Source organism: Halarcobacter ebronensis (assembly GCF_013201825.1).
Taxonomy (GTDB): Bacteria; Campylobacterota; Campylobacteria; order Campylobacterales; family Arcobacteraceae; genus Halarcobacter; species Halarcobacter ebronensis.
This window is the reverse complement of record NZ_CP053836.1, coordinates 1-57671: the sequence shown is the minus strand read 5'-3', so window position 1 is coordinate 57671 and position 57671 is coordinate 1. Positions and strand designations below refer to the sequence as shown.

General features: G+C 29.6%; 60 protein-coding genes and 1 other RNA gene (1 of these 61 running past the window's edge). 38 read left to right on the top strand and 23 right to left on the bottom strand.

Features of this window, described 5'->3' with window-relative positions; translation table 11 throughout:
* The 17 genes from AEBR_RS00305 to AEBR_RS00225 all read left to right on the top strand — a co-directional run.
* On the top strand, positions 1-167 hold the 3' end of the coding sequence (locus AEBR_RS00305; RefSeq protein ID WP_129085956.1) for a TOBE domain-containing protein. Its footprint begins 616 nt before the window's first position; the window shows 167 of its 783 coding nt (coding positions 617-783); its start codon lies off the left edge, out of view; it ends in the stop codon at positions 165-167.
* A gap of 22 nt (positions 168-189) precedes the next feature.
* On the top strand, positions 190-936 hold the full coding sequence (gene modA / locus AEBR_RS00300) for a molybdate ABC transporter substrate-binding protein (RefSeq protein WP_129086234.1): 747 nt from the start codon (positions 190-192) through the stop codon (positions 934-936).
* On the top strand, positions 933-1334 hold the full coding sequence (locus tag AEBR_RS00295; RefSeq protein ID WP_129085955.1) for a TOBE domain-containing protein: 402 nt from the start codon (positions 933-935) through the stop codon (positions 1332-1334). Before modA (AEBR_RS00300) ends, AEBR_RS00295 begins: the two co-directional genes overlap by 4 nt.
* Positions 1327-2022 (top strand): molybdate ABC transporter permease subunit, encoded by a 696-nt coding sequence (gene modB / locus AEBR_RS00290; RefSeq protein ID WP_128980402.1) that lies wholly within the window; start codon positions 1327-1329, stop codon positions 2020-2022. Before AEBR_RS00295 ends, modB (AEBR_RS00290) begins: the two co-directional genes overlap by 8 nt.
* Complete coding sequence (locus AEBR_RS00285) at positions 2022-2876, top strand: ABC transporter ATP-binding protein (protein ID WP_129085954.1); 855 nt, start codon at positions 2022-2024, stop codon at positions 2874-2876. The genes modB (AEBR_RS00290) and AEBR_RS00285 overlap by 1 nt, the downstream gene beginning before the upstream one ends.
* A 10-nt stretch (positions 2877-2886) precedes the next feature.
* Positions 2887-3594, top strand: coding sequence for a molybdate ABC transporter substrate-binding protein (gene modA, locus AEBR_RS00280; protein WP_129085953.1), 708 nt, complete (start codon positions 2887-2889; stop codon positions 3592-3594).
* Between the two features lie 3 nt (positions 3595-3597).
* Positions 3598-4281 (top strand): molybdate ABC transporter permease subunit, encoded by a 684-nt coding sequence (modB, locus tag AEBR_RS00275; protein WP_228712115.1) that lies wholly within the window; start codon positions 3598-3600, stop codon positions 4279-4281.
* Between the two features lie 58 nt (positions 4282-4339).
* Positions 4340-5188, top strand: coding sequence for a ModD protein (gene modD, locus AEBR_RS00270; protein WP_129085952.1), 849 nt, complete (start codon positions 4340-4342; stop codon positions 5186-5188).
* 256 nt (positions 5189-5444) lie between these two features.
* The gene (locus AEBR_RS00265) at positions 5445-6557 is read left to right on the top strand and encodes an aldo/keto reductase (protein WP_129085951.1); all 1113 of its coding nucleotides are present in this window, start codon (positions 5445-5447) and stop codon (positions 6555-6557) included.
* Between the two features lie 4 nt (positions 6558-6561).
* Positions 6562-8208 (top strand): L-aspartate oxidase, encoded by a 1647-nt coding sequence (locus AEBR_RS00260; protein ID WP_129085950.1) that lies wholly within the window; start codon positions 6562-6564, stop codon positions 8206-8208.
* A 20-nt stretch (positions 8209-8228) separates the two neighbouring features.
* On the top strand, positions 8229-8438 hold the full coding sequence (nifT, locus tag AEBR_RS00255; RefSeq protein WP_128980390.1) for a putative nitrogen fixation protein NifT: 210 nt from the start codon (positions 8229-8231) through the stop codon (positions 8436-8438).
* Between the two features lie 111 nt (positions 8439-8549).
* A complete protein-coding gene (locus AEBR_RS00250; protein ID WP_129085949.1) occupies positions 8550-10100 on the top strand; it encodes a sigma 54-interacting transcriptional regulator in 1551 nt (516 codons plus the stop codon).
* Positions 10090-10599 (top strand): hypothetical protein, encoded by a 510-nt coding sequence (locus AEBR_RS00245; protein WP_129085948.1) that lies wholly within the window; start codon positions 10090-10092, stop codon positions 10597-10599. The genes AEBR_RS00250 and AEBR_RS00245 overlap by 11 nt, the downstream gene beginning before the upstream one ends.
* Positions 10592-11419, top strand: a complete 828-nt coding sequence (locus AEBR_RS00240) for an SIR2 family protein (protein WP_129085947.1) — start codon at positions 10592-10594, stop codon at positions 11417-11419. Before AEBR_RS00245 ends, AEBR_RS00240 begins: the two co-directional genes overlap by 8 nt.
* Positions 11409-12662, top strand: coding sequence for an ATP-dependent Clp protease ATP-binding subunit ClpX (gene clpX / locus AEBR_RS00235; protein ID WP_129085946.1), 1254 nt, complete (start codon positions 11409-11411; stop codon positions 12660-12662). The genes AEBR_RS00240 and clpX overlap by 11 nt, the downstream gene beginning before the upstream one ends.
* Entirely contained in the window at positions 12646-13107 is a 462-nt protein-coding gene (locus AEBR_RS00230; protein WP_164969431.1) for a GNAT family N-acetyltransferase, read from the top strand. The genes clpX and AEBR_RS00230 overlap by 17 nt, the downstream gene beginning before the upstream one ends.
* Positions 13108-13164: 57 nt before the next feature.
* Entirely contained in the window at positions 13165-13551 is a 387-nt protein-coding gene (locus AEBR_RS00225; RefSeq protein WP_128980378.1) for a 4Fe-4S dicluster domain-containing protein, read from the top strand.
* Positions 13552-13577: 26 nt separating this feature from the next.
* Here the strand turns inward: AEBR_RS00225 and AEBR_RS00220 are convergent, their stop codons facing one another.
* From AEBR_RS00220 to AEBR_RS00200, 5 genes are all read right to left on the bottom strand, one after another.
* Complete coding sequence (locus tag AEBR_RS00220) at positions 13578-15608, bottom strand: bifunctional diguanylate cyclase/phosphodiesterase (RefSeq protein ID WP_129085944.1); 2031 nt, start codon at positions 15606-15608, stop codon at positions 13578-13580.
* A 10-nt stretch (positions 15609-15618) separates the two neighbouring features.
* Positions 15619-17433 (bottom strand): methyl-accepting chemotaxis protein, encoded by a 1815-nt coding sequence (locus AEBR_RS00215; protein ID WP_228712113.1) that lies wholly within the window; start codon positions 17431-17433, stop codon positions 15619-15621.
* Positions 17434-17595: 162 nt separating this feature from the next.
* Positions 17596-18651: a GIY-YIG nuclease family protein gene (locus AEBR_RS00210; RefSeq protein WP_164969430.1), complete on the bottom strand. Its 1056-nt coding sequence runs from the start codon at positions 18649-18651 to the stop codon at positions 17596-17598.
* 48 nt (positions 18652-18699) lie between these two features.
* Positions 18700-19377, bottom strand: a complete 678-nt coding sequence (locus AEBR_RS00205) for a response regulator transcription factor (protein ID WP_129085941.1) — start codon at positions 19375-19377, stop codon at positions 18700-18702.
* Positions 19374-20432 (bottom strand): ATP-binding response regulator, encoded by a 1059-nt coding sequence (locus AEBR_RS00200; protein WP_129085940.1) that lies wholly within the window; start codon positions 20430-20432, stop codon positions 19374-19376. The genes AEBR_RS00205 and AEBR_RS00200 overlap by 4 nt, the downstream gene beginning before the upstream one ends.
* A 71-nt stretch (positions 20433-20503) precedes the next feature.
* Here AEBR_RS00200 and AEBR_RS00195 point away from each other — a divergent pair, with 71 nt between their 5' ends.
* The 7 genes from AEBR_RS00195 to AEBR_RS00165 all read left to right on the top strand — a co-directional run bounded on the left by AEBR_RS00195 (position 20504) and on the right by AEBR_RS00165 (position 29759).
* Positions 20504-23134 (top strand): ATP-binding protein, encoded by a 2631-nt coding sequence (locus AEBR_RS00195; RefSeq protein WP_129085939.1) that lies wholly within the window; start codon positions 20504-20506, stop codon positions 23132-23134.
* A gap of 141 nt (positions 23135-23275) precedes the next feature.
* The gene (gene urtA, locus AEBR_RS00190) at positions 23276-24556 is read left to right on the top strand and encodes an urea ABC transporter substrate-binding protein (protein WP_129085938.1); all 1281 of its coding nucleotides are present in this window, start codon (positions 23276-23278) and stop codon (positions 24554-24556) included.
* 61 nt (positions 24557-24617) lie between these two features.
* Positions 24618-26222 (top strand): urea ABC transporter permease subunit UrtB, encoded by a 1605-nt coding sequence (gene urtB, locus AEBR_RS00185; RefSeq protein WP_129085937.1) that lies wholly within the window; start codon positions 24618-24620, stop codon positions 26220-26222.
* On the top strand, positions 26209-27393 hold the full coding sequence (gene urtC, locus AEBR_RS00180) for an urea ABC transporter permease subunit UrtC (protein WP_228712111.1): 1185 nt from the start codon (positions 26209-26211) through the stop codon (positions 27391-27393). The genes urtB and urtC overlap by 14 nt, the downstream gene beginning before the upstream one ends.
* Positions 27380-28168: an urea ABC transporter ATP-binding protein UrtD gene (urtD, locus tag AEBR_RS00175; protein WP_129085936.1), complete on the top strand. Its 789-nt coding sequence runs from the start codon at positions 27380-27382 to the stop codon at positions 28166-28168. Before urtC ends, urtD begins: the two co-directional genes overlap by 14 nt.
* A gap of 145 nt (positions 28169-28313) precedes the next feature.
* A complete protein-coding gene (urtE, locus tag AEBR_RS00170; RefSeq protein WP_129085935.1) occupies positions 28314-29009 on the top strand; it encodes an urea ABC transporter ATP-binding subunit UrtE in 696 nt (231 codons plus the stop codon).
* Entirely contained in the window at positions 29010-29759 is a 750-nt protein-coding gene (locus tag AEBR_RS00165) for an urease accessory protein UreD (protein WP_129085934.1), read from the top strand. It begins immediately after the preceding gene.
* Between the two features lie 18 nt (positions 29760-29777).
* Here the strand turns inward: AEBR_RS00165 and AEBR_RS00160 are convergent, their stop codons facing one another.
* Genes AEBR_RS00160 through AEBR_RS00150 form a run of 3 tightly spaced genes read right to left on the bottom strand, consistent with a single transcriptional unit; the run spans position 29778 to position 32455 of the window.
* The gene (locus AEBR_RS00160; protein WP_129085933.1) at positions 29778-30581 is read right to left on the bottom strand and encodes an ABC transporter ATP-binding protein; all 804 of its coding nucleotides are present in this window, start codon (positions 30579-30581) and stop codon (positions 29778-29780) included.
* On the bottom strand, positions 30578-31480 hold the full coding sequence (locus tag AEBR_RS00155) for an ABC transporter permease (RefSeq protein WP_129085932.1): 903 nt from the start codon (positions 31478-31480) through the stop codon (positions 30578-30580). Before AEBR_RS00155 ends, AEBR_RS00160 begins: the two co-directional genes overlap by 4 nt.
* A gap of 15 nt (positions 31481-31495) precedes the next feature.
* Entirely contained in the window at positions 31496-32455 is a 960-nt protein-coding gene (locus tag AEBR_RS00150) for an ABC transporter substrate-binding protein (RefSeq protein WP_129085931.1), read from the bottom strand.
* 254 nt (positions 32456-32709) lie between these two features.
* Here AEBR_RS00150 and AEBR_RS00145 point away from each other — a divergent pair, with 254 nt between their 5' ends.
* The 5 genes from AEBR_RS00145 to ureG all read left to right on the top strand — a co-directional run bounded on the left by AEBR_RS00145 (position 32710) and on the right by ureG (position 37206).
* On the top strand, positions 32710-33390 hold the full coding sequence (locus AEBR_RS00145; protein ID WP_129085930.1) for an urease subunit beta: 681 nt from the start codon (positions 32710-32712) through the stop codon (positions 33388-33390).
* A gap of 113 nt (positions 33391-33503) precedes the next feature.
* Complete coding sequence (gene ureC, locus AEBR_RS00140) at positions 33504-35207, top strand: urease subunit alpha (protein WP_129085929.1); 1704 nt, start codon at positions 33504-33506, stop codon at positions 35205-35207.
* Positions 35208-35365: 158 nt separating this feature from the next.
* Positions 35366-35800: an urease accessory protein UreE gene (locus tag AEBR_RS00135; protein ID WP_129085928.1), complete on the top strand. Its 435-nt coding sequence runs from the start codon at positions 35366-35368 to the stop codon at positions 35798-35800.
* The gene (locus AEBR_RS00130) at positions 35775-36476 is read left to right on the top strand and encodes an urease accessory protein UreF (protein ID WP_228712109.1); all 702 of its coding nucleotides are present in this window, start codon (positions 35775-35777) and stop codon (positions 36474-36476) included. The genes AEBR_RS00135 and AEBR_RS00130 overlap by 26 nt, the downstream gene beginning before the upstream one ends.
* Before the next feature lie 142 nt (positions 36477-36618).
* Positions 36619-37206, top strand: coding sequence for an urease accessory protein UreG (gene ureG / locus AEBR_RS00125; protein WP_129085927.1), 588 nt, complete (start codon positions 36619-36621; stop codon positions 37204-37206).
* Here the strand turns inward: ureG and AEBR_RS00120 are convergent.
* Positions 37198-37611, bottom strand: a complete 414-nt coding sequence (locus tag AEBR_RS00120; RefSeq protein WP_129085926.1) for a YqaA family protein — start codon at positions 37609-37611, stop codon at positions 37198-37200. The genes ureG and AEBR_RS00120 overlap by 9 nt on opposite strands.
* Positions 37612-37726: 115 nt before the next feature.
* Between AEBR_RS00120 and ffs the strand changes: the two genes are divergently transcribed.
* An RNA gene (gene ffs, locus AEBR_RS00115) (signal recognition particle sRNA small type) lies at positions 37727-37823 on the top strand.
* Positions 37824-37841: 18 nt separating this feature from the next.
* Here ffs and AEBR_RS00110 read toward each other — a convergent pair.
* Both AEBR_RS00110 and queF read right to left on the bottom strand, forming a co-directional pair.
* Positions 37842-38477 (bottom strand): DNA-binding protein, encoded by a 636-nt coding sequence (locus AEBR_RS00110; RefSeq protein WP_129085925.1) that lies wholly within the window; start codon positions 38475-38477, stop codon positions 37842-37844.
* Between the two features lie 9 nt (positions 38478-38486).
* Entirely contained in the window at positions 38487-38864 is a 378-nt protein-coding gene (queF, locus tag AEBR_RS00105) for a preQ(1) synthase (protein ID WP_128980301.1), read from the bottom strand.
* Positions 38865-39039: 175 nt separating this feature from the next.
* Here queF and AEBR_RS00100 point away from each other — a divergent pair, with 175 nt between their 5' ends.
* Both AEBR_RS00100 and AEBR_RS00095 read left to right on the top strand, forming a co-directional pair.
* Complete coding sequence (locus tag AEBR_RS00100; protein WP_129085924.1) at positions 39040-40068, top strand: NAD(P)-binding domain-containing protein; 1029 nt, start codon at positions 39040-39042, stop codon at positions 40066-40068.
* Positions 40069-40072: 4 nt separating this feature from the next.
* Entirely contained in the window at positions 40073-40948 is an 876-nt protein-coding gene (locus AEBR_RS00095; protein WP_129085923.1) for a DMT family transporter, read from the top strand.
* On the opposite strand, the gene AEBR_RS00090 is transcribed toward AEBR_RS00095, so the two are convergent.
* Positions 40923-41255 (bottom strand): hypothetical protein, encoded by a 333-nt coding sequence (locus AEBR_RS00090; protein WP_129085922.1) that lies wholly within the window; start codon positions 41253-41255, stop codon positions 40923-40925. The genes AEBR_RS00095 and AEBR_RS00090 overlap by 26 nt on opposite strands.
* A gap of 140 nt (positions 41256-41395) precedes the next feature.
* Complete coding sequence (locus tag AEBR_RS00085; protein ID WP_129085921.1) at positions 41396-41725, bottom strand: hypothetical protein; 330 nt, start codon at positions 41723-41725, stop codon at positions 41396-41398.
* A gap of 155 nt (positions 41726-41880) precedes the next feature.
* Between AEBR_RS00085 and AEBR_RS00080 the strand changes: the two genes are divergently transcribed.
* From AEBR_RS00080 to AEBR_RS00060, 5 genes are read left to right on the top strand one after another with little or no spacing between them, the layout of a single operon-like run.
* A complete protein-coding gene (locus tag AEBR_RS00080; protein ID WP_129085920.1) occupies positions 41881-42273 on the top strand; it encodes a tautomerase in 393 nt (130 codons plus the stop codon).
* Between the two features lie 50 nt (positions 42274-42323).
* A complete protein-coding gene (locus tag AEBR_RS00075; RefSeq protein ID WP_129085919.1) occupies positions 42324-43136 on the top strand; it encodes an AraC family transcriptional regulator in 813 nt (270 codons plus the stop codon).
* Positions 43137-43178: 42 nt separating this feature from the next.
* Positions 43179-43799 (top strand): LysE family translocator, encoded by a 621-nt coding sequence (locus tag AEBR_RS00070; protein WP_129085918.1) that lies wholly within the window; start codon positions 43179-43181, stop codon positions 43797-43799.
* 57 nt (positions 43800-43856) lie between these two features.
* On the top strand, positions 43857-44525 hold the full coding sequence (locus AEBR_RS00065; RefSeq protein WP_129085917.1) for a response regulator transcription factor: 669 nt from the start codon (positions 43857-43859) through the stop codon (positions 44523-44525).
* Positions 44518-46257: a sensor histidine kinase gene (locus AEBR_RS00060; RefSeq protein ID WP_129085916.1), complete on the top strand. Its 1740-nt coding sequence runs from the start codon at positions 44518-44520 to the stop codon at positions 46255-46257. Before AEBR_RS00065 ends, AEBR_RS00060 begins: the two co-directional genes overlap by 8 nt.
* Positions 46258-46273: 16 nt before the next feature.
* Here AEBR_RS00060 and AEBR_RS00055 read toward each other — a convergent pair whose 3' ends face one another.
* Entirely contained in the window at positions 46274-47173 is a 900-nt protein-coding gene (locus tag AEBR_RS00055) for a DUF2860 family protein (RefSeq protein ID WP_129085915.1), read from the bottom strand.
* Between the two features lie 57 nt (positions 47174-47230).
* On the bottom strand, positions 47231-47551 hold the full coding sequence (locus tag AEBR_RS00050) for a hypothetical protein (RefSeq protein WP_129085914.1): 321 nt from the start codon (positions 47549-47551) through the stop codon (positions 47231-47233).
* Positions 47552-47678: 127 nt separating this feature from the next.
* Here AEBR_RS00050 and AEBR_RS00045 point away from each other — a divergent pair, with 127 nt between their 5' ends.
* A complete protein-coding gene (locus AEBR_RS00045; RefSeq protein ID WP_129085913.1) occupies positions 47679-48527 on the top strand; it encodes an NAD(P)-dependent oxidoreductase in 849 nt (282 codons plus the stop codon).
* Between the two features lie 16 nt (positions 48528-48543).
* Here the strand turns inward: AEBR_RS00045 and AEBR_RS00040 are convergent, their stop codons facing one another.
* The 8 genes from AEBR_RS00040 to dnaA all read right to left on the bottom strand — a co-directional run bounded on the left by AEBR_RS00040 (position 48544) and on the right by dnaA (position 57671).
* Positions 48544-48936 carry a VOC family protein gene (locus tag AEBR_RS00040; RefSeq protein ID WP_129085912.1) on the bottom strand — a complete coding sequence of 131 codons (393 nt, stop codon included), beginning with the start codon at positions 48934-48936 and terminating at the stop codon, positions 48544-48546.
* A gap of 23 nt (positions 48937-48959) precedes the next feature.
* Complete coding sequence (locus AEBR_RS00035; protein WP_129085911.1) at positions 48960-49364, bottom strand: DUF3010 family protein; 405 nt, start codon at positions 49362-49364, stop codon at positions 48960-48962.
* A 78-nt stretch (positions 49365-49442) separates the two neighbouring features.
* Entirely contained in the window at positions 49443-51260 is a 1818-nt protein-coding gene (locus tag AEBR_RS00030) for a sensor histidine kinase (RefSeq protein WP_129085910.1), read from the bottom strand.
* A gap of 14 nt (positions 51261-51274) precedes the next feature.
* Positions 51275-52147: a sulfurtransferase gene (locus AEBR_RS00025; protein WP_129085909.1), complete on the bottom strand. Its 873-nt coding sequence runs from the start codon at positions 52145-52147 to the stop codon at positions 51275-51277.
* 65 nt (positions 52148-52212) lie between these two features.
* Positions 52213-52734: a hypothetical protein gene (locus AEBR_RS00020; RefSeq protein WP_129085908.1), complete on the bottom strand. Its 522-nt coding sequence runs from the start codon at positions 52732-52734 to the stop codon at positions 52213-52215.
* Between the two features lie 51 nt (positions 52735-52785).
* Entirely contained in the window at positions 52786-55107 is a 2322-nt protein-coding gene (gyrB, locus tag AEBR_RS00015; RefSeq protein ID WP_129085907.1) for a DNA topoisomerase (ATP-hydrolyzing) subunit B, read from the bottom strand.
* A gap of 20 nt (positions 55108-55127) precedes the next feature.
* Complete coding sequence (gene dnaN / locus AEBR_RS00010; protein ID WP_129085906.1) at positions 55128-56198, bottom strand: DNA polymerase III subunit beta; 1071 nt, start codon at positions 56196-56198, stop codon at positions 55128-55130.
* 165 nt (positions 56199-56363) lie between these two features.
* Positions 56364-57671, bottom strand: a complete 1308-nt coding sequence (gene dnaA, locus AEBR_RS00005) for a chromosomal replication initiator protein DnaA (protein WP_129085905.1) — start codon at positions 57669-57671, stop codon at positions 56364-56366.

The window sequence follows — 57671 nt, the reverse complement described above, 5'->3', positions numbered from 1 at the left end:
AGAGTATTCATGAAGGGGAAGTGAACACAGAAGTAATTATAACCATTGGCGGAAGCGATAAAATTGCATCTGTTATCACTTCAAGTTCTGTTAAAGCCTTAGGCTTAGAAGAGGGTACTAAAGTTAGCGCCGTTATAAAAGCAAGTGACATAATCATTGGTAAATAGCCAAAATAAAGGAGAATATATGATTAAAAAGATTTTATTAGTAGTTTCACTATTAATTAGTGGTGCGTTTGCAGATAAATTAAATGTTGCTATTGCAGCAAATGTAAGTTATGCTATTGGTGAGCTTAAAGCTGAGTTTAATAAAATCTATCCAGATATTGAAATCCATGAAACATTAACAAGTAGTGGAAAATTAACTGCTCAGATTAAGAATGGTGCTCCATTTGATATCTTTATGTCAGCAAATATGAAATTCCCAGACGCACTATATGCTGATGGTTTAGCCGTAACTAAACCTGTAGTTTATGCACAAGGTTCTTTAGCATATTTAAGTAGCAAACAACTTGACTACTCTAAAGGGATAGACTTAGTAACAGGATCAGATATTAAAAAAATTGCAATTGCAAACCCTAAAACTGCTCCTTATGGAAAAGCTGCTGTTGAAGCTATGACAAATGGAAAAGTTTATGATAAAGTTAAAGCTAACTTAGTATTTGCAGAATCTATTTCTCAAACAGTTACTTATGCATTAACTGCTACTGATGTTGGATTTATTGCAAAATCAACACTTTATAGCGACAAAATGAAAGAGTATAAAAAAGGTGTAAATTGGGAAGATGTAGATCCAAAACTATATACTCCAATTAACCAAGGAATAGTATTACTTAAAAAAGCAGAAAATAATCCAGAGGCAAAAGCATTTTATGACTTTATGTTAAGTGAAAAAGCTAAAAAAATACTTCTTGAATATGGATACTTAGTTCCATGAATAAAATAGTTGCGACTATTTCAAAAATTCACAATATTGAAAACCTCAATATTGTGGAGTTTGAATCAGAGGGTATGAAACTTAAAATGATGAGTTTAGATTTAAAAGAGAATACAAAAGTTGGTCAAAGTGTATTTTTAACAGTTAAACCAACTCATATTGCAGTTGCAAAAAATTTAAGTGGTGACTTAAGTTACTCAAATCAAATAGAATCAAAAGTTTTTAAAATGGATGAAGGTGAACTTTTAAGTGTTATTTATGCAAAAGCTTCTGAGATTGAACTGCAAAGTATAATTACTACTGACTCAGCAAAAAGAATGAATATAAAAATTGGAGATAAACTTACTCTACTGATAAAAGCAAGTGATCTCTCAATATTGGAAGTGATTGATGATTGATATTTTAAGAAATATAGAGTTTGGTCCTTTTCTGCTATCTTTTAAACTTGCAGGAATAACAACTTTGATTTTGTTTGTAATTGCGATGCCTCTTAGCTGGTACTTATCACAAACAAAATCAAAATTTAAACCATATATGGAAGCTTTAACAGCACTTCCAATTGTATTGCCCCCTTCTGTTTTAGGTTTTTATATTCTTTGGGCTTTATCACATAACTCTCCTTTGGGGAAATTTTTTGAGGATATTTTAGGTTACAAACTTGTATTTAACTTTACAGGTCTTGTAATTGCTAGTTGTTTTTATTCTCTTCCTTTTATGGTGCAACCTTTGCAAAGCGGCTTTGAAAGTGTTAGTAAAAATATGTTAGAGGCTAGTTATATTAGTGGGAAAGGTAAAATGCAAACCCTGTTAAAAGTTGCCTTACCAAATATAAAACCCTCTTTAATGACTGCCATAATTGTAACTTTTGCACATACAGTTGGAGAGTTTGGTGTTGTTTTAATGGTAGGAGGAAGTATTCCAGATGAGACAAAAGTTGCTTCTGTTGCAATTTATGAATTTGTTGAAATCATGGATTATACAGCAGCTCACATCTATAGTGGAATCATGGTAATAATTAGCTTTTTTGTACTTTTAAGTGTCTATATTTTTAACCATAAACAAAATAAAAAATTTGGTGGTATTTAATGATAAAAATAGATATTAAAAAAGAGCTACATGGTTCAACAGGAAAGATGACTTTAGATGTAGATTTAGAGATTAAAAGTGGAGATTTTATAGCTCTAGCAGGAGTTAGTGGGAGTGGTAAAACAACACTTCTTAGAATACTTTCTGGTCTTGAAGAAGCAAAAGGAACTCTTAAAATTGATAATGAAGTTTGGCTTGATGAAAAGTTTTGTATCCCTCCTCAAAAAAGGAAAATTGGTTTTGTTTTTCAAGATTATGCACTTTTTCCTAATATGAGCGTAATAGAGAATCTTTTATATGCAAAAAAAGATAAAGAACTTGCAAATAAACTTCTTGAGATGACTGAGTTAAAAGAGTTGGCAAAAAGATATCCAAGTAGTTTAAGTGGGGGACAAAAACAAAGAGTTAGTCTTTGTAGAGCTTTAATGAATAGACCAAAACTACTTTTGATGGATGAACCACTTTCAGCTCTTGATCCAAATATGAGAACAAAACTTCAAAATGAGATTTTACAACTGCATAAAGAGTTTGAAACCACAACAATTATGGTAAGCCATGATCCAAGTGAAATATATAGATTAAGTAATAGAGTGATAATGCTAAGTCAAGGTAGAGTTGTAAAAGATGGTAAAGCAAAAGATGTACTACTTAAAACAACAGGAAGTGCAAAATTCTCTTTAGAAGGGGAACTCCTTGATATAAAAAAAGTGGATGTAATTTATATTGCAATTGTAGCTATTGGACAACAAATTGTTGAAGTAGTTATAGATAATGATGAAGCAAAAGATTTAAAAATAGGACAAAGTGTTAGTGTAAGCACTAAGGCTTTTGCTCCTATGATAAAACAAAATTAAAGGTAAAAAAATGTTTAAAAAGATTCTTATTATAATTTTACTTAGTACACTTTTTGTATATGCAGATGATTTAAAAGTTGCTGCTGGTGCAGGATATAAAAAAGTGGTTACTAAAATAATCAATGAGTATGAAAAAAATGGTAAAAAAATTGATGGTTTTTTTGGGAATATGAAACAAGTTAGTTCTCAAGCAAAACAAACCGATATTGCATTAGTTATCGGAGATAAAAATTTTATCCTTAATAAAAGTGGCTTAGAAGTAGATTCATTTATTACTCTTGGAGAGGGCAAAGTTGCAATTGCTTATGCTAAAGGTATTAAACCCTTAAACTCTTCAAAAGATTTGTTAGATAAAGAGATAAAAAGGATTGCAATACCACAACCTAAAAAGGCTATTTATGGAATTGCTGGTGAAGAGTTCTTAAAAAATGAAAGCCTATATGACAAAGTTAAAGATAGACTCTATGTGGTTGCAACTGTACCCCAATCTTTAACCTATCTTATTACAAAAGAGGTTGATGCAAGTATTATAAATCTTACAGCAGCTTTAGAGAACAAAGATAAAATTGGTGGATACATAATAGTTAACTCAAACTCATACTCTAAAATAGAGATTGGTGTAGCTAAACTTAAAAATTGTAATGAACAATGCGAAGAGTTTATTCAGTTTTTACAAAATGAGAAATCAAAAGAGATTTTTAATACTTATGGATTATAAGAGGTGGAAGGTATTGTAATTGAACAGCTTACAACACCTTTATGGCTTAGTTTTAAAGCAATTCTTGTAACTGCAATACTTTTTTTACTAATAGGTGTACCAATTGCCTATTTGTTATCTAAAAAAACTCTTCCTTTTAGATGGCTTTTGGACACCCTTGTTACCCTTCCACTTATTTTCCCTCCAATTGCAGTAGGATTTTTTCTACTTCTACTTTTAGGTAAACATGGTTTTATAGGAGAGCTTCTTTTAAAACTGAATATTGAGATAATCTTTAGTTTTACAGGTATTATAATTGCTGCTTTTATTGCAGGTCTTCCTCTTATGGTAAAACCTTTACAAGCAGGGATTGAACAATTTCCAAAGGAGATAAAAGAGGCCTCATATTTAAGTGGCAAATCAAACTTTCATACCTTTATTTTTGTTATTTTACCTACAATTAAAAATGCTCTTATTGTTGCACTACTTATCTCAACTGCAAGAGCTTTGGGAGAGGTGGGAATAACTTTGATGTTAGGGGGAAATATCATAGGAAAAACTGATACTATCTCACTGGCAATTTATAATGCAGTATTTGATGGAGATTATGATTTAGCCCTTATACTAAGTGGTATATTGGTTTTTATCTCAATTTTGTTTTTTATTGCCCTAAACTTTTTTGACAAAAAGACAAAATTGTCAAAGTAACTTATGCCTTTTTAAAGTGCCAAGTGATATATTGAAAAATAAAAATAAATGAGGAATTATGTTTAATTTAACAAATTCAGAATTGGAAAATTATATCCAAGAGGATATTCCATATTTTGATTTAACTACAAGCTTACAAAAATGTAAGGATAAAAAAGCACAACTTGAAGTCTATACAAGAGAGGATATTGTGGTCTCTTGTACAGAAGAGGCTGCAAATATAGCAAAACTTCTTAACTGTGAAGTTGAGTCTTTTGTAAAAAGTTGTAACTTTATAAAAAAAGGTGATACTCTTTTAAAATATAGTGGAGAGTATGAAGATATTCACAAAGCTTGGAGATCTACACAGATGTTTTTGGAATATAGTTGCAAAATCTCGACCCATGCTTATAAAATGAAAAAAAAGATTGATGAAGTTAACAGTTCATGTGAATTGCTTACAACAAGAAAGACCTTTCCTTTTTCAAAGAGATTTTGTATTAAAGCAGTTATTTGTGGAGGAGCAAATCCACATAGACTTGGGCTTTCAGAATCAATACTATTTTTTGATGGACATAGATTAATCTATAAAGATAATAAAGAGTTTTATGAAGCTATAAAAGATATTAAAAGTAAAATCAGTGAGAAAAAAATTGGTGTTGAGAGTGAAAGTTATGAAGATGCCATTGAACTTATGAAATATGGTGCTGATACAATACAACTTGATAAAGTCGATTTAGAAACTTTAGAAAAAATAGTATCTTACAAAAATGTAAACTTCCCAAATATTAAAGTTCTTGCAGCAGGGGGAATAAATCTCTCAAATGTACAAGAGTATGCAAAATGTGGGATAGATGGGGTGGTTACTAGTTCAGTTTATGTTTGTGGTTTAGCAAATCTAAGTAGTAGAATCCAAATCATAGAGTAAAGGGAATATAACTTGCAATTACTTCAAAAAGATTGGAGTAATAATGGATATAGAAAAAATTTTGTTCCCACTTGTTTTAATTGTTTATATAAGTGGTGCCATACTTTATTCAAACTATAGGCATAAAAAGGGTTGATTTTAAGGAACAGTTCTTGCATATCATTTTATACCTTTTGTAAATTAGATTTTAAAGAGTAAGGAATTCAATGCCCCTTACTCTTTTCTTTTTGCAAAAAAAGAAAAAGGAAATGGTTTTATGCACGTAGCAACATTAGAAGCAACATTAGATTATGCAAAAAAATTTTCAACTTACAAAGACTTCTACATAAAACACAATAATCTTATATTTTCGAAACTTGGACTTGGAACCTTTAATAAAGAACCTTATAAAGAAGAGAATTATCTATTTCACTATATTGAAGGGGTAAAAGCAGCTATCAAAAATGGTATAAACTTTATAGATAGTGCAAGTAATTATAGATATGGTCAAAGCGAAAAAGAGATAGGAATAGCTCTAAAGGAGCTGTTTGATGAAAATGCAATTAAAAGAGAAGAGTTAATTATCTGTTCAAAAGGTGGATTTATTCAACTTGAGTATCCTTTTCCTGAAAATCCATATGAGTGGATTGAAGAGAATATTATTGAAAAAAAATTTGCAACAAAAGATGATATAGAACTTGACCAACACTGCATGACGGCAGATTTTATTGAGTGGTCATGTAAAAAATCTTTGGAAAATATGGGTATTGATTCTTTTGATATCTACTATTTACACAATCCAGAGATGCAACTACTTAAACTTGGAAAAAGTAAATTTCTAAAAAGAGTTGAATCAATTTTTAAAAAATTTGAAAAAATGGCAGACCAAGGTTTAATAAACTATTATGGTGTTGCCACTTGGAATGGTTTTATAAATGATGGAACTATAAATGAACTAATAAATTTAGAAGATTTAGTAGAGATTGCAAAAAAAGTTGGAGGGAAAGATCATAGATTTAAGTATATTCAAAGCCCATTTAATATGGGGAAAACCTCTATATATACCCTTCCAACCCAATATGTAAAACATGAAAAATGTACTCTTTTACAAGCAGCACATAGATTGGGAATTGGTGTTATTTCTAGTTCATCACTTCTTCAAATGAATCTATTTAAAAAATCAATCAAACCTGAAACTGGTTACTTGCTTGATCCAAATATGATTTTGAAAAATGATATTCAACTAGCTCTTCAATTTGTAAGATCAACCCCTGGAATTATTAGTTCACTTTTTGCTTCAAAAGTGCCTGTTCATATAAAAGAGAATTTAGAGATTACAAAAATCAAAGCTAGCCCTAGAGCAAACTACGACTTGATATATAAAGTATGAAAATATGATATATGATATAGTTGTAGTAGGGGGTGGAGTAGCTGGATTAATGGCTGCTATTGAAGCAAAAACAGATACAAATAAAGTTGCACTTATAACCAAAGGAAATATCTTTAAATCAAACTCTGCCATGGCAAGTGGTGGAATAAATGCAGTTTTAAAACCTGAAGACAAAGAGGCAATAGAGTCTCATATTGAAGATACTTTTAAATCTTCTAAAGGATTAGGTAATAGAAAAAATATTACTTATATGTGTAAAAGGGCTTCTCAAATTATCTCAAAACTTGTTAGATATGGGGTACCTTTTGATAGAGATGAAAAGGGAAATATTGCCCAAAGACCTTTTGGTGGAGCGGGGATCAATAGAACCTGTTATGTAGGGGATAAAACAGGTGGAGCAATTACTCAAGCTCTTATAAAAAAAGCAAAAGAGTGTGGTATAACTTTTTTAGTAAATACCTATGTTCTAAATATAACAAAAGATAAAAAATCTGTTTGTGGAGTTGTGGCTCTTAGAAGAATTGACTCAACAGTTTTAGTATATCCAGCTAAAGCAGTTGTTCTTGCTGGCGGTGGTTATGCAGGGATTTACAGAGGAAATTCTACAAATGCACAAGATTATACAGGTGACCTGCTTGCTGTTGCTCTAAGAGCTGGACTTGCATTAAAAGATATGGAGTTTGTACAGTTTCACCCAACAGGTATTGCAAAAACAAACTATCTTGTTACAGAAGCAGCTAGAGGTGAAGGTGGTTATCTTATAAACAGTGATGGGGAACGTTTTGTAAATGAGCTTGACACTAGAGATAAAATTGCAAAAGCTATTTTAGAAGAGAAGGAAAAAGGTCATAAAGTATATATAGATCTAAGACATTTAGGAGTAGAGAAGATAGAGAAAAAACTTCCCTCTTTATACAGTGTTGCTTTTAACCAAGTTGGTGTTGATATTAGCAAAGAGTTATTGGAGATAAAACCTGTTGCACACTACACAATGGGTGGAGTTAATTGCAATATGTGTGAAACAAAAATTGCTGGTCTTTTTGTTTGTGGAGAGATGGCTGCTAATGGTATCCATGGAGCAAATAGACTTGGAGGAAACTCTTTACTTGAAGGTACTGTTTTTGGAGAACTTGCAGGACAAAAAGCTTTACAATATGCAAAAGGAAAAGAGTTCCTACCAATAGATTACAATGATGTAATCAAAGATATTAAAATTGTTGATAAAATATTTGCTGGAGACACTTCTAAAAACTTTAATGCAATTAGAGTTTCACTAGGAAATTCAATGTTTAATGATGTGGGTATTATTAGAAGTAAAAGCAGTCTTGTTAGGGCATTTGACTATGTTAAATATTTAAGAAATCAATCATATTCTCTACATTGTATAAATAAAGAGAGAAGAAATAATGTTGAGTTAGTCTCAATTTTGGAGTTAAGAAACGCTCTTGAAGTATCAGAAGCTGTAATTCTTTCAGCTAAAAAAAGAAAAGAGAGTAGAGGAGCTCACCATAGAAGCGACTATGTAGAACAAAAAGAGAAATACCAAAAACATATTTTGGTAAAAGAGATACAAAAAGGCTTTTTCAAATTGGAGTTTGAAGAGAAAGGCTTTTTAAATAGAGTTAGAGACTTCATTATAAACAAACATTAAATCAAAAAAAGGAGAAGATGATGGCAAAAGTAATGCTTAGAGAAGATGATGGTGTAATATATTTTTATGTTGCAAAGAAAGATATGGAAGAGACAATAGAGAGCCTAGAATTTGATACAGAAAACAACTGGGGTGGAGAGGTAGAACTTTCAAATGGTGAGACATGGTGGATTCAACCAGGACCTAAAAATTTACCAAAAGAAGAAGTTTGTAAAAAGATTTCTGATTAATCATTCACTGGGTATTTTATAGACAAGATAATTCATAAAGTGCCCTAATTTTTATACTATAATATACAAAATATACAATCTTATTTTTCCATCTACAAAAGGAGTTCAACTATGGCATTAATGGATAAGTCAGCTTGTGAGTTCTGTCTTACAACTAAAGAGTTAACAACTCTTTACGATATTGCATCAATAATGGCAAATAATTATGATTTGCACACTTCATTAGAAAAATCAATGAAGATTTTAAAAAACTCTTTACATTTAACAAACTGTACAGTTCACCTGCTTGAAGAGGATGAAATGTTAAATGTATTTGCTTCAGCTGAACTCTCTTCAATTCAAAAAAAACTAGCTTCTTATAAGATGGGTGAAGGAGTAACAGGAGTTGCTGCACAATCAAAAGAGCCTGTTGTTGTAGAAAATATTCATAGTGATTCACTATTTTTGAATAAATCAGGAAAAAAAGATTTTAATAACTTATCATATGTAGCAGTCCCTTTAATTGTAGAAGATGAAACCATTGGAGTTTTAGGTGCTGCATTAACAAAAAGTACCGAAATTGGCTTTGAAGATTGTATTAGAATATTAACAATTATTGCCTCTATTTTTGCCCAATCTATCTACTCTTTTCAACTAAACAATAGGGAAAAAGAGAGATTAATGGAGTTAAAACTCTATTATAAAATGGAGTGGGACTCAAAAGTTCACAACTTTGGAGATATTATTGGAGACAGCCCAAAAATGCAACAAGTTTTCCAAGTAATACAAAGAATTGCTCAATCTGATGTAACAGTACTAGTAAGAGGTGAAACAGGAACAGGTAAAGAGCTTGTAGCTGCTGCAATTCACAAAAGAAGTAAAAGAAAAGATGAGCCTTTTATAAAATTAAACTGTGCAGCTATTACAGATACTCTTCTTGAAAGTGAACTGTTTGGACATGAAAAAGGTGCCTTTACAGATGCTAGAGAGACTAGAAAAGGAAGATTTGAACTAGCTGACGGGGGAACTCTATTTTTAGATGAGATAGGAGATATTTCAGCATCTGCTCAAGTAAAACTTTTAAGAGTTTTACAAGAGAGAGAGTTTGAGAGAGTTGGTGGAAGTAAAACAATAAAAGTAAATGTAAGATTAGTTGCAGCAACAAATAGAAACCTTGAACAAATGGTAAAAGATGGTAAATTTAGAGAGGATTTATATTATAGATTAAATGTTATTCCTATTGATTTGCCACCACTTAGACAAAGGGGAGATGATATTAAACAACTTGTTAACTTCTTCCTTGAAAGATCTATGAAAAACCATAAAAAAATAGTAAAAATAACTGATGAAGCTATGGATATTTTAGCTCATTATCCTTGGCCAGGAAATGTTAGAGAGCTTGAAAATACAATTGAGAGAATTGTTTTAATGGGAAATGAAGAGGGGATAAACAAATTTGATATGTTACTTCTTCTTCCTGCACTTAATGATGATAATCTAAAAAAAGAGTATAAAACAATTCCAATGGAAAACAAAAGTTTAGATGAGATTGAAAAAGAGGCTATAGAGACAGCTTTAGAGAATAATAACTTTAATCAATCTCATGCAGCAAAAGAGTTGGGAATCACCCTTAGACAAATTGGCTACAAAATAAAAAAATATGGGATTGCACATGAAATATAAAAATGAAGAGTTTGAATTAACTGATGAGCTAATTGATATTGGATATATGGCTGAAAATGTTGATGTTGAAGCTATTAATGGAAAAGAGTTTACTATTAAAAAGGCAAATGCTAACAGAATGATTCAGATTTTTTTATCATTTCCCAATTTTGAAGATTTTAAAGAGGAGATTCTAGCTTTTGATGAATTTATGAGTGAAGCAAAGGTTGAAATCTTCACCTACATATTTTTTAATTCACCCCTAGAATTACCCAAATTTAAGAAAATTATTCCTGTTTTTGACATAAATAATGAGTTTGGAGATATGTATGGAACGAAAATTGTAAGTGGTACCTTTGTAGATAAGTTAACAAAGGCTCTGTTTATCATCGGGAAAGATGGAGCTATCTATCATATTGATATGCCAAATGACTTAGAGACTCTACTTGACGTAGAGAGAATTCGAGTTGAACTAAATAAGGTATATCAATCCTACACGGGAGTTGGTTGTCATGGATAAGATAGTTGAAAAATTAAAAAGCGGAGAACTTATACCATTTTTAGGAATGGGTATATTTGAAGGAACCATTGCAAAAGATGGAAGTAGCTTACCATATGATAGTGACTCTATGATTTTAGCACTAAACAATGGAAGAGCAATGAGTCAAAGACTTATGTATGAGTATAGTAGAGCTGCAATGAGTTTGGAACAAAGGAAAGGTCGAGAGTTCATTATTCAAATGACAAATCACATTTTTAGTTCAAAAGAGTATGAGATACCAAAAACATACAAATGGTTAAGTGAGATTAAACCAAAATATATAATTGATACAACGTTAGATGACTCACTTCAAAAAATCTATAGCGATTGTGATCACTTTTTAATTCTGGGTGTTTCAAGAATAACAGCAGATTATGATAGATTTATGATTTATAAATATGACTCTTCAAAAGCTGAATATACAAGAGTAGAAAAAGAGAGTCTAAGTCTAGATTTGCCTATTCTTTTTAAACCAATGGGTTCAACAAAACCTGAAATGAATTTTATTATCTCAGATGCAGATTTTGTTGATTGGCTTACTGAAGCTATGGGTGGGTACGCTATACCTCCTGTATTAAAAGAGTATAGAAAAGATAAAGAGTATCTTTTTATGGGTGTAGACTTTGCTAGAGATACTTTTAGAATGGTTGCAAACGAGATTACAATTGGTCTTAAAGGTGGAGTTACACTTTTAAACAAAGAGGAATTAACAAAAAAAGAGGAAAAATTTATCAAAACTCACTCTTTAGAGAATATTAAAGTGAGTATTGACGAATTTATAGATAGCCATGGAAAATAAAACAACTAGATGTGATTTCTGCGGTAAGCAGATAAATGAAGTTAAGAAAATATTTAGTAGCGAAACTGCACATATTTGTGATGAGTGTATCACAATGTGCTCTACAGTTTTAGATAAAGAGGCTGTTCAAGTTTCAAAAAGAGAGTTTCAAAAAGGGCTTAGTGTACCTGTGAAAATAAAAGAGCATTTAGATGACTATGTAATTGGGCAAGATGATGCAAAAAAAGTACTAGCTGTTGCTTTATATAATCACTATAAAAGAATTGATAAACCAATTGTAAAAAATGTTGAACTAGAAAAATCAAATATTATGTTAGTTGGACCAACAGGTTCAGGGAAAACTCTACTTGCAAAATCTTTGGCAAAAATTATGGATGTTCCCTTTGCCGTTGCTGATGCTACTGCTTTAACAGAAGCTGGATATGTGGGAGAAGATGTGGAATCAATTCTTTCAAGACTTCTTGCAGCTGCTGATTTTGATTTGGAAAAAGCAAAAAGAGGAATTATCTACATTGATGAGATAGATAAAATTGCAAATAAAAGTGAGAGTGCCACAAGTGGTAGAGATGTAAGTGGAGAGGGTGTACAACAAGGTCTTCTAAAGATTTTAGAAGGAGCTGATGTTTATGTTCCTGTAAAAGGGAGTAGAAAAAACTCAACTGCTGAAACTGTTTTATTTGATACAACCCATGTTCTTTTTATCTGTGGTGGTGCTTTTGTAGGTTTACGAAAAGATAAGGACAAAAATAAATCTTCTGTAATGGGATTTGTAAATGGTAAAAATAAAGAGGATGAAAAAAAAGAGATAGAGCCAAAAGAGCTTATTAATTTTGGTTTAATTCCTGAATTTATGGGAAGAATACCTGTAATTGCAGAACTTGATAAACTTTCACGGGAAGATTTAATAAGAGTTCTTAAAGAGCCAAAGAATGCCATTACAAAACAGTATGAGATACTTTTTGAGTTAGATGGTGTTGAACTTAATTTCAGTGACGATGCCCTAGAAGAGATAGCAGAAATAGCTGTTGAGAAAGATGTAGGAGCTAGAGGGCTTAGGGGAATTATAGAGAAAATTATGTTACCATTACAATATACAATTCCTTCAGAAAAAAACTTAGGTTCATGTATAATCACAAAAGATTATATAACTAAGCAGAAGGACGTAGACTTGGTATATAAAAAGCCAAGTGATAAAAAATTGACTGATAAAAAAGAGATTAATTACGGTGATATTAAAAAATAATCTACAAATTTGTAATGCTACAGAGGAAGATATAAATTCACTTTTACCCCTTTTGAAAAAACTCTTTGCAATTGAAAAAGATTTTACTTTTGACGAAGAGAAACATAAAGAGGGGTTAAAACTTCTTCTCAAACAAAGAGACTCTGTAATAGTTTTGGCTAAATTTGAGGGAGAGATTGTTGCAATGGTTACTTTGCAAACAATTATTTCAACAGCAGTTGGAGCTAAAACAGGACTAATTGAAGACTTCATAGTAAATGATGATTATAGAGATATGGGTGTGGGAACTTACCTTTTTGAATATTTAAAAGAGTATGCACATAGGCACCATATAAAAAGACTTCAACTTGTATGTGATAATGACAATACTTCTGCAAAAGAGTTTTATCTTAAAAAATCATTTAAAAAAAGTAATCTATCTGCTTGGTATAACCATCTAAAATAACCATTAAGGAATGGTTTTTGCATCTTTAAGTTTATAATTTAAAGTGAAGGATGAAAAATGGCAGTAAGAATAACTGACGAATGCATAAGTTGTGAGGCATGTATCTCGGAGTGTCCAGTTGCGGCAATCTTAGAAGAGGGAAATGAAAAAAATCCAAACGATGATTTCTTTTATGTAAAACCTGAAACATGTGTAGAGTGTGTTGATCATGCAGATGCTCCAAGATGTGCTGAAGCATGTCCAACTGAGGGTGCTATTGTATGGGATATGCCTTATACTTCAGAGTTTAATGACTATTTCTCAGAGAAAAATGATGAAGGTATCTATAAAATTAGAGAACATAAATCAAAAGGTCTTATGCTACCAAGCGTTAAAGAGCAAAAATTTATTTCTGATATCTCTATGGCTGACAGAGAATCAGGGGCAAACGTACAAAACTTCTAAAAAGAGGCTTCTTAAAAGAAGCCTTTTTATAGCTCACTTCTTGTTTGTGGAACAAAGAAGTAATCCCCTTGAAAATACTTACAACCAAGAGATTTCAACTTCTCATGGGTTTGGCTGTTTTCAACACCTTCTGCAATAACATCTATATCAAATTTATTTCCTATCTCTAAAATAGCACAAACAAGTATTTCATCATTTTTATCTTCTAAAATATCATCAATAAATATCTTGTCAATCTTTAATTCATCTATTGATAATTTTTTTAAATATCCCAAAGAGGAGTAACCTGTACCAAAATCATCAATTGAGATACTAAGTCCCAATTTTTTTAGATAATCAATTTTCTTGATAGCATTATCACCATTACTTAAAAGAAAACTTTCAGTAATTTCTAGCCTTAAAAGTTTTGGGTCAATCCCATATATATTAACCATATTTTCAATATATTTTATAAAATCATCTTTTACAAATTGACTCAAACTTACATTTACAGAGACTCTCCAGTTTGACTTTTCATGATTTTCTTGCCACGTTTTTAAAAGCTTTACCGCCTCTTCAATAAGATGGTAACCAAACTCTATGATTAACCCACTCTCTTCTGCTATAGGAATAAACTCATTTGGACTTACTAATCCTAACTCTTGATCTTCCCATCTAGCTAAGGCTTCCACTCCAACTACTTTTTTATCTAAATGTACCTGTTTTTGATATACAATTGATATTTGATTATATCTTATGGCATCCCTTAATCTAGTAGTTATTATTGCCTTTCTCTCAAGTTCTAATTGGAGTTTTGAATCAAAAAAGTTGTAGTTGTCTCTACCTCTTTTTTTTGCAAAATTCATAGCACTATCTGCACACTTTAGAATTTCATCATAGGTAAAATTTTTATCAAAAATAGAGATACCAATACTTGCTGTTAAAATATACTCATCTTCATCTATTTTAAAACTCTTTTTTATATTCTTTAATATCTTTTTTGCAATCTCTTTTATGCTATTAGTGGCTTTAATTCTATCACTAAACTCAGTATTAATTAATACTATAAACTCATCCCCTCCAAATCTTGAGATGGTGTCATATCTTCTTATTAAAGCTTGTAATCTCTTCGCAAATTCTACTAATACTCTATCTCCAATAAAGTGCCCTTTTGTATCATTGATATTTTTAAAATGGTCTAAATCAATTATAATAAGTCCACCATAGTGATTTGTTCTATTAAACTTTGTTAGTAGTTGATCTACCCTATCTTTAAGTAGTACTTTATTGGGCAGTTTTGTTAAGGAGTCATAAAAAGCAAGTTTTACAATTTCACCCTCTTTCTCTTTTACATTACTTATATCCAAAATTGCAACAACTCTTACTTTTTCATTATTCAAATAGATATATTTACCCCTTAAAACACAAGGAAATTTCTCTCCATTTCTCCTTATCATTGTGGCTTCATAGGGTTCTTCATATCCTGTTGCAAGAATCTCTCTAACTGTTGGAACAGATGTTTGATCTACAAAATTTGATACATCTTTTCCCAATATTTCATCTTTTGTATAACAAAATATTTTTGAGGCAACATCATTAACTTTTATGCACTTTCTTTTCTCATCATAGACAAAAATACCCTCTATGGTTGCATCTAAAATTGCCTCAATTACATCACTGTTTTTAAGATTTTTATCTTTACTTTTATTCCCATTACTTTTTTTTGTTGTTACATCAACACCAACTCTAACTTTTACTTTTTTTAGTTTCTTATAATCTTCAACTATTTTCTCACTAAATAGATATATTCTATTACTTAGGGAGTGCATATACTCACTTACATCTTCTCCCCAATGTATATCATCAAAAGAGTCTAAATAGCTACTCACCGAGACTTTTTCCAATAGGTCATGACATTTTTTGCCAATAATATTACCAAACTCCTCCATACACTTTTCGTTACAAAAGAGAATCTCTTGAGTCTCCATGTCAACTGTATATACTAAGGCATCTACTTGATTTGCAAAAGTATCTACTGGATATTTTGTAACTTTTCTAGGTGAGAGTTCATTTTCCATTTTAGACCCTTTATGCGATATCAGCTAATTTCTCAACTTCATCTTTTTTGATTTTTGGCTCAATTTTCAAATTTTTGTTAAACTCTTTTTCATTAACACTTTCTACAATTGTTTTTGCTATCTCATCAGTTTGCATTGCTACTTCATGGGTTTGTGTTGCAATTGCAGCATTTTGTTGTGTTTGTTGGTCAAGAGAAGTTATCGCATCATTTATCTGTTCAATCCCTGTTGATTGCTCTTTACTTGCCATTTCAACATCAGAGATAATATCAAGGGTATTTTTAATATTTTTATTTAATCCCTCATATCCAACTATCATCTCATCAGCTATCTCTTTCCCATAGTTTGCTTTTACTGTAGCATCTTCAACCAACTCTTTTATCTCTTTTGCTGCTTCTGCACTTCTTGAAGCAAGATTTCTTACCTCTTGAGCTACAACTGCAAAACCTTTTCCAGCTTCTCCTGCTGTTGCTGCTTCAACAGCAGCATTTAGTGAAAGAATATTTGTTTGGAAAGCAATTTGATCAATAACTGTAATTGCTTCATTAATAGAGTTAACTTTACTATTTATATCATCCATTGCAGATGTTGTTTTTGTTGCAAGTTTTTGTCCTTCATTTGCAGATCTACTTAACTCTTTTGCATAGTTTGACATTTTCACTACATTCTCTGTGTTATTTACAATATTTCCAGTGATTTGTTCTAAAGCTGCCGCTGTCTCTTCAAGAGCAGCTGCTGCTTCATTTGAGTTTTGATTTAAAATATCAACATTTTTTAATAATACATTTGAACTATTATCTAAAATAGCTCCATTTTTGTCACTCTCAATTAACATTCCTGTTATTGATTCACCTAACATATTTACACCCTCAGCCAATCTTAGAAGATGCTCTTTAAGATTTTTAGTTTCAACCGTGTTTACATATTTATATTCAGAGTACTGAGCAAGTATTTTTAAGATTCTATCAATATTTGATTCAAGATTTGAACTCATATCATTAAGCAATGAGATAAGCTTTTCTAAAGCAGGATTTGATGATTTTGCTTTTACTCTTTGATATAAATCACCTTTTTCCAACTCACCTAAAACCTCAATTACTTTTTGAATAACATCTCTATCCTCTTCAACAGACTCTTTTGTTCTAACTATATTTTCATTGACCATTTTAGCCATTTTCCCAAATTCATCTTTTCTTTTGTCATCTAAAAGAGTAGTTTTTTCTGCTTTTCTATTTAAGTAGTTAAAAAAGTTTTCCAAACCAACTTTAAAATCATCAAGTGAAGAGATAATAAGTTTTACAATAAAGATAGAAAAACCAATAAAAATTACAGTAAAAAACATGGCTAATGCCATTAAGACACCCTCCATAGTTACAATAGATTCTTCTTTTAATTCTGTTGCACTTTTGTTAATTTTTTCTAATGATTCTTCAAGCCTATCACTAGCACTTATCATATTGGCAAGATCTTGTTTATATTCAGAAGTATTTGCATTATTATTTAGCTCTGCTTTACTAAGTAAATCAAAGTAAATCTTATATGTTCCAACATGTTTTAGTATATCATCACATATGTCACGATTGGCTTTTTTAGAGAGTTTTGACTTAAAAGCCTCCATCTCACTACTAAATGTTGTTAACAAATTTGTAACATTTTTTGATGATTCTTCATTGGGATTTTTCATAAACTGATAAACTGCAATTCTTGTCTTTAAAAATTGTTGTAGAAAGATTTCTGTTTTAACAGCAGCGTCATTGCGCGTATTTGAGACACCAAAATAATGCTTAAACGTAATACTTGAAGTAATAATTACTATTATAAACATAACCGGAAAAAGCATAAGCTTAACTCTTGTACTGACATTTTTCAACATTATTTATACCCCACTTTATTATTAATAATGGAGTATCTTATCTTATCTTATCTTTTCATTAAGGTTAATAAAATTATTTTCTTTATTTTGCAAAATGTTACATACTTTATAGGATTATTTTTTTGCATTATTAAAATTTAAAAGGGGCATATCTCCATAAAAAAATATAAATTCATGTAATAATACTGTTTCTAAATGCTTATAGTTCTCAGTCTCTATAAATCTAAAATAAATTTGATTATTTTTTAGGAATTCTCTCATTTTTGAAGAGTGCCCTTTACCATTTTTATACTCGTTTAATCTTTTATATAAATTCTTTGTTGAACCTATATAAATTGTATTTGTTTCACTGTAGTTATAACTAACTTTTGTAACAGCAATTAACTCATATGCCGCAGAGAGATTACTATAAGAATTGATATTGTCATTTGATAGAAGTTTTGGTGTAGAGAAATAGAGTTCAAACCTTTTGTAGTTGTTGTTTATAAATCTTTCAAATCTATTTGGAATAAAGTATTTTTTCCTGATTTTAAAAATCTGCACGGTGGATATCTCAACCCCATGTACTCTTTTTAACTCCTCTTGCAATAACTTATCAGTTGCAAAAGGATGAATACTTAAAATATTTTTTATTTTAATATAGTTTACAAAATGATTTTTAGGGACAAGATAAGAAAGTTTCAAAATATTATTGTTTCTATCTCGATAGTTTGTATTATTTATTATAAGGCTGATTATAGGTTTTGATAAAAAGCTGTTAAAAAGTATTTTATGAAGTTTTAATATATCTTCATGACTTATCTTCTTTAAATCTTTTAAATCATTACTTATTAAAAAACTCTTTTGAAGTATCTCTATAACTCTTATTAATTCATAGGTTTTTTGGTTTTTTATATTTATATTTAGTAAGGAGTTTATTTCACACTTTTTTGAGTATATAAACTTTATAAGATTATGTTTATGAAGAAATTTTATATCTCCATTATCTTCAACCAAAAAAAGTTCATTAAAAAATTTGCTGTGACTATATTCATTTAAATATACAATTTTTATTTTTGATTTGTCAAAATCAAAGTCGAGGATATCCTCAACAAAGTTGATATATGTTCTATTTGTATATTTATAGAGTTTATAATTGAAAATATTTAGTAAATAATTGGCGTTTTGCAAGATAAAATCCTAACATAAAAAGGCTTTATATTGCTCTATAAGATTTTTTTATAACTCAACTTTTGCACTGATGAGTCTATAACCAATACCTCTAATATTTACTATCATTCCACTTTTTAATTTTTTTTGGAGTTTATGAACCATACTTCTCATACTAACAGCTTCCATCTCTTTGCTGTCCCAAACATATTCATGTATCATTTCAGAACTAACAGTTTTATCCAAATTGTTTATAAGCAGAGTTAAAAGCAGTTTCTCTTTTTGGGTTAATATAATCTCATGATTATGTTTATATAGGCTTTGCTCTTTAAGATTAAAACTAAACCCTGAACCTAATTCTATAACATCCTTATCAACATCACTTTTCAAAATGCTCTTTATATGATATTTGACATGTAAAATCAACTCTTCTAATTCAAAGGGCTTTTTTAAATAATCATTACACCCTAAATCATACGCCTTTGAGATATTATCAATATCAAGTTGCGCACTTACTATTATAACTGGCAACTTCTCGTGGCTTTTTCTAATTTGTTCTAAAACCTCATGACCTGAGAAACCTGGAACATTTATATCTAAAATATAAAGATCATACTTATTGTTTAAAATATTTGTCATTGCATCATAACCATCATCAACACTTGTAACAAAAAAACCTCTTTGTTCTAATGCATTGCAAATAAGTCTATTTAGTGAAAAATCGTCCTCAAGCAAAAATATTTTCATAAACTACTCTTTACAATAGATTTTATATCAAAAACAAATTTTGTTCCAACACCTTTTTTGCTCATAACATCTATATCAATACCATATTTATCACAAATCTCTTTTACTATATTTAAACCTAATCCCAGTCCTAATCTTTTGTTTGATTGTTGATAATAGGCTTGAAATATCATATCAAGGTCTTCAATTCCTACTCCAAAATCCTCTATTTCAATAATTGTATCTCCAGCTTCTTCTCCAAAAAAGATATTTATTTCACTACTTTGTTTACTATATTTTATTGCATTGCTTATGGTGTTATCAATAACTCTTTCAAGCTCATACTTATTTATAAAAACATCACAGTTTTTGTTATACTCCAAATTTAAATGAATATCTTTTGTATTTGCAAGTTCATCAAAAAACTGAACCCTTGAGCTAATAAATTCAAGAAGATTTATTTGAGAGATTTTATACTCTTTAGTCTCCTTTTTAATTTTATAGGATAAATCTCCATAAATAGAAGAGAGAGTTTTAACAGAAGCCTTTATAGCTTCAACTTCCTTTGAAGGTCCATTTTGTCTCTCCATTAAATCTGTATTTAAAGAGATAATTGAAACAGGAGTATTCATCTCATGCATTATTTTCTTTACAAATAGATCTTGTTGTTCATAGAGCCTTGCTATCATTATTTTGCTTTTATGGATTTGTAGTTGTGTTTTAATCCTTGCTTGTATCTCTTTTGGTTCAAAGGGTTTTGTAATATAATCAACACCACCCTCTTCAAATGCTTTTACTTTATCTTCTACACTATCTAAAGCTGAGATAAATATTATTGGTATCTCTTTTAGACTCTCCTGCTTTTTTATCATTCTACATAACTCATAGCCATCAATATTTGGCATTTTTATATCTAAAAGTATTAAATCTGGAGTATTTAATTTTGCAGCTTCTAATGCCATCATTGCATCAGGAGTTGCCCTAATATCATAATCCTCATCTTTTAAGACTATATGAAGATATTGTAAATTCTCAAGTTTATCATCAACTATCAATATAGTATATTTTTTATCCATTTTATCTCTAATCTAAGCTCTAATTTTAGTTATTATAACTCAAAAAGAGAGAAAGAAAATAGACAAGCTGTATGAAACTTAAACAACTATTCATTCTTTTACTTATCATAAATAGTGCTACTCTTATTAGTGTTGTATTCATTTTAAGTGAGTACCAAAGGGCTGTTGATCAACTAGAAAATGCCTATAAAATGCAACATCGTTCTTTAATTCTAGCAGATGAGTTAAGACAAAGTAGTGATGATTTGACAAGAATGGCAAGAACCCATGTTATAACTGGTAAAGAGATGTTTAAAGAGCAGTTTCACACTGTTTTGGATATAAGAAATGGTCTTAAACCAAGACCAAAATATTATAATAGAATCTTTTGGGATTTTTATACCCTTGATGGAAGCAATCCAATTTTAGACGGTCAAAAAATTCCCCTTAGAACACTTATGAAACAAGCAGGCTTCCCTGAAGAGGAGTTATCACTTCTTTTCAAATCTCAAAAAGAGTCAGATGATTTAACAAATCTTGAAACAAAAGCAATGAATGCCATAAAAGGTATTTTTCAAGATAGAAATGGAAACTACACCATAAAAAAAGAGCCCAATTTCAAACTAGCTAGAGAGATTATGCACTCCGATGAATACCATAGAGCAAAAATTGCTATTATGAAACCTCTAAATGAGTTTTATAAAGCCTTTGAAACAAGAACTCAAACTAAAGTAAATGAAGCTCATATTACAGTAAAAAAAATGGAAACTTACCTCTCACTAGCAGTACTGTTTCTAATAATTCTTTTTGTTTTTTCATTTATTTTTATAATCCTTTATAGAATTATTCAACCTGTTGAGATGTTAAATAAAGGGATGTTAAAACTAGCAAAAAATGAGATGGATATTGATTTACCTCAAAAAGTCTTTATGGATGAAATAAGTGAGATGATTGGTGCAGTTGAAGTTTTCAAAGATAATGCCATAAAACTTATAGATTCACAAAAACAGAACAAAAGACTTCTTGATTTGGCAGGTGAGGGTATTTTTGGTCTTGATTCTAAAGGAAGATTTATTTTTGTAAACCCAACTGCCTCAGAGCTTTTAGGATACAACTCAAAAGAGTTAATAGGACAATATATAAATAAAACTATAACTAAACACCTTACAAATAAAGCTGCCCAACAAAAAGAGAGACTTATGCTTGTTTCAAAAGAGAATCAAACCTTTATCTCTAAAAATGGCAAAGAGTTTCCTATTGATTATGTAAGTACACCTATTTTTAGTAATAACTCTACAATTTTGGAGGGTTCAGTTGTAGTATTTTCAGATATAACAAAAAGAAAAGAGTATGAAAATCAACTAAAAAAAGCCACAATAGAAGCACAAAATGCAAATAGATCCAAATCAATTTTTCTTACAAATATGTCCCATGAATTAAGAACTCCACTAAATGCAATTTTAGGTTTTACAACTCTACTTAAAAAATCAAAAAGCCTAATAAACTCAGAAAAACAGAATATAGAGACTATTCATAGAAGTGGTCAACACCTTCTTTCATTAATAAATGAGATTTTAGAGTTTGCAAAAATTGAAGCAGGAAAAGTAAATATTGTTGCAAATGATTTTAATCTTTATAAACTTCTTGAAGAGATAGAATCTCTATTTACTTCAAAATGCGAAGATAAGGCACTAAGTTTTAGATTAAAAATAGAAAATAGTGTTCCAAAATATATAAAGTGTGATGAAAAAAGGCTAAGACAGATATTTATAAATATCTTAGGGAATGCTCTAAAATTTACTGAAAAAGGTTCTGTAACAGTTCTTGTTGAAGCCCTTGATTCAAAGCTAAAAGTTACAATTACAGATACAGGAATAGGAATAAAAAAAGAAGCTTTAGAACTAATTTTTATACCTTTTGAACAGATAAATGAACATAAACAAAAACAAGCTGGAACTGGTCTTGGACTTGCCATTACAAAAGAGTTAATTGAAAAAATGGGTGGAAAAATAAGTGTAGAGAGTAAAGAAGATGAGGGTAGTTGTTTCTGCTTTGAAGTTGATTATGAGAAGATTGAGAGCATAGAGTTTGAAGAGATAGAAGCAGATAAGATAATCAAAATAAAAAAACCTACAAATGCCAAAATATTAGTTGCAGATGATACAAAAGCAAATAGAGATCTGCTTGTTCAATTTCTTAACTCTTATAACATAACAACCACAGAAGCAAAAGATGGTTTAGAGGTTTTGAAACTGTGCAAAGAACAGAGATTTGATTTGATTTTTATGGATATTCTAATGCCAAATTTAGATGGTTTACAGACAACTCTAAAAATAAAAAGTGATAATGATTTAAAAAATATTCCAATTATTGCAATCTCTGCCAATGTATTTGAAGATGATAGACAAAAAGCATTAAATAGTGGCGCTGATGATTTTCTTCCAAAACCCTTTGAAGAGAGAGATATAACCCATACTTTAGAGAAATTTTTAAACTTGGAGTTTGAGTATGAAGAGAAAATTGATTTCTTTGAAGAGGCAATAGTTCTAGAAAAAGAGCTTGCCATAAAAATAAAAGATTATGCAATAAATCTTGATGGAGATTCAATAATAAAGCTTTTAAAAGAAAAAGAGCTTAATTTAAAGACTAAAAAAGAGATAGAAAAACTTGTTGAAGAGTTTAACTATCAAAAAATTTTAGAGCTTTGCATAAAGGTTGAATAGTGGTTTTTCTAAAATCATCTGTATGTTTAATATACAACAAAATCTATTTGAAACACAAAAAACAACACTAAAGCAACACAACTCTTTTATACTTCACTTAAGAAATATCAAAAAAGGTATTTAATATTAAAAGGAGTACAAATGAATAGGATGTTTGCAAAATCTTTATCGATTGTTGCATTGGTTGCTATGAGTACATTAGCCCAAGCTGCTGATACAATTAAAGTTGGTGTTCTACACTCTCTATCTGGAACAATGGCAATTAGTGAAACTACATTAAAAGATACTGTTTTAATGCTTATTGATGAGCAAAATAAAAAAGGTGGAGTGTTAGGGAAAAAACTAGAAGCTGTTGTTGTTGACCCAGCTTCAAACTGGCCTTTGTTTGCAGAAAAAATGAGAGGATTATTAACAAAAGAGAAAGTTGATGTAACATTTGGTTGTTGGACATCAGTATCAAGAAAATCTGTTCTTCCAGTTGTTGAAGAGTTAAATGGATTATTATTCTACCCTGTACAATATGAGGGTGAAGAGTCTTCTAAAAATGTATTTTATACAGGTGCTGCACCAAACCAACAAGCAATTCCAGCTGTTGATTACTTAATGAACGAAGTTGGTGTTAAAAGATGGGTTTTAGCAGGTACTGATTATGTTTATCCAAGAACAACTAACAAAATCTTAGAGGCATATTTAAAAGCTAAAGGTGTTAAAGCAGAAGATATTATGATTAACTATACACCATTTGGTCACTCAGATTGGCAAAGTATTGTAAGTGATATCAAAAAATTTGGATCTGCTGGAGTTAAAACTGCAGTTGTTTCAACAATCAATGGAGATGCAAACGTTCCTTTTTATAAAGAGTTAGGAAACCAAGGTATTAGTGCAGAAAATATTCCAGTTGTTGCTTTTTCTGTTGGGGAAGAGGAGCTTTCAGGTATTGATACAAAACCTTTAGTTGGTCACTTAGCAGCTTGGAACTATTTCCAAAGTGTTGATACTCCAGAGAATGAAAAATTTATTAAAGCTTGGAAAAAATTCATCAAAAATGATAAAAGAGTTACAAACGACCCTATGGAAGCTACATACATTGGATTTAACCTTTGGGTAAAAGCTGTTGAAAAAGCTGGAACTACTGATGTTGATAAAGTTAGCAAAGCTATTATTGGTCTTGAAGTTCCAAACTTAACAGGTGGAACTGCTAAAATGCTTAAAAACCACCACTTGACAAAACCGGTACTTATTGGTGAGATTCAAGAGGATGGTCAATTTGAGACTGTATGGCAAACAAAAAAAGAGGTTGATGGGGATGCATGGTCAGATTTCTTACCTTCATCTAAAGATGTAATTGCTGATTGGACAGCTCCAATTAATTGTGGTAACTACAACACTAAAACTAAAAAGTGTTCAGGACAAAACTACTAAAAACCAAAAGAGGGGGAGTTTATCTCCTACAAACCCCTCTCTTTTTACAAAAGGTATCTAAATGAAAATCAATATTTTAAAAATAGTTTTTCTTAATTTATTTTTTCTAACTTCACTATTTGCAAACTTTGAGCAAGATATTGAAAAACTAAAAACAAATAGCCTAAAAGATAAACAAGAGGTTGTTGTACAACTTGCTGAAACTTACAGCGAAGATGATAGAACAAATCTTCTTCTAACAAAAATGGAAGAGGGAGATTTATACTATTTAGAGACTACAGGCGAGTTTGTAATTTTAGAGAAAAAAGAGGGAAACACTTACTACTCAAAATCTCTTTTAACAGGAAAAGAGCTTGAAGCACAAGATAAAAAGATTTTTGAAAAAGTAAAAACAAACAATAAATTAAGAAGTATTATTAATAGTAAATTAGCAGAGATGAATCTTTTTTCAAAAAAAGATGAAAAGAGATTAGCATCTTCTAAAAATATTCTAAAAAACCTAGATAAAGATTCACAAGAGCTTATTACAAAAGCTTTAGCAAAAGAGACAAACAGTGATATAAAAGAGGTTTTAACTGAAGCAAATACTATTTTACAAGCAAAATATAGTACAAGTACAGAGGAACAACTTTTAGCAGTTGTACAGCTAGGAGATTATCTATCAAACCAAACAATGATTGCTTTAAAAGAGATTATAAATAATGAAAACAATCAACCTGAACTAATTAAAGCAGCAAAATCTTCATTGGGTTCAGTTGAGACAATTAGATCATATTATGCTGTTGTTGAAAAAGCCTTTTTTGGTCTAAGTCTTGGTTCAGTTTTGCTTCTTGCAGCGATTGGTCTTGCTATTACCTTTGGAGTTATGAAAGTAATTAATATGGCTCATGGTGAGATGATGATGATTGGAGCATATACAACTTATACTTTGCAACAAATAATGCCAAATCTGATGGAGTATTCAATTTTAATAGCAATTCCTTGTGCTTTTATAGTAAGTGGAATTGTTGGTATTATTATTGAAAGACTTGTTATTAGATACCTATATGGAAGACCTTTAGAGACTCTACTTGCAACTTTTGGGATTAGTTTGATTCTGCAACAATTAGTTAGAACAATCTACTCTCCACTAAATCAAGAGGTTAAAACACCATCTTGGATGAGTGGAGCTTGGGGGATAAATAGTGCTCTATCTTTAACTTATAATAGACTCTATATTATTATCTTTGCAGTTTTGGTATTTATTGGAATTTTACTTGTATTAAATAAAACTTCACTAGGATTAAAAGTGCGAGCTGTTACTCAAAATAGGGAGATGGCACAAGCAATGGGGATCAAAACCTCTTTCATAGATGCTATGACTTTTGGTATTGGTTCAGGTATTGCAGGGATTGCAGGGGTTGCCCTATCACAACTTACAAATGTAGGACCAAACCTTGGACAAGCTTATATTGTTGATAGTTTTATGGTTGTTGTATTTGGTGGAGTTGGAAACCTTTGGGGAACACTAATTGGTGCAATTACACTTGGGGAAATCAATAAATTTATAGAACCAGTTGCAGGAGCAGTTTTAGCAAAAGTACTTATCCTTGTATTTATAATTCTGTTTATTCAAAAAAGACCTAGAGGGCTATTCCCTCAAAAGGGTCGAGATGCACAAGACTAAGGTGGAAAAGATGATGAAACGAAGTGAAATCCTGCTTGCAGGCAAAAGAAAACCTATAATTTTACAGATTTTAAACAACGATAGAGGTGGAAAAATTGTTCTATCAATACTTGCTCTTGTGGTATTCTACGTAGCATTTTCAAATCTACTTTTACCAAAAGATTCACTTTTTTATGTGTCAACATACACTGTAACCTTGCTTGGTAAATATCTAGCATTTGCTCTGTTAGCACTTGCTCTTGATTTAGTGTGGGGATATATAGGAATCCTAAGTCTTGGTCATGGGGCATTTTTCTCACTTGGGGGATATGCAATGGGGATGTATCTTATGAGACAAATAGGAGATAGGGGAGTTTATGGAAATCCAGAACTTCCAGATTTTATGGTATTTATGAACCTAAAAGAACTTCCTTGGTTTTGGTATGGATTTGATAATCCAATCTTTACTATGCTTATGATTGTTTTAGTTCCAGGACTTTTGGCTTTTATTTTTGGATATTTAGCATTTAGATCAAGAGTAACAGGAGTTTATCTATCAATTATTACCCAAGCTATGACCTATGCACTTATGTTAGCATTTTTTAGAAATGATATGGGATTTGGTGGAAACAATGGACTAACAGATTTTAAAGATATTTTAGGATTTGATTTATCAGCTGATACAACTAGAATCTCTTTATTAATAGTCTCATTTCTTGCTTTATTTGTAGGATATCTAATAGCAAGATTTATTATAAACTCAAGACTTGGACGTGTATGCATTGCTATTAGAGATGCTGAGAGTAGAACAAGATTTATTGGCTACAAAGTTGAACAATATAAACTTTTTATCTTTGTAGTTAGTGCTGCTATGGCTGGAGTTGCAGGAGCTTTATATGTTCCGCAAGTTGGAATTATAAACCCAAATGTATTCTCTCCACTCTTTTCTATTGAACTTGTAATTTGGGTTGCAATAGGTGGGAGAGGAACACTTTATGGAGCAATTGTTGGAGCATTTATAGTAAATTATGCAAGTACTTATTTTACTTCGGCTCTTCCAGAGGTTTGGTTATACGCTTTAGGTGGATTATTTGTAGTAGTAACACTGTTTTTACCAAAAGGAGTTGTGGGACTTCTTTCAAAACTAAATTTCAAAAAATCTAAAGGGGAGGTAACCAATGTTCCTGCTTAAAACAAATAATGAAGAGAATGTAGGTGAGCTAAAAAAAGGTGATAGAATCCTCTATTTAGATGATGTTACAGTTAGTTTTGATGGATTTAAAGCCCTAAACTCACTATCTTTATCAATTGAGTATGAAGAGCTTAGATGTATTATTGGGGCAAATGGAGCTGGAAAATCAACAATGATGGATGTAATTACAGGGAAAACTAGACCAGACAATGGTCATGTTATTTTTGGAAAAGCTGCAAATTTATTGGAGATGGATGAACCAACAATTGCCCAAATAGGAATTGGAAGAAAATTCCAAAAACCAACAGTTTTTGAAGGTCATACAATTTTTGAAAACCTAGAGCTTGCCATGAAAGATGATAAAAGGTTCTACAAAACTCTATTTGCTAAGTTAAATGGGGAACAAAAAGATAAAATCGAGCAAACTATGGAGCTAATTGGACTAAAAGAGCACTATCATAAAAAAGCCTCTATTCTTTCACACGGGCAAAAACAGTGGCTTGAGATTGGAATGCTTTTAATGCAAAGTCCAAAACTATTACTTGTAGATGAACCAGTAGCTGGTATGACTCCAGGAGAGGTTGAAAAAACTGGTCAGATTTTAACAGAACTGTCAAAAAACCACTCTGTTGTTGTGGTTGAACACGATATGGAGTTTATTAGAAGTATTGCAAAAAAAGTAACCGTACTTCATGAGGGTTCAGTGTTAGCTGAGGGTTCTATGAAAGATATCCAAAATAATGAAAAGGTGAGAAAAGTATATCTAGGAGAATAGTAAAAAATCCAAATTATATCACTATTACAGCGTTAAAATTTTTTTAATTTACAAAGAGTAAACCTGCAAAAATTTTGCCTTGTACTAGCAACATACTTTGAATTTTAAAACAATTTTACTTGGGATAATTTAAAAGGAAATAATTATGATAAATGTAAAAAACCTAAACCAATTTTATGGACAAAGTCATACTCTTTGGGACTTAAATTTAGAGATTGAACCAGCTAAATGTACTTGTCTTATGGGAAGAAACGGAGTTGGTAAAACAACTTTAGCAAAAGCGGTTATGGGACTGCTTCCTATTAAAAATGGTCAAATAATTTATGAAAATCAAGATATAAGCCGCCTTGGAAGTGAAAAAAGAGCAGCTCTTGGAATAGGGTATGTTCCCCAAGGAAGAGAGATATTTTCACAATTAACCGTTAAAGAGAATTTAGAGATTGGACTACTTGGAAATAGAAACGGCTTAAAGCAAGTTCCTGATAAAATATATGAACTATTTCCTGTACTAAAAGAGATGTTAAAAAGAAAAGGTGGAGACCTATCAGGTGGGCAACAACAACAATTAGCAATTGGTAGAGCTCTTTGTTTAGAGCCAAAACTTTTGATACTTGATGAACCTAGTGAAGGTATTCAACCAAATATAGTACAACAAATTGGTGGGGTAATAGATTATCTTACAAAAGAGGAGAAGATAACTGTAATACTAGTAGAACAAAAACTGCCATTTGCCAGACGACATGGGGATGATTTCTATTTGCTTGATAGGGGAAGTGTGGTTGCAAAAGGTGAGATTAATGATCTAAGTGATGAGATAGTAGAGCAGTATTTATCAGTATAAATGAGTATATCATTAGAGTTTAAAGATGAGATTTTTTCCCTAAAAAAGATAAATCTTCCTACAAGACACTACTACTTTAAAGATGAAGAGAACTATATAAAACTTCTAAGTATTGGTGAGGGGATTTTTCCAAAAGATAGAATTAAAACAGATATAAATTTACAAAACTCAAATGCTATATTTACAACCGAATCGGCAACAAAAGTTTATCCATCAAAAAAAGAGTTTGGAATAAACTATATAAATATAAAATTAGAAAACTCAAATTGTGAATTTTTAAATGATGAGTTGATTCTTTATAAAAACTCTAAACTTATTCAGATTGTAAGAATAAGTGCAGATAAAAATTCAACATTTTTTTATAGTGATATTCTAAGTCAAGGAAGAAGTTTTGAGCATTTTGATTTTAATTCAATGCTTATTAGAAACAAATTTTATTGTGATAAAAACTTAGAGTATTTAGAGAACTTTGAAGTTGTAGGAGAGGATTTAAAAAACTATATCAAACGGCATAAAACTCAAAACTATCTATTTTTAAAACTATATATAAAAACAAAAAACAATGATAACTTTTTAAATATTTTACATAAAAATAACTATCAATCATTTTGTTATACAAAATCAAAAGAGATGATTATAGGTTCAGTAAGTGGCAATAGTATGGTGCTACTAAAAAATAAGATGAAGGATATTTGGAGACTCTATAGAGCCCAACTTGAAAAAAAAGAGTTTAACTTAGGAAAACAGTAACATAGTTAATAAACTATGTTAACTGTCTAATAATAATTTATCATCATCTAACTCTTCGCCGTCTTTTCTTGCAAGGGCAAATAAGTTAAGAAGATCTTTCACCTCATAACTAGATCTTTCCTTACCTTCTAAATCAAAGATAATTTTACCTTCATGTAACATAATAGTTCGGCTTCCATGGTCAAGAGCTTGTCTCATAGAGTGGGTTACCATCATTACAGTTAATGATTTTTCTTCAATAATTTGTGAAGTAATATCCATAATAAGTGCAGCTGTTTTTGGATCTAGCGCTGCTGTATGTTCATCTAATAATAAAATACTACTTGGTTGTAAAGCAGACATTAAAAGACTAACTGATTGTCGCTGACCTCCAGATAAAAGACCCATTTGAGAAGTTAATCTATCTTCAAGTCCTAGATTAAGCCTACTTAATTGTTCTTTAAAAAGTTTTCTAAGTTTACTATTTAATGCCAAAGATAAAGTACCTCTTATACCTCTACCGTAAGCAAGACACATATTCTCTTCAACTGTTAAATTACCACAAGTTCCAGCAAGTGGGTCTTGAAATACTCTTGCAATATCTTTTGTACGACCTGTTGCAGGTAAAGATGTCACATCCCTATCATTAAAAAATATTTGCCCATGGGTTGCTTCAATATCCCCTGCAATTGTATTAAGTAAGGTTGATTTTCCTGCACCATTTGAGCCAATAACAGTTACAAATTGACCAGTAGGTATTGTTAAATCGACACCCCTTAAAGCTAACTTTTCAGTTGCCAAGCCATGATTAAAAGTAACATGCAAATCCTTACAACGAATCATACTTTTTTCCTTTTTGCTTTTTTCGCTTTATATTCACTACGTAATTTTGGGAATATTAATGATAAGGTAACAAGTACAGCCGTAAGTAGATTTAAATCAGATGCTTGGAAACCTAAAAAATCTGCATTAAGTGCCATTGAAACTGCAATTCTATAAAGAATAGAACCCAGAATACAACTTAATACAACAACTAATATAGATTTTGTACCAAATAAAGACTCACCTATAATAACAGCAGCAAGTCCAACAACAATAGTTCCAATCCCCATTGTTGAATCAGCAAAACCACTTGTTTGTGCAAATAAAGCTCCTGCAAGTCCTACTAAACCATTTGATAAAGCTAGTCCCACATAAACTTTCTCTTTTACAACAATCCCATTTGCTTGAGCCATTCTTTTATTAGAACCAACTGCTCTCATTGCTAAACCATATTGAGTATATAAAAACCATGATAATAATAAACCCCCAATAATTGCACAAACAGCTACAAATATAACTTTTAAATACATGGCTGGGATTCCTAAATCCTCAAATGGAGTTAAAACTGTAGGCTCCATAATCAAAGCAAGATTTGGTTTTCCCATCACACGAAGATTTATTGTATATAAAGCTGTCATTGTAAGAATACTTGCAAGCAGATGAAGGATATTAAAACGTAAGTTTAACCAAGCAGTAACAATACCAGCACATGCAGCTGCAAGTGTACCTAATAGAGTTGCTAAATAAGGGTTTACTCCAGAAACTATAAGAGCAGCAGTTGCAGCTGCTCCTAATGTAAAACTTCCATCAACAGTTAAATCTGGGAAATCTAAAATACGAAAAGTAAGATAAACTCCCATTGCAACTAAACCATAAATAAACCCTATCTCTAATGTTCCTAAAAAAGCATAAAGTGACAAATTAACAACTTTTAACTATTTAACAATTTTAGTAGCTTTTTCAAGCACTGCTTTTGGAACTTCTATACCCATTCTTTTTGCCATTTTTGGATTAACATATAGATCTGTTCCTTTTGCCATTTTTACATCAATTGAACCTGGTTTTTCACCCTTTAAGATTCTTACAACAATATCTCCTGTTTGACGACCCAAATCAAAGTAGTTATAACCAACAGCAGCAATTGCTCCTCTTTCAACTGTACTTGTATCCCCAGCAAAAACTGGAACCTGTGCATCAATACCAACTTTTATAACCGATTCAACAGCTGAAATAATAGTATTATCAATTGGACAATAAATTGCATCTGCTTTACCCACTAATTGTTTAGCTGCAATCATTACGTCAGATGATTTAGGAGCTGCTGCTTCTACAATTTTAATACCCATTTTTTCTGCTACAACTTTAGCACTTTCAAGCATTGAAACTGCATTTGCTTCACCTGGATTGTATGGAATACCAAGCACTTTAAGATTAGGTACAAACTCTTTAATTAAAGTAAAATGTTCTTTAATATTAGCCATATCAGATAAACCTGTAACATTTCCTCCCGGTTGTTCTAAAGTTGGAACAAGTTTTGCAGCTAATGGATCTGTTACAGCTGAAAATACAACCGGAATTGTTTTTGTAGCCGTAACCGCTGCTTGAGCTGATGGAGTTGCAATTGCAACAATAATATCAGGGTTTTCCCCTACCATTTTTCTTGCAATTTGTGAAGCAATATCTGGTTTTCCTTGAGCACTTTCATAAGTAAACTTAAGATTATCTCCACTATAACCATTATCATTTAATGCTTGTTTGATTCCATCTCTTACGGCATCTAGTGCTGGATGTTCTACAATTGCAGTTGTTGCAATATAAACAGGTTTAGCTTGTAAAGCAGAAGATACTAAAAGTGTTGACACAACAGCACTTTTAAAAATTGAACTTAATCTCATAATGAATTCCTTAGTATGATTTGTTATTTATTTTAAACTTAAAAAGATTTTTTAAAAAAAGTTGTGAAATATTTTATATCTTTACAACTAAATGGTTACTTAGTTGAGAAAAAAGATGATTAAAAATTAATTCTTTTTGATTGAAGAGAATATAAAAAAAATGTTATATAATTAGTTAATATTAAATATACAGCTGAAAAAATAATAATCTATTTTTTTTAGATAATATAAGAAAAAAAATAAAGGAGTAGCTAATGTTCCTAACGAACCGTGAACAAGAGAAGCTGATGATTTATACAGCTTCAAAGTTAGCAATTGAAAGAAAAGAGAGGGGATTAAAACTTAATTATCCTGAAGCAGTTGCAATAATTAGCTCATACATTTTAGAAGGAGCAAGAGATGGAAAAAGTGTTGCCCAACTTATGGTTGAAGCTACAAAAGTTCTAAAAGCAGATGATGTTCTTCCTGGTGTTGCTTCTATGATGCATATGGTTCAAACAGAAGCTACCTTTGATGATGGAACTAAATTAGTAACTGTTCACAATCCAATTCCTGAAACTAAAACCGATGTTACTCCAGGGGAGTATTTTATTGATGAGGGAGAGATTGAACTAAATGCCAACCTTGAGGTAACTTCTCTTGAAGTTGAAAATATTGGGGATAGACCAATCCAAGTTGGTTCTCACTACCATTTTTTTGAAACTAATGCCTTTTTGGAGTTTGATAGACAAAAAGCCTATGGACAAAGATTAAATATTCCAAGTGGTACCTCTGTTAGATTTGAGCCAGGAAGTAAAAAAGCTATTGAACTTGTGCCTTTCCAAGGTAAAAGATATATTGCAGGATTTAATGGTTTAGTAAATGGTTATTTAGATGAAAAAGCAACTAAAAAAAATGCCATGAAAAATCTTGAAAATTTTATAAGTAGCAAGTAAAACTCGTTTTACTCTTTAGAGTTTGCTACTTTACCATTGATTTATTCAATGGGTTAAAAGTAGTTATAAAATAAAAGGTCCCTAAAAATTTGGGACAAATTTTAAGGAAAGACATGAAAATAAGTAAAGCAAAATATGCATCAATGTATGGACCAACTACAAATGATAGGTTTAGATTAGCTGATACTTCTTTAGTAGCAAAGATTGAAAAAGATTATACAACCTATGGTGAAGAGTCAAAATTTGGTGGAGGAAAAACCATAAGAGATGGGATGAGTCAATCTCCACTTGCTGTTGATACGGCTGATTTAATTATTACAAATGCAATAATCATTGACTATACTGGAATTTACAAAGCAGATATTGGAATCAAAGATGGGAAAATAAGTGCCATTGGTAAAAGTGGAAATCCATATAACTGCGATGGTATTACAAAAGGTTTAGAAATTGGAGCAAACACTGAAATTCTTTCAGCTGAGGGTAAAATAATCACAGCTGGTGGAATTGATTCACATATTCACTTTATAAGTCCTGGACAAATAGATGAAGCTTTATCAAGTGGAGTTACTACAATGATTGGTGGAGGAACTGGTCCAAATACGGGAACAAATGCCACAACTTGTACTCCAGGAGAGTTTAATATCCAAAAGATGATTGAATCTGTTGATGATCTACCTCTAAACTTTGGATTTATGGGAAAAGGAAATAGCTCAAACTATGAAGCCCTTAAACATCAAATAGAAGCAGGAGCTATGGGGCTTAAACTTCATGAAGATTGGGGTACTACTCCAAATGCCATCGACACTTGCCTAAAAGTTGCCGATGACTTTGATGTACAAGTTGCAATTCACACTGATACACTAAATGAGTCAGGTTTTGTTGATAATACAGTAAATGCCTTTGCAGGAAGAACAATTCACACTTTCCATAGTGAAGGTGCTGGTGGTGGTCATGCCCCAGATATTATGAAGGTGGCAGGGCTTGCGAATATCTTGCCATCTTCTACAAACCCAACTTTGCCATATACAAAAAATACAATAGAAGAGCATCTTGATATGCTTATGGTTTGTCACCATTTAAGTGCTAAAATTCCAGAAGATGTAAGTTTTGCAGAGTCAAGAATTAGAGGCAAAACTATTGCAGCTGAGGATGTTTTACACGATATTGGAGCAATCTCTATTACAAGTAGCGATTCACAAGCTATGGGAAGAGTTGGTGAAGTAATTATTAGAACTTGGCAAGTAGCAGACTCTATGAAAAAACAAAGGGGAGCCCTTGAAGGTGATGACTCTTTAAGCGATAATAACCGTATTAAAAGATATATTGCAAAATATACTATAAATCCAGCTATTGCTTGTGGTATTGATGAATATGTAGGAAGTGTAGAAGTTGGTAAAATGGCTGACTTAAGTTTGTGGACACCAGCCTTTTTTGGAGTTAAACCAGAGATTATCTTAAAAGGTGGTTTTATAGCCTTAGCAATGATGGGAGATAGTAATGCCTCTATTCCAACCCCTGAACCAAATATCTATAGACCTATGTTTGGAAGTCTAGGAAAGGCAGCAGCTAATATAAGTGCGGTTTTTACCTCACATTTAGCAATTGAAAAAGGACTTGAAGAGAAACTTGATACAAAAAAAGTGATGCTTCCAGTTAAAAACACCAGAAAAATTGGTAAAAAAGATATGAAATTAAATGATTTCATTGGAGATATTGAGGTTGACCCTGAGACATATGATGTTAAAGTAAATGGAAAAATCATAGAGTCTTCATACCAAGAAGAGCTTCCAATGGCTAAAAAATATTTCTTATTCTAGGAACAACTCGTTGTTCACTTTAGGATTTTGCTACTTTTAAGTGGATTTTACATCCACTGCTAAAAAGTAGAAATAAAATATAGGTCCCGTTAAAGTCCCCTGAAAAAATTAACAATTTTTTTAGGCACTTTATTATGGGACATTTTTAAGGATAATGTATGATTAAAAAAGCAACAGAGATAAAAAGGGATATAGACTCACAAGATAGTGTACTTTTAGATTGGTTTGATATGCAAAAACCAAATCTATGTGCTATTACAAAAGAGGGTGTTGAGTTTATTGTAAAGGCAAAATATACCCACCTACACGAAGATGATATATTAGTTTGTGAAGATGGTTACACAATCAAAGTATCTAAATCTGAGGATAATATCTATACTCTTAAATTTAGTGACCATATTACCTTTGCTAGAATTGCTTACGAAATAGGAAATAGACATCAACCAATTTGTATAGAGGATTTTAAAATCACAATTTTAGAAGATATCTCAACAGCAGATATTATAAAAGCTTGTGAGGCAATTGATAGTGTAAAAGTAGAAAAAAGTAAAGCTATCTTTAAACCAAATGGAAATGCTCATCACAGCCACTAAAATGAACTCTTTAGCTCTTAGTAGATTTATTCAGCTTCTTGATGGGATTTTTCCTTCAGGAGCTTTTGTACACTCTTTTGGACTTGAGCCCCATGTGGTTTTAAATCTTGTAAATGATAAAAAGAGTCTGAAAAACTTTTTGGAAAATATTGTAGAAGATCAATATCAGCATATGGAGTTTTCAGTAGTAAAAAAAGTTTTTATACTTTTAGAACAAAATAATCTAAACTTACTAATAAAAGAGGATAAAAAGTTTGCTTCAATGCTAAGCTTCGAGTATGCAAAGGCTTCAAAAGATTTGGGTGAAAACTACCTAAAACATATAGATTTTAAGATTAAAAAAACAATAGTAAGTGAATATTACAAAAATGTAAAAGAGAATAAAACATATGGAAATGAACTTTTTATTTTAAGCTCTTATGCCTATGAATTAGGGCTTGATGAAGATACATTTTTGCTTTTATGGTGTAAAAAAACTTTGATAAATATAACAAGTGCAAGCTTGAAAATTTCAAGAATAAAACCTAGTGAAATTCAACAAATCCTTTTTGGCTTTGATGAAATTTTAGAAGAAAAAATCAAAAATAGTTCTAAAAATGTGAGTAATTTTAATCCTTTGTTTGAAGAGGTAATCTTTAGTCATCTAAATTTAGAACCAAAGATGTTTGTAACTTGATAACTAATTCAAATAGTAGGTCATCAAACGGCTTCGTGGTGGAAACCCCGAAATTAAAATTTCGTCCCTTCCTCTGCAGAGGTTTTCTTCTCTACTATTTGAATTGTTTATTTTTGAAAAATATTGATTATTAGGAAATTATATGAGTATTAAAATAGGAATAGCAGGACCAGTAGGAAGTGGTAAAACTTCAATTATAGAGAAACTAACAAATATGTTAAAAGATGAGTACACTTTAGGGATAGTTACAAATGATATATATACAACAGAAGATGCAAACTATCTAAAAGAAAAACTTGATTTAAACAGTGAACAAATTATTGGTGTGGAAACAGGTGGTTGTCCCCATACAGCAATTAGAGATGATATCTCTATAAATCAAAAAGCTGTTTTAGAGTTGGAAAAAAAATTTAACCCAGATATTATCTTTGTTGAAAGCGGTGGAGATAATCTTAGTGCCACCTTCTCTTATGAGTTAATTGATTACTACCTTTATGTAATTGATGTGGCTCAAGGCTCTGACATACCTAGAAAAAAAGGGGCTGGACTACTTTTTTCTGATCTTTTAGTTATAAATAAAACTGACCTTTGTGCTTATGTAAATGTTGATTTAGAAAGTTATAAAGAGGATGTGAAAAACAATAGAAAAAATAAACCAAGTTTATTTCTAACAAACAAAGATGAACAGAGTTTTGAAAAATTAAAAGAGTGGATAGAAGCTCTAATATAAAGTTATAAAAGCCAAAAATAGGTACCTAACAAACTTTGAAAAAGTTACTAAAAACAAAAACTTTTTAAAATCATATTTTAAAGTGCCAGCAATAAAAGTAATGGGATCTCCAATAATTGGAGCCCAAGAGAGAAGCAAAGAAACTCCCCCATATTTTGAGAAAAACTTTATATATTTATCAATTTTTTTTCTATCTAAAATTTTTTTCTTTTCTAAATACTCTTCACCTTTAAAACCTAAATAGTAGTTTACAACTCCTCCTAAAACATTTCCTAAAGTTGCAAAAAATAAAAGATAATAAATATTATATCCTTGGGTAATATTATAAATAAGCAAAGCTTCACTTCCAAAAGGGATAAGTGTTGCTGAGATAAATGCCGATAAAAAGAGAGTTAAATAGAGCATAAATTACCTTTTTTAATCTAGATATTCTATTTATTAAAACTTTAAGTTTCTTTAAGATAAAATTACAACCCTAAAAAGAGAAGCATAAAGAGTATTTAGGTACTTTTTATGCTCTTCTTTAGACCCTTACAATCGTATCTAAAGGCAAAGCCCCAGGGTGGGAACACAGCAAGGCACCTTTTTTTGTGGTGTGTTTGGGTATCTGGAGAAGAGTACTATTTGTACTCTTTTCAAATCAAATCAGAGAAATCATCCTTTAAAATCAAAAGTTTTTTATCTTTTCTATTATAAATAAATCGTTTATCCCTACCTTGTACAGCTTTTAAAATTATTAGTTTTATCTCTTTTTCACTTTTATTATTTCTTTTCATTAGTAGTGTAAAATCTTGTAAAGTCATAAATCTATCTTTTGCATACTGCTCTTTATGGCTTTGTTGTTGCATTGCTGCTTGTTGAGTATGAAATTCTATTTGGGGTTTATAAATTGAACGCATCTCATTAAAAGCACTTTGAAGTAGTTCAATCTCCCTATTAAATACACCAATTATTCTTTTTTGATTTTTTTCCAGTCTTGAAATCTCTGAAATATATTGTTTTTTCATCCATTTAACAGAAGTTTTTAAAATATCAATTTGTTCATCTTTTGCTTTTATTATCTCTTTTATTGTTTCATTTGGAACAAACTCTTTTAGCTCAATTATTGGCTCTTTGTTCTCTTTTAACTCTTGATAATCATCAACATAAACAAAAGTTTTGCCAGATTTTTTAAGGGATTTTAGTTGTTTTTTCTTAATTCTGTAGTGTATTCCTTGAAGAGATATTCCAAGTATTTCAGCTGCTTGTGCAGTAGTTACCAATCTCTCCAAAGTCTAACCTTACATTTTACTGCTATCTATTTCAATAACAGTGTGAACATTACCTCGAGGTTTAAAATCAGCAATAACTTTTAAAAATCTTGGTTTTAATTTGTCATATAAAGTGTCAAATATCTCATTTGCAACATCTTCATGAGAAACCTCTCTATACATAAATGTGTTGATATATATTTTAAGTGCTTTTAGCTCAATTACCAGTTTTTCAGGGATATATTCAATTTTAATAGTAGCAAAATCTGGATATCCACTTCTTGGACATTTTGCCATAAATTCAGGTAATTCAATATTTATTGTATAGTTTTTTTCATTTTTATTTGGCCAAAAATTTTCCTCTTTGTTAATATCAAAATCAACAATCTCTTTTTCACCATATTTCATATTTATAAGCCTTTGTTATTTTTTTAATTCAAAGTAGCTATTTTATCCAAACTATACTTACAGATTTTATTATATGAATTTTATACGAATAGTGTATTATTACTATTTTAGAATATTATATAACTATAAATTATAGTATGTATCTTAACAAAAAATTATATATTTGGAGTAGCTAATGAATATAATTTATGATATTGCCATAGTTGGTGGAGGTCCTGGAGGGATAGGAACAGCAGTGGAAGCAGCTGTTCATGGGGTTGAAAATATTCTACTAATAGATAAAGCAGACAATCACTCTAGCACTATTAGAAAATTTTATAAAGCAAATAAAAGAGTTGACAAAGATTGGAAAGGTCAAACCATAGATATAGAAGGGAATATCCCTTTTATGGATGGAACAAAAGAGACAACTCTAAACTTTTTTGACAAACTACTTGATGAGGAAAAAATTGATACAGCTTTTAATACAGAAGTCGAAAATATCGTAAAAAATGAAGAAGAGGATATATTTTTAATAAGCACTTCAACTCAAAGTTTTAGAGCAAAAGCTGTGGTTATTACTATTGGAAAAATGGGAAAACCAAATATGCCTTCATATAAAATTCCCCCCTCAATAAAAGAGTTTATAAACTTCAATCTTGATAACTGTTCTATGGGTGAAAAGATTTTAGTTGTAGGTGGTGGAAATAGTGCCGCTGAATATGCTTATGAACTTGCTGATGAAGGAAATACTGTAACTTTAGTTTATAGAAAAGATGAGTTCACAAGACTTAATCCAGAAAATGAAGATATTCTTTATCAATACAATGGGCAAGAGAAATTAAGACTTAGGATGAATACAGATATAAAATCATTAGAGAATGAGCAAGGAAAAGTAAAAGTGAATTTCGACGATGGTTACTATACAATCTATGATAGAATAATCTATGCAATAGGAGGAACCTCACCAGTTGATTTTTTAAAAAAAGTTGGAATAGAGGTTGATAAAGAGGGAAAACCAATCTATGATGAACATTATAGAACAAATATTCCAAGACTCTATGTTGCAGGAGATATTGCCTTTAATACAGGGGGTTCAATAGCAGCAGCACTAAATCATGGTTATCATATTGTAAACTCTTTTTTAAGAAGAAGTGGAAAAATCTATTCCCATACCCATAAAGTAGAAGAGTTTTTCAAAAATAATCCAGAGTTTAGGAGTTAAAAAAATGAAGGAGAAGTCTTATAATATAAAACTTTTTCTCCTTATTGTAATAACACTTTTTTTCTTTTCAACAAGCTCTTTACTTGCAAGAGCAGCATTGATAAATAATCATATAGATGCCTTTAGTTTTACATTTTTTAGACTCTTCTTTGGTGCTTTGACTCTCCTTTTAATATTTTTTATAAAAGAGAAAAAATACCCCATTAATATAAAAATAAATTGGCTTAGTGCCTTTTGTCTTTTTTTATATGCAATAACTTTTTCATACGCATATATAAATCTTGATGCAGGGATAGGAACCCTTATTCTCTTTGCCATTGTTCAATTAGTTATAATGAAAATAGCTTTTTTAAGAGGTGAAAAAATTTCAAAAAGAAAATCTTTTGGGATATTTTTAGCTTTTATGGGTCTTTTTTATCTTCTTTTTCCAAGTGAAGAGTTAAATCTTCCCTTCTATTATGTATTACTTATGATTATCTCAGGATTTGCTTGGGCTTTTTATACAATACTTGGGAAAAAAAGTATTAATGCCCTATATAATACAACTGATAATTTTGTAAAGGCTCTACTCTTTACAACTATTTTTTATTTGCTATTTATTGATTCGATTTACTTTAATAGTTATGGGGTTCTTTTAGCTTTTATTTCAGGGGGAATCACTTCTTCTTTGGGATATCTTCTTTGGTATCATATTCTTCCCCAAATAGATATAAGTACTTCAGGGATAATCCAACTAATTGTTCCACCTTTAGCTATAGTTTTAGGAATATTTTTATTAGATGAAACCTTTACTTTTAAACTATTCTTCTCAACTGATATTATTTTAATAGGTATTGCAATAGCAATATTAAACTCTAAAAATGTAAAGAGGAGTTTGTAAGTTTTTCGCAACTTTCACAAGCCAATTCAATTTCACTTTTTTCACAAGTTACACATACTGTAATAATATCTTTACTAAACTCTCTTTTTTCAGTACATTTTGGATTTTGTGATGCTATATAACATACATTTAAAACAGGATCATGGGCTAAATTATTTGCAATCTCCGAATCTATACTTTTATTTTTTGCAACTGCTCTTCTCACATTCATATACTGAGATCTGTGAAGTAATTTTAACTCTTCCAAATCTGTTGACTCAATTGCACGTTTTAGCTGATGTTGCAATAAGTCTTCTTTTATTGTCATATCAATTCCTTAAATGAAATTATCAGTTAATTTTAGTTTATATATACTTATAATTTTTTAAAAAAGAGACATTTTTGAGACAATATATATATTTTACTTAATTTATATAATTAAATTTCTTAATTAAATAATTTTTTAGTTTAATAAATAATATTTGAACTATATTCTTTTTGATTACAACTATCACAAATAAGTTCACGTTCATCTCTTTCACACATTACGCAAGAAGTAAGATGCTCTTCTGGGAAAACTCTTTCATTTGTGCATTTAGGGTGAAGGGATGCCATATAACTTACATTCATAACAGGATCCATTAATAGTTTATTAGCAATCTCTGTACTAATATTACTATTTCTTGCAACTGCTCTTCTTACATTCATATACCTAGAGAGATGTAATATATGCAACTCTTCCAGAGAATTTGACTCTATAGCTTTTGAAAGTTGCTCTTTTTGAGAATATGTTTCCATGTTATTCCTTTATATGTTTATACATTATTTATATATTATTTTATGTCAACTTATATAATATTTAAGGAAACTTAAGTTTTATATATATTTAAAAGCTTTATTTAAACTATTGAAGTTATTACTTTATAATCAAAAAAATCTTTTAAGGAGTTGTCATGCCCCATCTTCAATTTGAAATAAATAAAAATATAGATAATAAAACAAAAAAGAATTTTGCAGCAAAGATTAGAGATAGTTTCTCTGAAGTAATGCAAACAGGAACTGATCATATTGCTATTTCAATTAGAGAGTATGATAAATATAATCTATCTATAGGTAGAGCAAATCCTGATGAAGAACTTTGTTTAATGAATTTGGATGTTAGAGAAGGTAGAACTTTAGAACAAAGAAGAGTATTAGCATTAAGGTTTATGTCAATTGTAAATAAAGAGTTCAAAATTGCAAATAGAAATCAATATATAACCTTTACAGAACACAAAGGAGAGGATTTTCATTTAATAGAAAAATATCTTGCCTCTTGGAAAAATGGAGAAGATCCACTTGCATAAAAGGGACAATTTTTCTTTACTATTTATCAATAATAACATATAATAACACCATGAATAAAATTTTTACAAAAATATTCACCCATGAAAATATGCCCTATTTAGAACTTAGACATTCAAATAATGAAAAACGATACAAAGATCACCTACATGAAACCTTTTCAATAGGTATAAATATCGATGGAGAAAGTATTTATACAAATAGAAATAATAAATATAATTTTAAAAAAGGAATGTTGGCAGTTATAAATCCAAATGAGATCCACTCTTGTAACCCTTTGGATAAAAAACCAAATCAATATTATATGCTCTATTTGGATAAAAATTGGTGTTTTGAGATTCAAAAATCTATTTACAAAAATATTAAAGAGTTTACTTCTTATAATAAAAATCTAATTGAAAATAATAAAGTTTATGAAGAGTTTAAAAACTTATGTGAAAATCTTTTTAGTGCTATTTCATTTGAAGAGAAAGAAAATGAACTTATCTGTTTTTTTACTACTCTTTTCGAAGATGGTTTTGAAGATATAAAAAATGATGAAGATAATGAGATAATTGATAAAATATTAGACTATTTGAAAATCCATTACAAAGAGAACATTTCACTAAATGAGATATCAAAAGAGTTTGATTTAAACCTTTTTTATATTATAAGACTTTTTAAAAACCAACTAAAAATAACACCCCATTCCTATTTAGTCAATTTGAAAATAAACCAAGCAAAAAAACTTCTTCAAGAGGGAGGTTCTATTGTAGATGTTGCCCTTGAATGTGGTTTTTCAGACCAAAGCCATTTCCATAGAAATTTTACAAAAATAGTTGCAGTTACTCCAAACAATTATAGACTCAATTTTGTACAAGACTAAAACAAAATTGTAATTTATAATTCCTTCTTTAAAAGGAGGATTATGGAAAATTTTATGATAGGGTTTTTAACCCTTGCTTTAGCTCACTTTATGGCATTATTGAGTCCAGGAGTAGATTTTTTTATTATATTATCAAACTCATCTAAATATGGTAAATTGGGAGGAATATTAACATCCACAGGTATTGCTTTTGCAAACCTTTTTTATATTTTACTTGCACTTTTTGGAATAAGTTTAATAAAAGAGAATCAATTAATATTTGCAACAATAAAAATATTAGGTTCTATTTATCTTTTATATATTGGTTTTTTACTCTTAAAATCGAAAAAAAGGGAACTATTTGGTAAAAAAATCGAAAAAAAGAAAACAAAAAAAGATATCTTTAAATACTTTTCTATGGGATTTTTTTCAGCGATTTTAAACCCAAAAAATTCAATATTTTATTTTACAATGTTTTCTATTTCTATACAAAATGATACTTCATTTTCAATCCAAATATTTTATGCAGCATGGATGTTTTTTGCTGTTTTATTGTGGGATATATTTATAGTTTATTTGGTTACAAATAAAAAAAGTAAGATTTTTTTGGAGAACTATTCAAACTATATAGAAAAGAGTTCAGGCTTTATTCTTATAATAATTGCAATTTTAATAAATATATAAATTAAAACCATAATTACCACATCTTTTTTTAATTATAATAAGAAAGGAGAACTAATTATGGAAGAGTTAAAAAACTTAAAAATTTTATATATTGATGATGAAGATTTTATAAGGGAAAATGCCGTAGAGTATTTAGGTTTTTATTGTGATAATGTAATTGAAGCAAAAGATGGTTTAGAGGGTTTTGAAAAATATAAACTTCATATCCCTGATATTATAATAACAGATATAAAAATGCCTAAACTAAACGGATTGGAGATGATAAGAAAAATACGAAAAGATGATAAAAAAACCAAAATAATATTAGCTACTGCATTTTTAGAAACTTCGTATTTACTTGAAGCTGTTGAATTGGGTTTGGTAAAATATTTATTAAAACCATTAACAGCTAATAAACTTTTACCCGTATTAAAATCATGTATAGAAGATATGATTGATAATAAAAATATTTTTAAATTTTCAGATAATTTTACTTTTGATACTTATAATAAAACTTTATTCAAAGATAAAGAACCTATAGTTTTGACAAAAAAAGAGCTTCTATTTTTAGAATTATTAATAAATAATAATAAAAGAGCAGTAAAATATAGTGAATTAAACAATTATGTGTGGAAAGGTTTGATGACCGAAGATGCTTTAAGAACTATTGTAAAAGAGTTAAGAAAAAAGATCTCAAAAGAGAGTATCAAAAACATATCTGGCATAGGTTATAAATTAAATGCTTAGAATTATCCTTTTTATCTTTTTAATTTTAATAAACTTAGATGCTACAACAATAAAAGATTCACTATTTGGTTCAAAATTTATCTCATATGATGGAATCACTTTTGAACCTTTTGAAAACTCTAATTATAAAAATATTCAAACAAATAAAGATATAACTTTTAAAATTAATATAAACAAAAAAATACTAAATAATGAAATCTTCTATATAAAAATATTTTGCAAACCAGATATTTTTGTCTCTTCAAATTTAAAATATAGACTAAATGATGATTATCCTCTAATAAAAATCGATAAAGATATTAATGAGCCTTTGATTTTAGTCTTTAAAGCAAATAATAACTTGCCAAAGTTTTATATAAAAATATATAATGAGTTGGAATATAACTATATTTTAAAAAATGAAAAAATCTTTTTTGGAATCTCATATGGTATATTGCTTTGTGCTTTTTTATACAATTTAGTATTTTATTTATCAAATAAAAAACGAGCTTTTTTATACTATTCAATTTTACAATTATTGTTATTCTTTTTATTGCTTATTATGTATAAAGAGATGTTTATTTTTAGTTGCATAACAACTGTTAATGAAAAAATTATAGATTCATCAATCTCAATATTGATAAATTTTATACTATTTTTTTCCATTTTATTTAATTTGGAATTTTTAGATACCAAAAAATATACTCCATCTATCCATAAAGCTCTTAAAGTTTTAGCTCTTATTATAATCATAAACTCTTTTATGATTCTATTTTCTCAAAGTCTTAATATATTTGAGTACATCTCATTACATTATGTTATTTTGATTTTGATTTTTTCAGCATTTGTTGTATTAAAAAGGGGAAATAAAACTGCTATTATCTATTTAATAGGGTGGGCTTTACTTTTTTCAATTGTCTTTTTCTCTGAAACAAATTTTTTTGAGATGAACGATTTATATCTTTTACATATAGGAATACCTTTGGAATCTCTTATTTTCTCCCTTGCATTAGGATTAAAAATCAGACAAATAGAGCTAGAAAAACAACAAAATGAAACCCTTTTGATAAATCAGAGTAAATTAGCTTCAATGGGTGAAATGATAGGTAATATTGCCCATCAATGGAGACAACCTCTAACCCATTTATCATATATTATTATGAATATTAAAGCTGCTTATGATAATAACAAACTAAACAATGAATATATTAGTAAAAAAAGTGAAGAAGCAAATAGACAAATAGAGTTTATGTCACAAACAATTGATGATTTTAGGAATTTTTTTAAGACATCAAAACTTCAAAGCGATTTTTCACTTATTGAGTGTATAAAAGAGAATATTAGGTTGTTAAATGAGAGTTTTAAAGTATTAGATATAGAAATTAAACTATTTTATAAAAAAGATTTTCAAATAAACACTTATAAAGGACAGCTTTCTCAAGTGATATTTAATCTATTGAATAATGCCAAAGATGAATTTATAAAAAATAAAACAATAAATCCTAAAATAGTAATAGAACTCTCTAAAACCGATAAATATTTTATTATCAAAATAATAGATAATGCTGGTGGCATAGAAGAAAAAATCCTAAAAAAAATTTTTGAACCCTATTTTACAACAAAAGAGAGTGGCTTAGGAATAGGTCTTTATATGTCTAAAATTATCATTGAAAAAAATATGAAAGGAAAGCTTGAAGTTGTAAATAGAAAAGATGGTGCGGAGTTTATAATTAGTCTATTAACTTCAAAATAAACTCCTCAAGTTTTAATTAAAACTTGTAACCTAAACTTATTATTCCATAAGTTGTCTCTTTATCATAAAAATCTGTATTTGCATCTTCTTCTAAGTATCCTGCTTTAAAATTCATATATACACTTTTGTAATTTAGTATATTGTCCCATCTTAGATTTGCATTGATTCCTGTTATAGTTGAATCAATTTTTTTATTAAAAACAGGGTTAGTTTCATCATAATTCTTTTTACCAATATCTATAAAAGAAGAGAGAGTAAGATTTTCAGAAACAGGAGTACTAAACCCTAATATTAAATCATATCTATCATAAGCACTTGCTTTTCCATCAGCATCATACATTTCGTAAGAAACATTTGCCATATAATTAATATCTCTTTCAAAAAATTTAAGTTTCCACATATTGTCAAAACCAAGTATATGTCTATATCCTTCACGTTCTAACTCTTTTACTATATTTTCTTTATTATAATCTACTGAACTAAATTCATATTTGATTTTACCTTGATGAATATTTGAAAAAGATACTCCATACTCTAAATAAGCGCCTAACTCTCTTACATCAGTCTCCACTCTATTGGTACCAAGTAAAAAAGGGTCTTCCCAAGCGTCATATGCACTATATTTTATTCCAAAGTTAAAATTTCCAAAAGAGGTATTCATTTTAGAACCAACTCTTAACTCATTATTATAACTAGCATAGATATTTGTAGAATCACTTAAGTTATATCCATAAAAAAAGTTCAAATAAGGTGAGGTGTCACTTTCACTCTTTGCCTTTTGTGAATTTATACTATCTTCACCAATAGTAGAAAAATTATTTTTACTACTTTTAGTAGCAACACCAAACTCCACAAAATTTTGTTCACTTGCTAATAATATACAAGCTGAAAATGATAACAGTAATATTTTTTTCATTTTTATCCTTTTTTATTTGTAGTATAAAAGGATAATATGGGGAAAAAATGGGATACTCTATAAATTTTTAAAATAAATGCAATTTAAACAATCCAACTTTCTCTCATCAATACTACATTTAACACAGGGTGTTATCATATCTTCATCAAACTCTCTTTTTTGGGTTGTATTAGGATTAAAAGAGGCAATATATGAGACATTTAACACTGGATCAAAAAGTAGTTTATTTGCCAACGTTGCATCAATATTTTTATTTCTTGCCAATGCTCTTCTTACATTCATCTTCTCTGATTTAAACAATAGCTCTAATAACTCTAAATCTTCACTTGTAATAGCTAACTGGATTAGTTCCATTTCGGTTTTTTCTATAAAACTCATGTTAACTCCTTTTTTTTATTAATGCATAAACTATTCCTAATAATAAAATTTTTATATTAATAATTTTTATTGTCTATATAAATTTTAAATAAAATTAACTATAATAAAAAAAAGTGAAAGGATTAATATGGCTATTGGATTTATAGGACTGGGAAATTTAGGAAGTGCAGTTGCAAAAAGATTAACTGACATGGGAGAAAAACTGAAAGTTTATAATAGAACTAAATCTAAAGCTTTAGATTCAGGCTATGAAGTATTTGACTCACCAAAAGAGCTTATAGACAACTGCGATATAGTTTTTATGTGTCTTTTTGAGTCTTTGGCAGTTGAAAATATATTTGAAATGGAAAATGGTTTATTAAGTGCTGATTTACAGGGTAAAACTATCATAGATTTAACCACAAACCATTATGAAAAAGTTTTGACTTTCCATAATAAAATTTCCCAAAATGGTGGAGAGTATTTAGAAGCTCCAATTTTTGGAAGTGTTATTCCTGCCCTTCAAGGAGCAGTTACAATTGTAGCTTCTGGAGAGAAAGAGACTTTTGATGAGTGTAAACCACTACTTGAAAAATTTGGGAAAGAGATTTTTTATCTAAAAGAACCTGGAAAAGCTTCAAAAATGAAACTTATAAACAATCTGTGTTTGGGCTCATTTATGGCAACAATTGCAGAGTGTACTGCACTTGGAGAGGCTTGTGATATTGAAAAACCAAAACTTTTAGAGATACTTGGAGTTGGTGGTGGACAATCATTAGTTTTAAAAGGAAAAACTCAAAAACTAATTGAAGAGGATTTTTCTGCACACTTCTCAAACAATGCAATTTATAAAGACCTACACACTCTTCAAGATTTGGCTTATAGTTTAAATCAACCACTATTTACAGCAGCTGTACCAAAAGAACTATTTGGTCAAATGAAAAAAGATGGAAGAGGAGAAGAGGATTTCTCTTCAATTTATCAGCTTTTTAAATAACATACCTTTTGGTATGTTATATGGCATAAATATAGTTTGAAACTTCTATTAAATTTCCATCTGGATCTCTTAAATATATAGAGTTAATTTCACCATTTGCACCTGTTCTTTTTATAGGTCCTTCAATTATTTCAATGCCAAATGATTCAATATGATTTTTAAACTCTAAAACACTCATTTGGGTTATAAAACACAAATCAGCACTTCCCTCTTTTACATTTTGTGCTTTTGGTTCAAACTCATTTCCCAATTCATGTAAATTTATCTTTTGATGACCAAATTTAAGTGCAACTCTATTACCTTTAAAAATCTCTTCTTTCATCCCTAAAATATTTGTATAAAACTCTACACTCTTTTGTATATCTTTAACTGTAAGTACTATATGATCAATGCTATTTACTTCAAACATCTTATTCTCCAGTTTTTTATCAATTATATCTTATCTTTATAACTTAATGCGGTTAAATATGCCTGTTCTTGATATTTTTTTAAACTTTGTGGATATTCTATATTGTTTCTCTTTTCAAAAGAGGAAATTGTTTGTGATGAAAGCAACTCTACCTTAGTTAAAGGATTTAATTGAATCAAACCTTCCATCTTAAAAGTTACTGCTCCTCCTGCAAAAGCCCCTTTTTTCCCTCTTTTTTTAATGGCAATTGCATCTATTGCATTCTCTTCTAAAAATAATAAAAATTGATTACAAAACTCTCTTATACTATTTTGTTCTTCATCATTTTCAAGAACAATTTTTTTTGTTTTTAAATCTAAATATCCATTTTCATTTATTACTACTAACATTGCTTGATTACTTTTTAGCTCTATTCCACAAATATTCACATTAATTCCTTTTTATATTTGTAAAAGTATATGATAAAAAAAAATATTCAGACTATTTGATTACAAATTGTAAGAGTTTTATTTTGATTTACTCAAAGGAAGTATTATTTTAAAACAAGCTCCTTTATACTCTCTACCTTCATGGATATAATTTTTATTATGAAGCTCTAATTTTCCATTCATATGTTTTTCAACTATCTCTTTTGACATATAAAGACCTATTCCTGTACCCTCCTCTTTCCCTTTTGTGGTAAAGTAAGGCTCAAATATTTTATCCATTATCTCTTTTGGAACACCACCACCATTATCTCTTATTGAAAAAAATACACTATCTTGCTCTTTATGAATGGTTACAATTATAAGTCGATTATCTTCTATTTTTTCCATTAAAACATCTTTTGTATTGTTTAAAAGATTCATAATAACTTGAGTAAACTCATTTTCAAATCCATAAACTTCCACATCTTCCAGATTTTCAACTATTGTGATATTTAATATATCAAACTTGGTACTTAAAAGTTTTAGTGTCTTTTCATAACAAGTTCTAAGATTAAAAACCTCTTTATCTTTATTTGGTTTAAAATAGTTTCTAAAGTCATCTATTGTTTGAGAGAGATATTTAACCGTATCACCAATTTTTTGTAAATCCTCTATCTCCTCATTTATATTTACCTCAAAACCTAAATTTTTTCTAAGTAGAAGTCCACTTGATGTAGTTGAAATAATTGAAAGGGGTTGTCTCCATTGGTGGGCAATATTTTCAAGCATTTCACCCATTGAAGCCATTTTTGATTTTTGTATTAGAAGATTCTCTTTCTCTTTCAATTTTGCTTCTGCAAGTTTTTGCGAGGTAATATCCAAAAACGAACTTACATAATACAAAACTTCATTATTGTTATCTAAAATTACATGGATAGTTAATAACTCATTTACAATTCTTCCATCTTTGTGTTTATTATTAATTTCACCCATCCAGTAGTGATTTTCTCTTAAAGAGTTATACATATTATCATAAAAATCTTTATTGTGAATTCCTGATTTAAGTATGCTTGGAGTATTTCCAATAGCCTCTTTTGCACTATATCCTGTAATATTTGTAAAAGCCTTGTTAACCCTTAATATTCTTAAAGTTTTATCTGTAATTATCATTCCACTTTGCGTATCAAAAGAGGCTGCTGCTATTTGTAGTTCATGTTTAGATTTTTCCAAACGTTTAAGCATAGTATTTACTTCATTATAAAGTCTACCAAACTCATTATTCTCAGATGTTGTAACTCTCTTATTTAAAGAGTCTGAAAACTGTATATTCTCTAAAAATTCTACTAATTTTAATATTGGATTTGTAAATCTTCTTGCAAAAAAAGTTGCTAAAATATATGAAATAATCAACATAAAAAATAAAATTATAGTTAAAACTTGTAAATCTTTTTTTATAACATCATATATTGTATTAATGGTAAATTTAAACTCTATATGTCCTAAATGATTATCCTCATATTTTGCATCAACATATAGTGTTAAAAATTTGCTATCAATAATAGAATTTATCTCCTCATAATTATTTGGAAGACCATTTGCAACAAAACTTTTTTGATCTTTACTATATTGTAAAATAGGTTTACCATCTAATTTATATAAAACCATAGAGTCAAGATTTGAAAATGATTTTAATTTTGTGGTTATATCTGCTGCTGCTGAAATATCATTTAGAAGAATTAGTTTTGCAACATCTTGACCTAAAACCAATCCAATAGATTTTGATAGTTTAAGGGTATTATTGTATTGATTTGTCATATACCAATATACAAAGGTGCTATATCCAATAAAACCTGTAAGTATTGTCACAAGGACAATTATTAAAGTTAATCTTTTTTTAATTGATCCCTTATATTCCATCTACAACCAATAATCTATTTTGAAGGATTTACAATAGGAACTTCAGTATCATTTCCCCACTCAAGCCAAGAGCCATCATAAACAGATACTTTGTAACCCAACTCTTGCAGTACTATATAATTAAGTGCCGCTTCTGCTCCACCATCACAATAAAGAATAATCTCTTTATCTTTTGGAATATCTTTATATATCTCTTCTAATTTGCCCAAATCTTTCATACTATTACCATCTTTAGAAACTTGATAATTTTGTGTACATTGATAGTTTAAAGCAGTTGGAATATGTCCAAATCTTTTTGCTAAAGACTCTTTACCTTCATAGTGTGACTCTTTTCTACCATCAATAATAGTCTTTTTACCAATTGCTAAAAGGGTACTTAGTTTTGTCTGTATCTTTTTATTATCTACTCTTGGAATAAACTCTTTTCTTACAGGTTTATACTCATCATTTGTAATATTAAAGTTCTCTTTTAATAAAGAACCATAGGCAACTTTTAAAAGAGCAACATTATCATGTCCTAAAGTTTGCAATATCCAATAAAATCTTGCTGCCCAAATGAAATCTCCATTATCATAAGCAACTACTAAACTATTGCTATTAATACCTGCATTACTTAAAAGCTCTTTTAGAAAATCTAATTTTGGCATTAAAAACTTCTCATCAAAGAGTGATTTTAATCCAGGAATATTTACTGCATTTTTTAAATGACCTTTTAAATATTCATCTTTTTCTCTTAAATCAACAAGGACTAAATTTGGATTATTCAGATTTGTTTTAAGCCAATCAATAGTTACAATTGCAGGAATTTTTTCATCATTTTTCAAATTAGATGAGACTAATTGAGTTAAAAACAGAAGAGTTAAAAAAATAGTTTTAAAGAGTTTCATATATAAACCTTTTCTTAAAATAATATTTTACCATAAAATTAATTTATTAAGTATAATAGATGAAATTATCTTTTTGTTAATCTTTTTTTTATTACTCTCTCTATCTCTGTTTTTATATTATTTGATGATCTTGTACTTGAGTTACTGTTTGGAATAGAAGCTACAACTTTATCACACTTATCGCAAATAAAGTCAAACTTTCCAATTGTTAGGTTTTCATCACTTGAATTATGAATATTATAATATAACTCCTCATTACAATTTGGACAAAAACATTGTAAATCTATAACCTCTTTTCCATACCACTCCCATTTCCATTTAACTCCATAAATAAAATCTTTTTTATAATCACATCTATTTTTTCTAATTTGAACTACAATTATATAGATTAATATTGGTGAAAATAGTACAGCAAATTGAGTCCACAAAGGGTAGATATCAATATATTTTTTATAATAATCTATAACAATCTTTTTTACTAAATTAAAATATTGGGAAAACTCTATTGGAAGTATGATTAGTGCGATAATAAGAATTACACCTAAAATAAACTTAGCTTCAAAAGATAGTAGTTGTTTTTTTCTCATAAACTCTCCAAATCTTTTCAAAAAAGTAAAGAAGAGAAATACCTCTCTTCTTTACACATCTAAGTGTTCTACGTCTTTTGCGTGTTCTTCTATATAGTTTCTTCTAGGCTCTACTTCATCACCCATAAATAGAGTAAAGGTATCACTTGCTAACTCAGCATCTTCAATTTTTACTCTTAAAAGTCTTCTATCTTCAGGTGTCATTGTAGTCTCCCAAAGTTGTTCAGGGTTCATTTCCCCAAGACCTTTATATCTTTGGATATATGCACCTTTTTTAGCTATACCTTCAATATCTTCTAAAACATCTATTAAATCTCTACCTTCAAACATTGAGATATCTCTTTCAATAAGTTTTGAATAGATATATGTTGCTTCACTAAAATATGCAGATGCAAATAGTTCATCATCAATTACAAGCTCTTCCAAACCTTCATTTGTTTGAACAAATAGTTGAATTCTTTCTTCTGTTATTGTTTTAGTTAAAATATTATAACCCTTAGCCTCAATAAAGTTTTTAACCTCTTCATAAAGTGCAGCTTGGTCAAGTTTTACTAAATCTGGATTTTCCACAAGATGTTTTAAAACCTCAATTAAAGAGTATCTCTTTTTAAGTTGAGTTAACATTCCTCTATATCTTGAAACAGTTTTAAACAAGTCAATTAGGTCATTTACACCTAATCCACTAAATTCATAATTCTCTGCACCATTTTCAATTAGGAAATTTGATAGAGCTGTATCATCTTTTAGATAAGTCTCATTTTTACCTTTTTTATATCTATAAAGTGGTGGTTGTGCAATATATAAATACCCTTTTTCAACAACTGGTCTTAAAAATCTAAAGAAGAAAGTTAAAAGAAGTGTTTGAATGTGGCTTCCATCAACGTCGGCATCGGTCATAATAATGATTTTGTGATATCTGATTTTCTCTTCATCAAAATCCTCACCAATACCGCAACCAAGTGCAGTAATCATATTTCTAATCTCATCAGATTTTAAAATCTTATCAAGTCTAGATTTTTCAACATTTAAAATCTTACCTTTTAGTGGTAAAATTGCTTGATAAACCCTATCTCTACCTTGTTTTGCTGAACCACCTGCTGAGTCCCCTTCCACCAGATAAAGTTCTCTAATAGCTGGATCTTTACTTTGACACTCTGCAAGTTTTCCAGGAAGTGTTCCAACTGTCATAGCATCTTTTTTTCTAGTTAAATCTCTAGCTTTTTTAGCTGCTTCTCTACCCCTTGCTGCCATTAATGCTTTTTCCATTACAGCTTTAGCTTGAGCAGGGTTCTCTTCAAAATATTTATCTAATTGTTCAGAAGTTAATTTTTGACAAATTGGTTTTACATAAGAAGATCCAAGTTTACCTTTTGTTTGACCTTCAAATTGTGGCTCAGGAACTCTAACTGAAACAACTGCAATAAGACCTTCTCTTACATCATCACCTGTAATTTTTGTATCTTTTTCCCTTGCATTTGCATTTGCATTTAGATATTTAACAATACTTCTTGTAAGTCCTGCTTTAAAACCAGCTTCGTGAGTTCCACCATCAATAGTTCTAATATTATTTACAAATGAAAGAGTTTTTTCAACATAAGTTGAGTTATACATTAAAGCAATATCTACTTCAACATCTTCACTTTTATCACTAAAACAGATTGCATCTGAAACTGCTACATCTTTATTTAAATCAGTAACAAATTGTTGAATACCACCTTCAAAATGATAAACCTCTTTAACTTTTTTAATCTCATCCTCTAAAGATATAGATATAAATGGATTTAAGTATGCAACCTCTTTAAATCTCTTTGCAAGTGTAGCAAATTCATAAGCAAATACTTCAAATATAGAATCATCTGCTAAGAATTCAATAGTTGTACCTGTTTTTCTTGGACTTTCTCCAATTACTTCTAAAGGAGCTTTTGGAATACCTTTTGAAAACTCTTGATAGTGAACTTTTCCTTCTCTATAAATAGTCATTTTAAGTTCTTTTGATAAAGCATTTACAACAGAAACACCAACTCCATGAAGTCCACCAGACACTTTATAGGTATCTTTATCAAATTTTCCACCGGCGTGTAATACTGTTAAAACAACAGTTGCTGCAGAAATACCTTCACCTTCATGAATAGCAGTTGGAATACCCCTACCATCATCTTCAACTCTTATCCAGTGATCTTTAGTCATAGTAACTTTAATATTTTTACAATATCCAGCCATAGCCTCATCAATAGAGTTATCTACAACTTCATAAACCATATGGTGAAGTCCATTGATGTTTGTATCACCAATATACATCCCAGGTCTTTTTCTTACGGCTTCTAAACCTTTTAGAACTTTAATATTACTTGCGCCATACTCTTGTTGACTCATTATAGATTTCCTTTATTAAATTATTTTTCTAAAACTATTGGCATAACTATTGTAAAAAATTTTTCATCTTCTAAATAGAATGGTAAGTTTGATTCATTAAATCCAATTTTTACATTTTCATTATTTGTTTGACTTAAAAAGTCTAACATATATTTTGCATTTACTGCTAAATAAAACTCTTGATCAATATTTAGTTCAATATCAACTTGTGTTTTAGACTCTGTATCTTCATCCAAAGATTCAAATACAATTGAGTGTGGTTTAAATGAAATTTTAATATTTGAAAATAATGAAGTTACAAGTTTGATTGATTCAACCAACATACTTTTTGAAACAGACATTGTATATTTTAGATTTGAAGGAATTATTCTTTCATAATCTGGGAATTTTCCATTAATTAATTTTGTAAAAAATTTCATATTTGAATTTGAAACAATAAGATTGTTTTCATCATACATCAGTGTTGCATCATCCAAGAAAAGTTTTTGAATCTCTATTATAGCTTTTTTAGGAATAATAAATTGTGCTTCATCATTTGAAATATTTTGTAGATTTGAAATAGCTAATCTTCTTGTATCTGTTGCAACAAAGTTTATTTTAGAGCTTTTAATATCTATTAATGCACCATTTAATTCAAATTTAGGATTGTTATTATCAATTGCAGGTGTAATTTTTCTAATAGAGTTAATTAAATTAACAGTAGATATCTCTAATTTTTTTAGATTGTTATTTAAAACAAGTGATGGATATTCATCTGCATCATACATTGGTAATTTAAATGTTGATTTGTTTTGTTTAATAACAAGATTGTTTTCTGCTGTTTCAATAATAATATCTGCATCTTTTAATCTTTTAATAATACCTAATAGATTAGATCCATTAACTGTTGCTTTTCCATATATAGCTTCAGTAATTGATTCTATTGAACACTCTAATCCTATCTCATAATCTGTTGCTTTCAATATTAGTTTAGTTTCATTTACTTCTAAATATATATGTGAAGTAATTGAACTTGCATCTTTCTTTTCTAAAAATGGTTGCATTGATGAGACAATATTCTCAAATATGCTTTTTGTAATTATGAACTTCATTTATAGCTCCTATTTATTTATATTAATTAGTGGAAGTAGTAGACAATGTGAAAAGATGAAAATATTATCTAACTCTCTATTTTACGGTCACTTTGTATGTGAATAAAATAGGTTTAATAGTTCACATCTTTTCACATTTTAATTCTAAACTTTTTTTTCCACCCCTTAATGTATGATTTTATTTTTTAAATTTTGGATGATTAATTTAAAGTTTTCATCCGTTTCCATTAACTCATTTGTTTTTTGAATATTTTTAGATATTGAACTATGATCTTTCATACCTAAAAATTTTGCAATATCTGGCATAGAGTTATGTGTTAACTCTCTTGCTAGATATATTACTATTCTTCTTGCATTTGCAACTGTCGCTGTTCTTTTTTTAGATTTAATATCACTTGGTTTTATATTAAGCTCATTTGCCACAAGTGAGATAATATCAGGTAGTTTTATATTCTCTTTTTTTTCTTTAATTTGCTCTTTTAAAAGATTTTGTGCAAGTTCTAAATTAATCTCTTGATTAAGTAGTGAAGCACTTGCATTTAGTTTGATTAAAACCCCTTCAATCTCCCTAATAGAGTTATCAAGATTTGTTGCAATATAGTTTACGATTTCTCTGCTTAGGTGAATACCATTAAGTTCGCTTTTTTTCTCAATAATTGCTATTTTTGTCTCAAGTCCTGGGATTTGAATATCAGCTGTTAATCCCCACTCAAATCTAGATTTAAGCCTATCAACAAGTCCTGCTATTTGTGATGGAAGTCTATCACTTGTCATAACAATTTGTTTTTTAGCATTGTGAAGTTCATTAAAGGTGTGAAAAAACTCCTCTTGAGTCTGTTCTTTTCCAGATAAAAATTGAATATCATCTATTAATAGAACATCACATTTTCTATATTTGCTTCTAAAGTGTTCCATATTTTTGTTTTTGATTGAGAAGGTAAAATCATTCATAAACTGCTCAATAGTTACATATATAACAGTTTTTCCTTTTTCAATTGCATCATTACCAATCGATTGTAAAAGGTGAGTTTTACCAAGTCCTGTTCCCCCATAAATAAATAATGGATTATATAAAATTCCTGGTTTTTCAGATACTGCAACAGAGGCATTATAAGCCATTTGGTTAGAGCTTCCAACTACAAAAGAGTCAAAAGTATATGATGGGTTTAAAATTGTACTCTCTGTCTCTTCTTTTTTTGCTTTTTCAGAGATAATCTCTTTTTTACTCTTTTTTTCACCTGCAAGTTTTATTTCAATATCTGGTTTGGTACCATCGTAAATTTCGAAACAGTGTTGAATTAAAGGTTTGTATTTACTCTTTATCCAAGAAGCCAAATATCTGTTAGATACTTCAAAAACAGCCAACTTATCATCTGAAGTTATCTTCTTATATATAAGCTGTTTGAGATATCTTTTATAATCAGTTGGATTTGCCTCTTTTTTAATAATAGTTAAAAACTCTTTGCTTGTCAT

Coding starts and splice junctions, on each gene's coding strand:
- AEBR_RS00295 (WP_129085955.1), top strand. CDS start 933: ATGAATAAAATAGTTGCGACTATTTCAAAAATTCACAATATTGAAAAC.
- modB (WP_128980402.1), top strand. CDS start 1,327: ATGATTGATATTTTAAGAAATATAGAGTTTGGTCCTTTTCTGCTATCT.
- AEBR_RS00285 (WP_129085954.1), top strand. CDS start 2,022: ATGATAAAAATAGATATTAAAAAAGAGCTACATGGTTCAACAGGAAAG.
- modA (WP_129085953.1), top strand. CDS start 2,887: ATGTTTAAAAAGATTCTTATTATAATTTTACTTAGTACACTTTTTGTA.
- modD (WP_129085952.1), top strand. CDS start 4,340: ATGTTTAATTTAACAAATTCAGAATTGGAAAATTATATCCAAGAGGAT.
- AEBR_RS00265 (WP_129085951.1), top strand. CDS start 5,445: ATGCACGTAGCAACATTAGAAGCAACATTAGATTATGCAAAAAAATTT.
- AEBR_RS00260 (WP_129085950.1), top strand. CDS start 6,562: ATGATATATGATATAGTTGTAGTAGGGGGTGGAGTAGCTGGATTAATG.
- nifT (WP_128980390.1), top strand. CDS start 8,229: ATGGCAAAAGTAATGCTTAGAGAAGATGATGGTGTAATATATTTTTAT.
- AEBR_RS00250 (WP_129085949.1), top strand. CDS start 8,550: ATGGCATTAATGGATAAGTCAGCTTGTGAGTTCTGTCTTACAACTAAA.
- AEBR_RS00245 (WP_129085948.1), top strand. CDS start 10,090: ATGAAATATAAAAATGAAGAGTTTGAATTAACTGATGAGCTAATTGAT.
- AEBR_RS00240 (WP_129085947.1), top strand. CDS start 10,592: ATGGATAAGATAGTTGAAAAATTAAAAAGCGGAGAACTTATACCATTT.
- clpX (WP_129085946.1), top strand. CDS start 11,409: ATGGAAAATAAAACAACTAGATGTGATTTCTGCGGTAAGCAGATAAAT.
- AEBR_RS00225 (WP_128980378.1), top strand. CDS start 13,165: ATGGCAGTAAGAATAACTGACGAATGCATAAGTTGTGAGGCATGTATC.
- AEBR_RS00220 (WP_129085944.1), bottom strand. CDS start 15,608: ATGGAAAATGAACTCTCACCTAGAAAAGTTACAAAATATCCAGTAGAT.
- AEBR_RS00215 (WP_228712113.1), bottom strand. CDS start 17,433: ATGTTTATAATAGTAATTATTACTTCAAGTATTACGTTTAAGCATTAT.
- AEBR_RS00205 (WP_129085941.1), bottom strand. CDS start 19,377: ATGAAAATATTTTTGCTTGAGGACGATTTTTCACTAAATAGACTTATT.
- AEBR_RS00200 (WP_129085940.1), bottom strand. CDS start 20,432: ATGGATAAAAAATATACTATATTGATAGTTGATGATAAACTTGAGAAT.
- AEBR_RS00195 (WP_129085939.1), top strand. CDS start 20,504: ATGAAACTTAAACAACTATTCATTCTTTTACTTATCATAAATAGTGCT.
- urtA (WP_129085938.1), top strand. CDS start 23,276: ATGAATAGGATGTTTGCAAAATCTTTATCGATTGTTGCATTGGTTGCT.
- urtB (WP_129085937.1), top strand. CDS start 24,618: ATGAAAATCAATATTTTAAAAATAGTTTTTCTTAATTTATTTTTTCTA.
- urtC (WP_228712111.1), top strand. CDS start 26,209: ATGCACAAGACTAAGGTGGAAAAGATGATGAAACGAAGTGAAATCCTG.
- urtD (WP_129085936.1), top strand. CDS start 27,380: ATGTTCCTGCTTAAAACAAATAATGAAGAGAATGTAGGTGAGCTAAAA.
- urtE (WP_129085935.1), top strand. CDS start 28,314: ATGATAAATGTAAAAAACCTAAACCAATTTTATGGACAAAGTCATACT.
- AEBR_RS00165 (WP_129085934.1), top strand. CDS start 29,010: ATGAGTATATCATTAGAGTTTAAAGATGAGATTTTTTCCCTAAAAAAG.
- AEBR_RS00160 (WP_129085933.1), bottom strand. CDS start 30,581: ATGATTCGTTGTAAGGATTTGCATGTTACTTTTAATCATGGCTTGGCA.
- AEBR_RS00150 (WP_129085931.1), bottom strand. CDS start 32,455: ATGAGATTAAGTTCAATTTTTAAAAGTGCTGTTGTGTCAACACTTTTA.
- AEBR_RS00145 (WP_129085930.1), top strand. CDS start 32,710: ATGTTCCTAACGAACCGTGAACAAGAGAAGCTGATGATTTATACAGCT.
- ureC (WP_129085929.1), top strand. CDS start 33,504: ATGAAAATAAGTAAAGCAAAATATGCATCAATGTATGGACCAACTACA.
- AEBR_RS00135 (WP_129085928.1), top strand. CDS start 35,366: ATGATTAAAAAAGCAACAGAGATAAAAAGGGATATAGACTCACAAGAT.
- AEBR_RS00130 (WP_228712109.1), top strand. CDS start 35,775: ATGGAAATGCTCATCACAGCCACTAAAATGAACTCTTTAGCTCTTAGT.
- ureG (WP_129085927.1), top strand. CDS start 36,619: ATGAGTATTAAAATAGGAATAGCAGGACCAGTAGGAAGTGGTAAAACT.
- AEBR_RS00120 (WP_129085926.1), bottom strand. CDS start 37,611: ATGCTCTATTTAACTCTCTTTTTATCGGCATTTATCTCAGCAACACTT.
- queF (WP_128980301.1), bottom strand. CDS start 38,864: ATGAAATATGGTGAAAAAGAGATTGTTGATTTTGATATTAACAAAGAG.
- AEBR_RS00100 (WP_129085924.1), top strand. CDS start 39,040: ATGAATATAATTTATGATATTGCCATAGTTGGTGGAGGTCCTGGAGGG.
- AEBR_RS00095 (WP_129085923.1), top strand. CDS start 40,073: ATGAAGGAGAAGTCTTATAATATAAAACTTTTTCTCCTTATTGTAATA.
- AEBR_RS00090 (WP_129085922.1), bottom strand. CDS start 41,255: ATGACAATAAAAGAAGACTTATTGCAACATCAGCTAAAACGTGCAATT.
- AEBR_RS00085 (WP_129085921.1), bottom strand. CDS start 41,725: ATGGAAACATATTCTCAAAAAGAGCAACTTTCAAAAGCTATAGAGTCA.
- AEBR_RS00080 (WP_129085920.1), top strand. CDS start 41,881: ATGCCCCATCTTCAATTTGAAATAAATAAAAATATAGATAATAAAACA.
- AEBR_RS00075 (WP_129085919.1), top strand. CDS start 42,324: ATGAATAAAATTTTTACAAAAATATTCACCCATGAAAATATGCCCTAT.
- AEBR_RS00070 (WP_129085918.1), top strand. CDS start 43,179: ATGGAAAATTTTATGATAGGGTTTTTAACCCTTGCTTTAGCTCACTTT.
- AEBR_RS00065 (WP_129085917.1), top strand. CDS start 43,857: ATGGAAGAGTTAAAAAACTTAAAAATTTTATATATTGATGATGAAGAT.
- AEBR_RS00060 (WP_129085916.1), top strand. CDS start 44,518: ATGCTTAGAATTATCCTTTTTATCTTTTTAATTTTAATAAACTTAGAT.
- AEBR_RS00055 (WP_129085915.1), bottom strand. CDS start 47,173: ATGAAAAAAATATTACTGTTATCATTTTCAGCTTGTATATTATTAGCA.
- AEBR_RS00050 (WP_129085914.1), bottom strand. CDS start 47,551: ATGAGTTTTATAGAAAAAACCGAAATGGAACTAATCCAGTTAGCTATT.
- AEBR_RS00045 (WP_129085913.1), top strand. CDS start 47,679: ATGGCTATTGGATTTATAGGACTGGGAAATTTAGGAAGTGCAGTTGCA.
- AEBR_RS00040 (WP_129085912.1), bottom strand. CDS start 48,936: ATGTTTGAAGTAAATAGCATTGATCATATAGTACTTACAGTTAAAGAT.
- AEBR_RS00030 (WP_129085910.1), bottom strand. CDS start 51,260: ATGGAATATAAGGGATCAATTAAAAAAAGATTAACTTTAATAATTGTC.
- AEBR_RS00025 (WP_129085909.1), bottom strand. CDS start 52,147: ATGAAACTCTTTAAAACTATTTTTTTAACTCTTCTGTTTTTAACTCAA.
- AEBR_RS00020 (WP_129085908.1), bottom strand. CDS start 52,734: ATGAGAAAAAAACAACTACTATCTTTTGAAGCTAAGTTTATTTTAGGT.
- gyrB (WP_129085907.1), bottom strand. CDS start 55,107: ATGAGTCAACAAGAGTATGGCGCAAGTAATATTAAAGTTCTAAAAGGT.
- dnaN (WP_129085906.1), bottom strand. CDS start 56,198: ATGAAGTTCATAATTACAAAAAGCATATTTGAGAATATTGTCTCATCA.
- dnaA (WP_129085905.1), bottom strand. CDS start 57,671: ATGACAAGCAAAGAGTTTTTAACTATTATTAAAAAAGAGGCAAATCCA.